The organism is Pseudomonas sp. DCA-1 (genome assembly GCF_046523955.1).
GTDB lineage: Bacteria > Pseudomonadota > Gammaproteobacteria > Pseudomonadales > Pseudomonadaceae > Aquipseudomonas > Aquipseudomonas putida_Y.
Genome location: NZ_CP169881.1, coordinates 1,351,893 through 1,409,252, shown reverse-complemented (window position 1 = coordinate 1,409,252; position 57,360 = coordinate 1,351,893). Strand labels below are relative to the sequence as shown.

At 60.8% G+C, this 57,360-nt stretch carries 51 protein-coding genes and 1 pseudogene (2 of these 52 running past the window's edge); 18 read left to right on the top strand and 34 right to left on the bottom strand.

Going from position 1 to position 57,360, the window contains the following annotated elements:
• The 3 genes in view from ACE4QZ_RS06810 to ACE4QZ_RS06800 are tightly spaced (at most 10 nt apart) and all read left to right on the top strand, a layout consistent with a single transcriptional unit that may run on beyond the window.
• On the top strand, positions 1-891 hold the 3' portion of the coding sequence (locus tag ACE4QZ_RS06810) for an ABC transporter permease subunit (protein WP_009685150.1). Its footprint begins 36 nt before the window's first position; the window shows 891 of its 927 coding nt (coding positions 37-927); the start codon falls outside the window, past its left edge; its stop codon occupies positions 889-891.
• A gap of 10 nt (positions 892-901) precedes the next feature.
• Positions 902-1,870 (top strand): ABC transporter ATP-binding protein, encoded by a 969-nt coding sequence (locus ACE4QZ_RS06805; RefSeq protein WP_010952089.1) that lies wholly within the window; start codon positions 902-904, stop codon positions 1,868-1,870.
• Positions 1,870-2,838 carry a peptide ABC transporter ATP-binding protein gene (locus ACE4QZ_RS06800; protein WP_028697406.1) on the top strand — a complete coding sequence of 323 codons (969 nt, stop codon included), beginning with the start codon at positions 1,870-1,872 and terminating at the stop codon, positions 2,836-2,838. Before ACE4QZ_RS06805 ends, ACE4QZ_RS06800 begins: the two co-directional genes overlap by 1 nt.
• 718 nt (positions 2,839-3,556) lie before the next feature.
• On the opposite strand, the gene ACE4QZ_RS06795 is transcribed toward ACE4QZ_RS06800, so the two are convergent.
• Positions 3,557-4,426 (bottom strand): DMT family transporter, encoded by an 870-nt coding sequence (locus tag ACE4QZ_RS06795; RefSeq protein WP_103463227.1) that lies wholly within the window; start codon positions 4,424-4,426, stop codon positions 3,557-3,559.
• Positions 4,427-4,500: 74 nt separating this feature from the next.
• On the bottom strand, positions 4,501-5,088 hold the full coding sequence (locus ACE4QZ_RS06790; protein WP_103463228.1) for a cation:proton antiporter: 588 nt from the start codon (positions 5,086-5,088) through the stop codon (positions 4,501-4,503).
• A gap of 439 nt (positions 5,089-5,527) precedes the next feature.
• On the opposite strand from ACE4QZ_RS06790, the gene ACE4QZ_RS06785 reads away from it, so the two are divergent.
• From ACE4QZ_RS06785 to ACE4QZ_RS06755, 7 genes and pseudogenes are all read left to right on the top strand, one after another.
• On the top strand, positions 5,528-9,778 hold the full coding sequence (locus ACE4QZ_RS06785) for an RHS repeat-associated core domain-containing protein (protein WP_410480419.1): 4,251 nt from the start codon (positions 5,528-5,530) through the stop codon (positions 9,776-9,778).
• A 14-nt stretch (positions 9,779-9,792) separates the two neighbouring features.
• Entirely contained in the window at positions 9,793-10,218 is a 426-nt protein-coding gene (locus ACE4QZ_RS06780; protein WP_181005288.1) for an Imm26 family immunity protein, read from the top strand.
• A gap of 71 nt (positions 10,219-10,289) precedes the next feature.
• Positions 10,290-10,503: pseudogene (locus tag ACE4QZ_RS06775) on the top strand (hypothetical protein); the annotation flags it as partial.
• A gap of 413 nt (positions 10,504-10,916) precedes the next feature.
• Entirely contained in the window at positions 10,917-11,741 is an 825-nt protein-coding gene (locus ACE4QZ_RS06770; RefSeq protein ID WP_021781797.1) for an AraC family transcriptional regulator, read from the top strand.
• A gap of 64 nt (positions 11,742-11,805) precedes the next feature.
• Entirely contained in the window at positions 11,806-13,212 is a 1,407-nt protein-coding gene (locus ACE4QZ_RS06765; protein ID WP_103463229.1) for an NAD(P)/FAD-dependent oxidoreductase, read from the top strand.
• Positions 13,213-13,245: 33 nt separating this feature from the next.
• The gene (locus ACE4QZ_RS06760; RefSeq protein ID WP_014589771.1) at positions 13,246-13,587 is read left to right on the top strand and encodes a cupin domain-containing protein; all 342 of its coding nucleotides are present in this window, start codon (positions 13,246-13,248) and stop codon (positions 13,585-13,587) included.
• A 52-nt stretch (positions 13,588-13,639) separates the two neighbouring features.
• The gene (locus ACE4QZ_RS06755) at positions 13,640-14,719 is read left to right on the top strand and encodes a polyamine ABC transporter substrate-binding protein (protein ID WP_103463230.1); all 1,080 of its coding nucleotides are present in this window, start codon (positions 13,640-13,642) and stop codon (positions 14,717-14,719) included.
• Between the two features lie 117 nt (positions 14,720-14,836).
• Here ACE4QZ_RS06755 and ACE4QZ_RS06750 read toward each other — a convergent pair whose 3' ends face one another.
• Complete coding sequence (locus ACE4QZ_RS06750; protein ID WP_021781794.1) at positions 14,837-16,420, bottom strand: peptide chain release factor 3; 1,584 nt, start codon at positions 16,418-16,420, stop codon at positions 14,837-14,839.
• Positions 16,421-16,977: 557 nt separating this feature from the next.
• Between ACE4QZ_RS06750 and ACE4QZ_RS06745 the strand changes: the two genes are divergently transcribed.
• The 4 genes from ACE4QZ_RS06745 to ACE4QZ_RS06730 are packed head-to-tail and all read left to right on the top strand — an operon-like array spanning position 16,978 to position 20,423.
• Positions 16,978-17,691: an ABC transporter permease gene (locus ACE4QZ_RS06745; protein ID WP_021781793.1), complete on the top strand. Its 714-nt coding sequence runs from the start codon at positions 16,978-16,980 to the stop codon at positions 17,689-17,691.
• Positions 17,692-17,704: 13 nt separating this feature from the next.
• Positions 17,705-18,619 (top strand): glycine betaine ABC transporter substrate-binding protein, encoded by a 915-nt coding sequence (locus tag ACE4QZ_RS06740; protein WP_021781792.1) that lies wholly within the window; start codon positions 17,705-17,707, stop codon positions 18,617-18,619.
• On the top strand, positions 18,616-19,269 hold the full coding sequence (locus ACE4QZ_RS06735; protein WP_028697400.1) for an ABC transporter permease: 654 nt from the start codon (positions 18,616-18,618) through the stop codon (positions 19,267-19,269). Before ACE4QZ_RS06740 ends, ACE4QZ_RS06735 begins: the two co-directional genes overlap by 4 nt.
• Positions 19,266-20,423 carry a betaine/proline/choline family ABC transporter ATP-binding protein gene (locus tag ACE4QZ_RS06730; RefSeq protein ID WP_103463231.1) on the top strand — a complete coding sequence of 386 codons (1,158 nt, stop codon included), beginning with the start codon at positions 19,266-19,268 and terminating at the stop codon, positions 20,421-20,423. Before ACE4QZ_RS06735 ends, ACE4QZ_RS06730 begins: the two co-directional genes overlap by 4 nt.
• Positions 20,424-20,520: 97 nt before the next feature.
• Here ACE4QZ_RS06730 and ACE4QZ_RS06725 read toward each other — a convergent pair whose 3' ends face one another.
• The 3 genes from ACE4QZ_RS06725 to ACE4QZ_RS06715 all read right to left on the bottom strand — a co-directional run bounded on the left by ACE4QZ_RS06725 (position 20,521) and on the right by ACE4QZ_RS06715 (position 24,539).
• Positions 20,521-22,950 (bottom strand): TonB-dependent siderophore receptor, encoded by a 2,430-nt coding sequence (locus ACE4QZ_RS06725; protein ID WP_028697398.1) that lies wholly within the window; start codon positions 22,948-22,950, stop codon positions 20,521-20,523.
• Positions 22,951-23,058: 108 nt separating this feature from the next.
• Positions 23,059-24,021 (bottom strand): FecR family protein, encoded by a 963-nt coding sequence (locus ACE4QZ_RS06720; RefSeq protein WP_028697397.1) that lies wholly within the window; start codon positions 24,019-24,021, stop codon positions 23,059-23,061.
• Between the two features lie 20 nt (positions 24,022-24,041).
• On the bottom strand, positions 24,042-24,539 hold the full coding sequence (locus ACE4QZ_RS06715; protein WP_012051258.1) for an RNA polymerase sigma factor: 498 nt from the start codon (positions 24,537-24,539) through the stop codon (positions 24,042-24,044).
• A gap of 494 nt (positions 24,540-25,033) precedes the next feature.
• On the opposite strand from ACE4QZ_RS06715, the gene ACE4QZ_RS06710 reads away from it, so the two are divergent.
• The gene (locus ACE4QZ_RS06710) at positions 25,034-26,197 is read left to right on the top strand and encodes a type III PLP-dependent enzyme (RefSeq protein ID WP_021781787.1); all 1,164 of its coding nucleotides are present in this window, start codon (positions 25,034-25,036) and stop codon (positions 26,195-26,197) included.
• Positions 26,198-26,225: 28 nt separating this feature from the next.
• Here ACE4QZ_RS06710 and ACE4QZ_RS06705 read toward each other — a convergent pair whose 3' ends face one another.
• Entirely contained in the window at positions 26,226-26,996 is a 771-nt protein-coding gene (locus ACE4QZ_RS06705; protein WP_021781786.1) for a tetratricopeptide repeat protein, read from the bottom strand.
• 3 nt (positions 26,997-26,999) lie between these two features.
• A complete protein-coding gene (locus tag ACE4QZ_RS06700; RefSeq protein WP_021781785.1) occupies positions 27,000-27,680 on the bottom strand; it encodes a Fe2+-dependent dioxygenase in 681 nt (226 codons plus the stop codon).
• 221 nt (positions 27,681-27,901) lie between these two features.
• Between ACE4QZ_RS06700 and ACE4QZ_RS06695 the strand changes: the two genes are divergently transcribed.
• Positions 27,902-30,145 (top strand): TonB-dependent receptor, encoded by a 2,244-nt coding sequence (locus ACE4QZ_RS06695; protein WP_103443524.1) that lies wholly within the window; start codon positions 27,902-27,904, stop codon positions 30,143-30,145.
• 102 nt (positions 30,146-30,247) lie between these two features.
• Entirely contained in the window at positions 30,248-32,803 is a 2,556-nt protein-coding gene (locus ACE4QZ_RS06690; protein WP_103463233.1) for a PepSY domain-containing protein, read from the top strand.
• A 209-nt stretch (positions 32,804-33,012) separates the two neighbouring features.
• On the opposite strand, the gene ACE4QZ_RS06685 is transcribed toward ACE4QZ_RS06690, so the two are convergent.
• From ACE4QZ_RS06685 to trmJ, 21 genes are all read right to left on the bottom strand, one after another.
• Positions 33,013-33,804, bottom strand: a complete 792-nt coding sequence (locus ACE4QZ_RS06685; protein ID WP_021781782.1) for an amidohydrolase — start codon at positions 33,802-33,804, stop codon at positions 33,013-33,015.
• Positions 33,792-34,940, bottom strand: a complete 1,149-nt coding sequence (locus tag ACE4QZ_RS06680; protein ID WP_084850646.1) for a pyridoxal phosphate-dependent aminotransferase — start codon at positions 34,938-34,940, stop codon at positions 33,792-33,794. The genes ACE4QZ_RS06685 and ACE4QZ_RS06680 overlap by 13 nt, the downstream gene beginning before the upstream one ends.
• A gap of 151 nt (positions 34,941-35,091) precedes the next feature.
• Entirely contained in the window at positions 35,092-36,555 is a 1,464-nt protein-coding gene (gene der, locus ACE4QZ_RS06675; RefSeq protein WP_021781780.1) for a ribosome biogenesis GTPase Der, read from the bottom strand.
• Positions 36,556-36,671: 116 nt separating this feature from the next.
• Complete coding sequence (gene bamB / locus ACE4QZ_RS06670; RefSeq protein WP_021781779.1) at positions 36,672-37,814, bottom strand: outer membrane protein assembly factor BamB; 1,143 nt, start codon at positions 37,812-37,814, stop codon at positions 36,672-36,674.
• The gene (locus ACE4QZ_RS06665) at positions 37,815-38,456 is read right to left on the bottom strand and encodes a tetratricopeptide repeat protein (protein ID WP_021781778.1); all 642 of its coding nucleotides are present in this window, start codon (positions 38,454-38,456) and stop codon (positions 37,815-37,817) included.
• A 39-nt stretch (positions 38,457-38,495) separates the two neighbouring features.
• On the bottom strand, positions 38,496-39,785 hold the full coding sequence (hisS, locus tag ACE4QZ_RS06660; protein WP_021781777.1) for a histidine--tRNA ligase: 1,290 nt from the start codon (positions 39,783-39,785) through the stop codon (positions 38,496-38,498).
• 25 nt (positions 39,786-39,810) lie between these two features.
• Positions 39,811-40,920: a flavodoxin-dependent (E)-4-hydroxy-3-methylbut-2-enyl-diphosphate synthase gene (gene ispG, locus ACE4QZ_RS06655; protein ID WP_021781776.1), complete on the bottom strand. Its 1,110-nt coding sequence runs from the start codon at positions 40,918-40,920 to the stop codon at positions 39,811-39,813.
• A 3-nt stretch (positions 40,921-40,923) separates the two neighbouring features.
• Complete coding sequence (locus ACE4QZ_RS06650; RefSeq protein ID WP_021781775.1) at positions 40,924-41,940, bottom strand: helix-turn-helix domain-containing protein; 1,017 nt, start codon at positions 41,938-41,940, stop codon at positions 40,924-40,926.
• Positions 41,937-42,695 carry a type IV pilus biogenesis/stability protein PilW gene (gene pilW / locus ACE4QZ_RS06645; RefSeq protein ID WP_319298421.1) on the bottom strand — a complete coding sequence of 253 codons (759 nt, stop codon included), beginning with the start codon at positions 42,693-42,695 and terminating at the stop codon, positions 41,937-41,939. Before pilW ends, ACE4QZ_RS06650 begins: the two co-directional genes overlap by 4 nt.
• A 14-nt stretch (positions 42,696-42,709) precedes the next feature.
• Positions 42,710-43,855 carry a 23S rRNA (adenine(2503)-C(2))-methyltransferase RlmN gene (gene rlmN, locus ACE4QZ_RS06640; protein WP_021781773.1) on the bottom strand — a complete coding sequence of 382 codons (1,146 nt, stop codon included), beginning with the start codon at positions 43,853-43,855 and terminating at the stop codon, positions 42,710-42,712.
• A gap of 28 nt (positions 43,856-43,883) precedes the next feature.
• Entirely contained in the window at positions 43,884-44,309 is a 426-nt protein-coding gene (gene ndk / locus ACE4QZ_RS06635; protein ID WP_003248526.1) for a nucleoside-diphosphate kinase, read from the bottom strand.
• An 88-nt stretch (positions 44,310-44,397) separates the two neighbouring features.
• Complete coding sequence (gene iscX / locus ACE4QZ_RS06630; protein WP_003248529.1) at positions 44,398-44,598, bottom strand: Fe-S cluster assembly protein IscX; 201 nt, start codon at positions 44,596-44,598, stop codon at positions 44,398-44,400.
• Positions 44,599-44,608: 10 nt separating this feature from the next.
• Complete coding sequence (gene fdx / locus ACE4QZ_RS06625; RefSeq protein ID WP_012051250.1) at positions 44,609-44,950, bottom strand: ISC system 2Fe-2S type ferredoxin; 342 nt, start codon at positions 44,948-44,950, stop codon at positions 44,609-44,611.
• Between the two features lie 3 nt (positions 44,951-44,953).
• The gene (gene hscA / locus ACE4QZ_RS06620) at positions 44,954-46,816 is read right to left on the bottom strand and encodes a Fe-S protein assembly chaperone HscA (RefSeq protein WP_021781771.1); all 1,863 of its coding nucleotides are present in this window, start codon (positions 46,814-46,816) and stop codon (positions 44,954-44,956) included.
• A gap of 43 nt (positions 46,817-46,859) precedes the next feature.
• Positions 46,860-47,381 (bottom strand): co-chaperone HscB, encoded by a 522-nt coding sequence (hscB, locus tag ACE4QZ_RS06615; protein ID WP_010952065.1) that lies wholly within the window; start codon positions 47,379-47,381, stop codon positions 46,860-46,862.
• 8 nt (positions 47,382-47,389) lie between these two features.
• Entirely contained in the window at positions 47,390-47,713 is a 324-nt protein-coding gene (gene iscA, locus ACE4QZ_RS06610; protein WP_003248536.1) for an iron-sulfur cluster assembly protein IscA, read from the bottom strand.
• A 28-nt stretch (positions 47,714-47,741) separates the two neighbouring features.
• A complete protein-coding gene (gene iscU / locus ACE4QZ_RS06605) occupies positions 47,742-48,128 on the bottom strand; it encodes a Fe-S cluster assembly scaffold IscU (RefSeq protein ID WP_003248539.1) in 387 nt (128 codons plus the stop codon).
• Between the two features lie 46 nt (positions 48,129-48,174).
• The gene (locus tag ACE4QZ_RS06600) at positions 48,175-49,389 is read right to left on the bottom strand and encodes an IscS subfamily cysteine desulfurase (protein WP_021781769.1); all 1,215 of its coding nucleotides are present in this window, start codon (positions 49,387-49,389) and stop codon (positions 48,175-48,177) included.
• 45 nt (positions 49,390-49,434) lie between these two features.
• On the bottom strand, positions 49,435-49,926 hold the full coding sequence (gene iscR, locus ACE4QZ_RS06595) for a Fe-S cluster assembly transcriptional regulator IscR (protein WP_003248542.1): 492 nt from the start codon (positions 49,924-49,926) through the stop codon (positions 49,435-49,437).
• A gap of 179 nt (positions 49,927-50,105) precedes the next feature.
• Positions 50,106-50,891 (bottom strand): serine O-acetyltransferase, encoded by a 786-nt coding sequence (gene cysE / locus ACE4QZ_RS06590; RefSeq protein WP_016501401.1) that lies wholly within the window; start codon positions 50,889-50,891, stop codon positions 50,106-50,108.
• A 3-nt stretch (positions 50,892-50,894) separates the two neighbouring features.
• Positions 50,895-51,650: a tRNA (cytosine(32)/uridine(32)-2'-O)-methyltransferase TrmJ gene (gene trmJ, locus ACE4QZ_RS06585; RefSeq protein WP_028697393.1), complete on the bottom strand. Its 756-nt coding sequence runs from the start codon at positions 51,648-51,650 to the stop codon at positions 50,895-50,897.
• Positions 51,651-51,801: 151 nt separating this feature from the next.
• On the opposite strand from trmJ, the gene suhB reads away from it, so the two are divergent.
• Complete coding sequence (gene suhB / locus ACE4QZ_RS06580) at positions 51,802-52,620, top strand: inositol-phosphate phosphatase (RefSeq protein WP_021781766.1); 819 nt, start codon at positions 51,802-51,804, stop codon at positions 52,618-52,620.
• Positions 52,621-52,789: 169 nt separating this feature from the next.
• On the opposite strand, the gene ACE4QZ_RS06575 is transcribed toward suhB, so the two are convergent.
• The 5 genes from ACE4QZ_RS06575 to tgt all read right to left on the bottom strand — a co-directional run.
• A complete protein-coding gene (locus ACE4QZ_RS06575; RefSeq protein ID WP_010952063.1) occupies positions 52,790-53,332 on the bottom strand; it encodes a glycine zipper 2TM domain-containing protein in 543 nt (180 codons plus the stop codon).
• 119 nt (positions 53,333-53,451) lie between these two features.
• Entirely contained in the window at positions 53,452-54,360 is a 909-nt protein-coding gene (secF, locus tag ACE4QZ_RS06570; protein ID WP_103463236.1) for a protein translocase subunit SecF, read from the bottom strand.
• A 10-nt stretch (positions 54,361-54,370) separates the two neighbouring features.
• Positions 54,371-56,233 carry a protein translocase subunit SecD gene (gene secD, locus ACE4QZ_RS06565; protein ID WP_028697391.1) on the bottom strand — a complete coding sequence of 621 codons (1,863 nt, stop codon included), beginning with the start codon at positions 56,231-56,233 and terminating at the stop codon, positions 54,371-54,373.
• A gap of 62 nt (positions 56,234-56,295) precedes the next feature.
• Complete coding sequence (gene yajC, locus ACE4QZ_RS06560; protein ID WP_003248556.1) at positions 56,296-56,631, bottom strand: preprotein translocase subunit YajC; 336 nt, start codon at positions 56,629-56,631, stop codon at positions 56,296-56,298.
• A 42-nt stretch (positions 56,632-56,673) separates the two neighbouring features.
• Positions 56,674-57,360, bottom strand: the 3' portion of a protein-coding gene (tgt, locus tag ACE4QZ_RS06555; RefSeq protein WP_014589748.1) for a tRNA guanosine(34) transglycosylase Tgt. The gene runs 429 nt beyond the window's last position; 687 of the gene's 1,116 nt are visible here — the last part of the coding sequence; the start codon falls outside the window, past its right edge — the gene reads right to left on this strand; its stop codon occupies positions 56,674-56,676.

Here is a 57,360-nt window from a genome sequence, read left to right as displayed (position 1 = left end):
AGCCCGGTGGACCAAAGCCTGCTTTACCCCTCCCCGTACAAAGAATTCTGGCAAGCCTTCGCGCGCAACAAGGGCGCGGTAATGGGCCTGGCCTTCATGTGCCTGGTTGTGTTCTGCGCGCTGTTCGCGCCTTGGGTCGCCCCGCATGACCCGAGCGAGCAGTACCGCGACTTCCTGCTGACCCCGCCGGTGTGGCTGGAAGGCGGCACCTGGCAGTTCATCCTAGGCACCGACGAACTGGGCCGTGATCTGCTTTCGCGGCTGATTCAGGGCGCACGGCTGTCGCTGCTGATCGGCCTGTCCTCAGTCGTGATGTCACTGATTCCGGGCATTCTCCTTGGGCTGCTGGCCGGATTTTTCCCGCAGTTGCTCGGCCCGTCGATCATGCGCCTGATGGACGTGATGCTGGCCTTGCCGTCGCTGTTGCTGGCCGTGGCCATCGTCGCCATCCTCGGCCCTGGCCTGATCAACACCGTGATCGCCATCGCCATCGTCTCGCTGCCCTCTTATGTGCGCCTGACCCGCGCCGCGGTGATGGGTGAACTCAACCGCGACTACGTCACCGCCGCACGCCTGGCCGGTGCCGGCCTGCCACGGCTGATGTTCGTCACCGTGCTGCCCAACTGCATGGCCCCGCTGATCGTGCAGGCCACCCTCAGCTTCTCCTCAGCCATCCTCGACGCCGCCGCACTGGGTTTCCTTGGCCTCGGCGTACAGCCGCCAACCCCCGAGTGGGGCACCATGCTGGCTTCGGCCCGAGACTACATCGAGCGCGCCTGGTGGGTAGTGAGCCTGCCTGGCCTGACCATTCTGCTCAGTGTGCTGGCAATCAACCTGATGGGCGACGGCCTGCGCGACGCGCTGGACCCGAAACTCAAGAACGCCGCCTGAGGAGAACGCCATGTCACTGTTGCAGATCAACAACCTGAACGTGCGCTTCGGCGACGCCAATGCAGTACCGGTGGTGGACGGCCTGGACCTGAAAGTCGACGCTGGCGAGATCCTGGCCATCGTCGGCGAGTCCGGCTCGGGCAAGTCGGTCACCATGATGGCCCTGATGGGCCTGATCGACGCTCCCGGGCGCATCACCGCCGACTCACTGACCTTCGACGGCACCGATATGCTCAAGCTCAGCGGCCGTCAGCGGCGCAAGGTGGTGGGCAAGGACATCGCCATGGTCTTCCAGGACCCGATGACCGCGCTCAACCCCAGCTACACCGTGGGCTTCCAGATCGAGGAAGTGCTGCGCCAGCACTTGGGCCTAAAGGGCAAGGCTGCCCGCCAGCGTGCTCTGGAGCTCTTGAAGAAGGTCGAGATTCCGGCCGCCGAAAGCCGCCTGGACGCTTACCCGCACCAGCTGTCAGGCGGCATGAGCCAACGTGTGGCGATTGCCATGGCCATTGCCGGCGAGCCCAAGCTGCTGATCGCCGACGAACCGACCACGGCCCTCGACGTGACCATCCAGGCTCAGATCATGGAACTGCTGGTCAACCTGCAGAAGGAGCGCAACATGGCGCTCATCCTGATCACCCACGACCTCGCCGTGGTCGCCGAAACCGCCAGGCGGGTGTGCGTGATGTACGCCGGCCAAGCCGTGGAAGTCGGCCAGGTGCCAGAACTGTTCGATGTGCCCGCCCACCCTTACAGCGAAGCCCTGCTCGCCGCGATCCCCGAGCACAGCATTGGCGCCGAACGCCTGGCCACACTGCCTGGCATCGTCCCCGGCCGCTACGACCGCCCGGTCGGCTGCCTGCTGTCACCACGCTGCCCCTATGTACAGGACAATTGCCGGCGCCAGCGCCCGCCCCTCGACCCACAGGCCCACAGCCTGGTGCGTTGCTTCTACCCGCTGAATCAGGAGGTGGCGTGATGGCCGTCGTACTTACCGCACGGGAGCTGACCCGGCATTACGAAGTGTCCCGCGGGCTGTTCAAGGGCCACGCGCTGGTGCGCGCGCTCAATGGCGTGTCGTTCGAACTGGAGGCCGGCAAGACCCTGGCCGTGGTCGGTGAGTCCGGCTGTGGCAAGTCGACCCTGGCCCGCGCCCTGACCCTGATCGAAGAGCCTTCGTCCGGCTCGCTGCAAATTGCCGGCACCGAGGTGAAGGGCGCCAGCAAGGCAGAGCGCAAACAACTGCGCCGCGATGTGCAGATGGTGTTCCAGAGCCCCTACGCCTCGCTCAACCCACGGCAGAAGATCGGCGACCAACTGGCCGAACCGCTGCTGATCAACACTTCTCTGAGCAAGGCCGAGCGCCGCGACAAGGTGCAGAAGATGATGGAGCAGGTCGGCCTGCGCCCCGAGCACTATCAGCGCTACCCGCACATGTTTTCCGGCGGCCAGCGCCAGCGCATTGCCCTGGCACGGGCGATGATGCTGCAACCCAAGGTGCTGGTGGCGGACGAGCCAACCTCGGCGCTGGACGTGTCGATTCAGGCGCAGGTGCTGAACCTGTTCATGGATCTGCAGAAGGAGTTCAACACCGCCTACGTGTTCATCTCGCACAACCTGGCGGTGGTACGGCATGTGGCGGATCAGGTACTGGTGATGTACCTGGGGCGGCCGGCGGAGATGGGGCCGAAGGAGGACATCTACGCGAAGCCGCTGCACCCGTATACCCAGGCGTTGCTGTCGGCGACACCGGCGATTCATCCAGACCCGTTGAAGCCGAAGATTCGCATCGCCGGAGAGCTGCCCAACCCGCTGAACCCGCCGGATGGGTGTGCGTTTCACAAACGCTGCCCGCATGCGACCGAGCGGTGTGCCAAGGAGGTGCCGGCGCTGAGGCAGGTGAGTACGCGGCAGGTGGCTTGTCACTATGCAGAGCAGTTTCTTTAACTGTTAGAAAACTGGGCAGCCCTCAATGCGAAAAACAGCAGTTTGCTGCGCTGCCCAGTCACGCTTCCTGACCACCGCTCACTTAGCAGGGCTAATAGTGGAGGACTGAGCATGCGTTCCAGCGCCGAGCATCTGAGGATGCGGCGGGAGGAGCGCAGCTGAAGTGCCAAGGCTTTTTGATTGTGGAGCTGAATCCATTTGTGGACGAGGTTGCCATTGAGGCTGTAGCCCAGTCGATGTTTGCGATGGAGGCACCGGGCTCGTCGCACTCTGGGCTTTGAAAGATTTATTGTAGGTACGGCGCTGAGGATGCCTGGAAAATCCGCTTGATGGGCCAGAAATGGTGTCCACTTTTAGGTGGACACCATAGCCTTCGCCGGCTCCGTCAGGAAGATGTGTTGGCCGGACGGATACCGGGATTCGACTATCAGGGGAGTGTCAGTTTTTTTGTGTGCGGGACAAGGCATTTTCAATGCTTTAATACCTGCTTGCTGACTGCAGACGCCGTCAAGCCTAATCGGGCAGATGTACCTACAAAACTTCCAGCCTCATCTACTACCGCAAATGCTGCCATGCAAGGCAACATATCAAAATGAATTTTCGCAAGATAGCATTGATAGTCCATTATTATGAGCACTCACATCCCCAGGCCCACAGCAAAGAAATACGCCATTGGCACAATCCCCAAAAATCTACAATTTTATAAGTCGAAACAATCTCACCCGTAAAGGTGCAGAAGCAAAGCCCCTGACAGCACTAGGCTAACACCGCCGATCTGGATGACTGACAGCCGCTCGCGAAAAAAGAAGTACCCCAGGATCGCGGCAATACCACCCGACAACGTGCTGATGACGGTGACAACGGAAACCGAGCCATTTAGAGCCCCCCAAGAAAACGCAGAAAACCCTCCCAAGTTGAAAAGACTGGCCCCACACAGTGAGCCATAGGTCTTCAGCATTATCGTCGTATGATCCCGCAGAAACTTGACGGCTTCAGGGATAAGGAACATGACCCCCACCGCATACCCTAGCGCCAGCATGTTCACCGGTCCCAGCGCCGGCAAGGCGAATTTCCCTTGAATCCAGAAGCTGATGCCGTAAAGCATGGCCGCCAACAAAGCAAACCACACAGACATCACACTGGTGACCTTACGATCGAGACCACCACCATTATCGCTGCGGCAGGCCAACAGCACGCCGAAAAAGCAGACAAGGATACCAACCACCTGCCAAGCGGAGAGGGCATCGCCACCCAGCCATGCCAACAGCGTTGTAAAAACACCATACGAAGTGACCAGGGGCGCCACGACTGCTGTCTTGCCAATAGCGAAAGCTTTTGAAAGCGCCAGCGCTCCTACTACGGTGCATAGAGAGGCGACAATTCCTAACCCTATCGTGAGCCAAGGCGCAGATGTAAACTTTTGCCACTGATCGGCTGAAATGGCAATAAAGACTGCCATCAAGAGAAGTCCTAGCAACTGCCCAAAAAATACCGCCCGTTTCACTCCGACCGCTCTTGCGTTCACGCCGACCAAGAAATCGGTAGCCCCCCAGAACACCGCAGCCAGCAACCCCATGAATACGTCCATAGTAACGGCCTTAATTATGATTTATCCCTGAACCTCCCCAGACAGTAATCGGGAAAACAGCAGAAATCAAACACCTATTTTGGACGAATCTCTACAGACTGAGTATTTCTGCACGGCCACCAGGCTAGCAACCCCATTAACGGGTTAGTTAGTACCGTAGAGACAACAGCAAGTGCCAAGAAAATACTGTAGGAACTTTCAGACAACACCCCAACCTGTACTCCTACACTAAGTATCACTAATTCAACGAGACCTTTAGTGTTCATCAGCTCACCAACTTCTATTGAATTTATTGGTCTCAAGCCCGACATCCAGGCCCCAATGTATGAACCCAGCACCTTGCCGAGAGTCCCCCCAGCAAGAACAACAGCAGCCATAGCCATATGGCTTGGCTCACTGAAAGCACTTAGGGAAACCTGGATGCCAGCGGCGGCAAAAAAGATTGGGGTAAGAAAGAGATGACTGAACCTCCCGATCCATCGACGCCATGCCTCCTCCATCGAGCAGACGTCGTAAAACACGTATGCTGCCATGACCGCGCCAATTGCCTGATGGAAACCGAGCATCCCTGTAAGCTGCGCCGAAGCCAGGCAATACATAAAGGCAGCAGCGACACGGGAGCGCTCACCAAGAGACGTGACGACGGCCTGTTTTTTAGCCATGGACGGAGCAACAGGAGCGTCCGTGCGGCATGCGCTGTAAGACCGGCTTTGGTCCCCTTCATGGAAACGCTGATAAGGAATGATGCGTTACTGAGCGAGTACAACCACTCCAACAACTACGACTTTTCTGACAGGCGCCTCTGAAACTCAAAAAATACAGACTTCGTGCGCAAAGCCCCTCCCCTCCCTACAACCTAGAACATTCCTGGGACGTGGCGTTATGACATCACGCTAAGCCGCGCATAACCCTTGCCATACTTGGCTTTCGCATCGTTGACAGAGCGGCGCACGGGTCTATTTACTTGACACCTTTCACGGAAGATTACACGGCAATTGGATTGAAACGCTCACCGTGCATTTCAGGGAGATGCCCATGATCATGGATCGACTCGACCGGGTCGCACGTTGTCCCGTATCTAGCGAACAGGAGTAACCCCTCATGTTCGAAGCGGCCAGGTTCGGCGACGAGATATCGCACACCAGCGCGCTGGGGGGCTTCCTGATCGGGGCCGTCCTGGGGATTGCGCTAGTGGCCACGGTGGCCATCGCCACGTTCACCTGCGGGTTCGGCGTGGCCTTGCTGGCCGGCCTCGCAGCCGGCATCGGGGGCAGCTTGCTGACCGCCGCCGGAGAGGCGATAGGCAGTATGTTCTCGTCCCCCTCAGGGACGATAACCACTGCCTCACCCAACGTGTTCATCAACAGCCGCAAGGCCGCCCGCGTCGAAAAAAGCATCGGTGCCTGCGACAAGCACCCGGGGCCGGTGCAGATTGCCGAAGGCTCGACCAACGTCTTCATCAACAGCGTCGCCGCCGCGCGCAAGGGCGACAAGCTGACCTGCGGCGCCACCATTTCCGGTGGTTCGGACAACGTCATCATCGGCGGCGGCACCTACCGTTACCTGCCCGTGGACGATGAAGTCCCGGAGTGGCTGCGCACCACCGTGGATGTGCTGATGGCCATCGCCGGTGCCGCAGGCGGTATCGCCCAGCTGATCAAGGCGGGTACCCAGGCCGGCATGAAAGCCGTCATGCCTTGCGCGCTGAAGTTCACGGCCGGCTTCGTCGCCGGTGAGGTGGCCAGCCGTTACGTGGTCGAACCCGTGGCCCGCAAGGCTATCGGCGGCCTGGTCGGCAACCCCGTCGACCTCACGACGGGCCGCAAGCTGATGCCCGATGAAATCGACTTCAGCCTGCCGGGCCTGATGCCGATCGAGTGGTCGCGCTTCTACGCCAGCGACCTGACGGTCGACAGCGTACTCGGCCGCGGCTGGGTGCTGCCCTGGGAGCAGAGCCTGCGCCGCCAGGGGGCATTCATCTACCTCACCGACAACCAGGGCCGCGAAGTCCCGTTCGTGACCCTGCAACCGGGGCAGCGCATCTACAACCCGCACGAGCAGGTGTACCTGGTGTGCACCGAGGGCGGCCACTACATCCTGCAGACCCTCGACAACCTGTTCTTCTACTTCGGCGAAGTGCCAGACACCAACACCGAAGTGCCGCTGCAGCGTATCGAGAACGTCCTCGGCCACTTCCTGCACTTCACCCGCACGCCCGACGGCACACTGACCGACATCAGCGCCACCGGCGGCACCCGCGTGCACCTGCACTACGACAACCCGCTGGGTCGCCTGACCGACATCAAGCGCGTGGTGAACAACGAAACGGTGGAAACGCTTACCCAATACCGCTACGACGAACACGGCCAGCTGAGCGCGGTGATCAACCGCAACGGCGACACCGTGCGCAGTTTCAGCTACGCCGACGGCCTGATGGTGACCCACAGCAACGCGCTGGGGCTGGGCTGCCACTACCGTTGGCAAACCCTGGGCGACAAGCCACGTGTGGTCGAACACTGGACCAGCGACGGCGAGCATTACCACTTCCGCTACGACCTCGACAGCCGCACCAGCTGGGCCACCGACGTGCTCGGCCGTGAGCTGCAAGTGCAGTACAACGCCGACCACCGCGTGGTCGCCAGCCGCGACTACGGTGGCGAACGTTACGCCATCGAGCTGGACGAGCACGGCAACATGGTCGGCCTGGGCCTGCCAGACGGCAACCGGCTCGCCTTCAAGTACGATGAATACGCCCGCCTGCTGGAAGAAACCGATCCACTGGGGCGCAAGATCCAGTACGAGTACCACCACCTGACCACGCTGGTGACCAAAGTCAGCTACCCGGATGGCAGCACCTGGCAGGCGCGCTACGACGACAAGGGCAACCTGCTCGCCGAACTCGATGCCCTCGGCCAGATGACCGAGTACCTGAACAGCGATGACGGCCTGCCGCACACCATCATCGATGCGACCTACAAGTCCAAGTACCTGTGGTGGAACACCCTGGCCCAGGTCGAGCGCTACCAGGACTGCTCGGGCAAGAGTACGTACTACCGCTATGACGAACGCCAGCACCTGGTCGCGGTAACGGACGCGCTGAACCAGACCACCACACTGACGCGCAAGCCCGACGGCGAAGTGCTGCGCATCAGCCACCCGGACGGCACCACGGAAAGCTTCACCTACAACGTCTACGGGCAGGTGCTCAGCCACACCGACGGCAAGGGCCAGACCACCCGCCTGATACGCACGGCCCGCGGCCTGCCGAGCAGCCGCCAGGACGCCAAGGGCCAACGGGTTCGGTACGAGTACGACAAGGCCATGCGCCTGACCGCGCTGGTCAACGAGAACAACGCCACGTACAGCTTTGGCTACGACGCTTCGGACCGGCTAAGCGAAGAAGTGCGGGTGGACAACCTGACCCGGCGTTTCAGCTACAACGTCGGTGGCCATCTCACACGACTGGATGAGATTGGCTATGGCGAAAATGCCGAGCGGCCCGAGCGCCATACGCTGTTCGAACGTGATGCCATTGGTCGCCTGATCGCCAAACTGAATAGCGACGCACAACAGCGATTCACCTATGACGACGGTGACCGGCTGCTGAGCATTGAGCGGCAACCGAGCGGGATCGGCAAGCAGCTTGGGATCACGGAAGAAAAGCTTGAGTACGCCTACGATCTGCTCGGTCGGCTGACCAAAGAAATCACCCCTGACGGCACGCTCGGCTACGAGTACGACCCACTCAGCAACCTGACCACGCTGACCCTGCCGGATGGGCGCAAGGTCAATCACCTGTACTACGGCAGCGGTCATCTGCACCAGCTGAATCTGGATGGTCAGGTGATCAGCGACATGGAGCGCGATGACCTGCACCGGGAGGTGTACCGGACCCAAGGCAAGCTCACCAGTTGCTTCGGTTATGACGCCATGGGGCGCAAGGCCTGGCAGTTTGCCTCGACCTTGCCGGCCGACAAGCTTTCGCAGGTGCACAACACCGGCATCAATACCTCGTTGCTGGTCGAGCACGCCTACAACCCGATCCACCGCCGTTACCAGTACGACCCGGCCGGTGAACTGGTGCGTACCCTCGACAAGCTGCGTGGCGAGATCAAGTACGAGTACGAAGCCAACGGCCAATTGCGCAGTCGCGATACCGGTTCGCTGATCGGCAGTGAGGAGTTCCGCTACGACCCGGCAGCCAACCGCCTGGACTTCAATGCGCGGCAATTCGACAAGGTCAAGGACAACCGGATCAAACAGTGGCGGGATCAGGAGTACCGCTACGACCCGTGGGGCAACCTGATCGAGAAGCGCTCGGGGCATAGCAAGGTGCAGCACTTCAGCTATGACTGCGAGAACCGGCTGGTGCAGGCGGAGACGTTGGTCAATGGCAAGCTGGAAAGCCAAGGCGAGTATCGTTACGACAGCTTGGGGAGGCGAATAGCCAAGCAGGCTGAAATCAATGGCGAGGTCGAGCAGAAGCGCTTCCTCTGGCAGGGGCTGAGGATGCTGCGGGAGGAAACGCCTAGGCAGAGCATCTTGTACCTGTACGAGCCGGGTAGCTATGCGCCGTTGGCGCGGGTTGATCAGGTTAAAGGGGAAGGGCAGAAGGTCTATTACTTCCATACGGACCAGATTGGTACGCCGCTGGAGCTGACGGATAGTGACGGCAAAATCGTTTGGCAGGCGACGTATCGTTCGTGGGGAGTGATTGAGCACTTTGCAGTTAATAAGGTCGGGCAGATTCTGCGTTTTCAGGGTCAATATTTCGATGAAGAGACAGGACTGCACTACAATACTTTCAGACATTACGATCCCGAAGTCGGAAGATTTACTACTCAAGACCCTGTAGGCTTGAGTGGTGGTACTAATCTTTATGGTTATGTGCTGAGCCCAAACAATTGGATAGACCCTGCTGGACTGACGCCTTGTATGGGGAAACCGTCTCAACGTAGCGCTGGAGGGACTGGGGCTAAATACGACCCTGTAAATGGGCAAGGTCTTTACGTATTAACAGATAACGGAGTTATCAAATATGTTGGGCGTGGTGATGCGACGGCCCGCTTAGGTGTGCATGCTGCGACCCCAGGGAAGTCTAACTTGCAGCAGCATGTGATTTTTGACAACAATCTGACCAAAGCTGAGGCCAAATTCTTAGAACAAAAAATTATGGACCTTAATGGAGGTGCGCTGTCGACCAATGAGGTTACAAATTTATTAAATAGAATCAGGTCGTATAGCTCCTCCAATCCTAACGCTTCAATTTATGATGTGGCCGGACATAGCCCTAGCTGGGGAAGTGATGTACTATCTGATGCTTTGACCAAGATGAGGGCGCTAGGCTTATGACAAGAGTAAAATCTATGCAAGCGGGTGACTATTTTTCTATTCCGATGGAAGACGGTAGATTTGCAATCAGCCAAATAATTTGGCTTGGCGCAGAAAGCAAGGAACAAAAATTTAAGAAGGTATTTGCTTTCGCTGTGGTGTCTATCAGCAGTAGCGAGGAGGTGCCTGAGGATGCTAGATATTTGGTATTCAAAGATCACAGAGGAAGCTTTACGGTAATATTTACGGCTGTAGATAAACTGAAGGCGGGTGAGTGGCCTATTTTACAGCACAGCGTGGTTTCTGATTCCGCGCTGAAAGATTTTGAATTTAATATGGCGGGCACTCTTTACCGGCGGGGAAGTCCAGTTAGGATTTTAGCCATTGAAGAGTACCAAAATCATATATTGATGAGTGTTTCTGGTTTTGCTTTGGTCGAAAAATTTTTGCAGCAGCACTGAGCAATTACGCAGCTTGCCAATTACTTTTGTTTTTAATAAAACATTATAAAAATAGCGAACTTTTCACGTACACCGAGGGCGACCACTACATCCTGCAGACCCTCGACAATCTGTTGCTCTACTTCGGCGAAGTGCCAGACACCAACACCGAAGTGCCGCTGCAACGCATCGAGAACGTCCTCGGCCACTTCCTGCACTTCACTCGCCCCCCCCCCCAACGGCACACTGACCGACATCAAGCGGGTGGTGAACAACAAAGCGGTGGAAACCCTCACCCAGTATCAGTTGCTGGCCAGATAACTGAGGGCTTTGCTCAGGGCATTCCGCGACGTTACCTGTGGGTGCGGTTTTCTCCAAGCCTACAAAATATGGGGATTCGACTATGTTCGCGCTTCCCTACCTTGAACATGCCTTTTGTAGCGAAGAGTTGTAGCAAAAGGGCCGCAAAGCGCGGCCCCCAAAAACTCAATGCATAAAGAACCAGATCAGAATGATCACCGGAATCGGCACCCCAATCATCCAAAGCAGTATCGAGCGCATGGCCTTTCTCCTTGTTCGATGGTGACAAGAAAGGTGCAGCCGCCATGCCAGTTGTATCAAAAAACTACATTCATAAAAATCAAAGGCTTACCCTCCAAGCCGTCTGAGCAAACCGTGCAATATGCAGGATCCACGCCCTTGCACCTGGGTGTTCTGCAATGCACTATCCTCCCATGATCGCCACCACCCTCCCCGACGGCCCCGAGCAAACGCCGCTTACCGCCGAAATCGTGCTGCGCTACCACCTCTGCTGGAAGCACCGCGACCTCGACGGTGTCATGGCGCTCTACCACCCCGATATCCAGTACCACGACTTCTTTCAAAACCGCGTGCTCGGCCACCAGGAACTGCGCGACTACGTACGCGCCTGCCTGCCCCATGAAGCCGGCGAGGACATCGTCCACAGCGACCGCATCCGCGTCGATGGCTGCACCGCATTCATCCAGTATCAGGTCACGGTCCAGGGCGGTGACGGCCTGGTTGCGTTCCAGTCCAGCGAGGCGATCACCGTCAGGGACGGGCTGATCTGGCGGGTCAACGAATACGCCACATTGGTCCGCCAGAACGGCACAGGCCACGCCAACAGCGGCCCGCGCCCCGCCACCAGCCGCCTGGGCCTGTCGCCTCGGCAGTTGTCGACCATGGCCCAGGACCTGGAGCACTACTTCCAGCGTCAACGCCCCTACCTCGACCCGGAGCTCGACCTGCAACAGGTCGCCGACGCCAGCGGCTACAGCCGCAACCAGATTTCCTACCTGCTCAACCAGGTGCTGGGGCAAAGCTTCTACCGCTACGTCAACCAGGCACGCCTGCAGCACCTGATGGCCAGCCTCGGCGATGACAGCGTCGAGGCGACGATCGACGAGCTGGCCTTCAGTGCCGGCTTCAACTCGCTGTCGGCGTTCTACAAGTGCTTCCGTGAGCACACCGGGCTCACGCCCAAGGCCTACCTGAAGCAAATTTCCCTGCGTGCACGCACGTAAGACAGCTGCCCGCTGACACCACTACGATCGCCCACAGACCTTGACGGATGTGGAGCCGAACCCGATGCAACCCCTGCGCACGCTCAGCCTGTGGATGGACCAGCTCGACGAGCCGCTGTGCGCGCGCCCGGCACTGCGCAATGACCTCGACGTTGACGTGTGCATCATCGGTGCCGGCTATACCGGCCTTTGGACCGCGTACTACCTCAAGCGCCAGGCACCCCAGCTGAACATTGCGGTGATCGAAGCCCAAATCGCCGGCTTCGGCGCCTCCGGCCGAAATGGGGGCTGGCTGATGGGCAACCTGCTAGGCGAAGACCGCCTGCTCGGCACCCTCTCGCCGCAACAGCGCCGCGCCAGCATCGACCTGCTGCACGGCATCCCTGATGAAGTGCATCGCGTGCTGCAAAGCGAAGGCATCGACTGTGACTACCGCAAAGGCGGCGTGCTGTATTGCGCGGCGCGCTACCCGGAGCAGGAACGCAGCCTGCGCGCCTACCTCGACGACTTGTATCGCCAAGGCATGACCGAGGACGACTACCGCTGGCTGAGCCCCGAGCAGTTGGGGAGCCAACTGCGGGTCAGCAATGCGTTTGGAGCCATCTATAGCCCGCACACGGCGACCATCCAGCCAGCCAAGCTGGTGCGCGGCCTTGCCCGGGCAGTGGAGGCGCTGGGCGTACCGATCTACGAAAACACCCCGGCCATCGACTGGCAGCCGAGCGAGGTGCGTACCCCGCTGGCACAGATTCGCTGCCAGTGGATGGTGCCTGCCGTGGAGGGTTACGCCGCCAGCCTGCCGCCACTGGGCAAACACCAATTGCCGGTACAGAGCCTGCTGGTGGCCACTGAGCCGCTGCCAGAGGCCACCTGGGAGCAAATTGGCCTGAGCCAGGGCCAAGCCTTCAGTGAAAGCAGCCGCCAGGTCACCTATGGCCAGCGTACCGCCGACAATCGCCTGGTCTTCGGTGCCCGCGGTGGCTACCGCTTCGGTGGGCGCCTGCGCGAAAACTTCAACCTCGACGAACATGAAATCGAACTGCGCCGCTACCTGTTCAGCGAACTGTTCCCGCAGCTCAAACAGGTACGCATCACTCATACCTGGGGCGGCAACCTGGGCATGGCGCGACGCTTCCGCCCACACATGCTCTGCGACCGCCAGCGCGGCATCGCCCTTGCCGGCGGCTACGGCGGCGAAGGCGTGGGGGCTACCAACCTGGGTGGGCGCACCCTGGCGGCGCTGATCCTCAACCAGCACAACGAACTGACAGCACAACCCTGGGTGCTCGACAACCGCCCGCTATCGAGCCTGGCCAGCTGGCCCCCCGAGCCCTGCCGCTGGCTGGGCTACAACGCGATCATCCAGAGCTTCGTCCACGAGGACCGGACCCTCGCCAACCCCGCCAGCGCGCCTTGGAGGCGGCGCCTGGCCATATCGCTTGCGGACTTCATGGAAGGCTTCATGCACTGACTTCCCTTATCACTCGTACAGGATCCACCGGTCATGAGCATCACCCAGTTCAAGAACACCGAATTTGCTGTGCTCGACAGCTCCAACCCGGTCGCGGTACCGCTCGGCGAACCCGTGGCAGTCACGTCAGTCACCTGCGTGGAGCGCAGCGATGGCGTCGAAACCGGCATCTGGGAATGCACCCCAGGGCGCTGGCGGCGGCAGATCGTGCAACAGGAGTTCTGCCATTTCATCAAGGGCCGCTGCACGTTCACCCCCGACGGTGGCGAGCCCCTGGTCATAGAAGCCGGAGACGCATTGATGCTACCGGCCAACAGCACCGGCACCTGGGACATCCAGGAGACCGTGCGCAAGACCTACGTGCTTGTTTTCTGATCCGCTGATCGCCTGCCTTCGATAACAACAGACAAAGCAAGGTAAACCCGACATGCGCACCTTCCTCCTCGCCCCTCTGATGCTGGCCGCCAGCGTGGCCAGCGCCGCTGAAACGGTGAAGATCTACAACTGGTCCAGCTACGTGGCCCCCGATACGTTGAAGAACTTCCAGCAAGCCAGTGGCATCGTGCCCACCTACGACGTGTACGACAGCAATGAAACCCTCGATGGCAAGCTGATGACCGGCAATTCCGGCTACGACGTGGTGTTTCCCTCCAACCATTTCATGGCCCGGCAGATTCAAGGCAAGGCCTTGAAGCGCCTGGACAAGTCGCAGCTGCCTAACTGGCACAACCTCAACCCGGTGCTGCTAAAGGCGCTGGAGGTGAACGACCCGGGCAACCAGTACGGTTTCCCGTACCTGTGGGGCAGTACCGGCATTGGCTACAACATCGACAAGGTCAAGGCAGTGCTCGGCGGCAACGCGCCCGTGGATTCCTGGGACCTGATCTTCAAGCCCGAGTACATGAGCAAGCTGAAAAGCTGTGGGGTCGCGGTGCTGGACAATGGCCCCGAACTGCTGCCGATCGCCCTGCACTACCTGGGCTTGCCCCATCACAGCCAAGACCCCAAGGACTACGAGAAGGCCAAGGACCTGCTGATGAAGGTGCGGCCGTACATCAGCTATTTCCACTCGTCCAAGTACACGGGCGACCTGGCCAACGGCGATATCTGCGTGGTGGTGGGGTTCTCAGGGGATGTGCTGCAGGCGAAGAACCGCGCCGACGAGGCGAACAATGGCGTGAAGGTGGGCTATTCGATACCCAAGGAGGGCGCGCCGATGTGGTTCGACATGGTCGCCATGCCCGTCGATGCGCCGGATGAAAAGGCCGGATATGCCTACATGAACTACCTGCTGCAGCCGGAAGTGATGGCCAACATCAGCAACCATGTGCAATACGCAAACGGCAACCTCAAGGCAGACGGGCTGGTGGACCCGGCGATGAAGGGTAATACGATGATTTACCCGAGCGACGAGGTGATGGGCAAGCTGTATGCGCTGGAGGCGATGCCGGCGAAGATCGACCGTATTCGTACGCGAATCTGGACCAGTATCAAAGCAGGGAACTGATTTCAGTCGTTACGACGTCCTTGTGGGAGCGGGTTTACCCGCGAATGCGGTGTTGACTCTACCGACGCATTCGCGGGTAAACCCGCTCCCACAGGGGTCAAGGGCAAGCTCTCGCGATCAGTGGTGCTCGCGGGTAGCGCGGAACTTGATATCCGGCCAGCGCTCTTCCATCAGCGCCAGGTTGACCCGGGTCGGCGCCAGGTAGGTCAGGTGACCGCCGCCGTCGATGGCCAGGTTTTCCATGGCCTTGGTCTGGAATTCCTCGAGCTTCTTCTTGTCATCGCAGCTGATCCAGCGCGCGGACCAGACGGTGATAGGCTCGTAGGCGCACTCGACCTTGTACTCTTCCTTCAGGCGGCTGGCGACCACGTCGAACTGCAGCACGCCGACCGCACCCAGGATGATGTCGTTGCTGCGCTCAGGGAAGAACACCTGAGTAGCACCTTCTTCGGCCAGCTGCTGCAGGCCTTGACGCAGTTGCTTGGATTTCAGCGGGTCTTTCAGGCGTACGCGGCGGAACAGCTCCGGCGCGAAGTGCGGAATACCGGTGAAGCCCAGCGCCTCGCCTTCGGTGAAGGTGTCGCCGATCTGGATGGTGCCGTGGTTGTGCAGGCCGATGATGTCACCGGCAAAGGCTTCTTCCAGCTGCTCACGCTCGGAGGAGAAGAACGTCAGCGCATCGCCGATACGCAGGTCTTTGTTCAAGCGCACGTGGCGCATTTTCATGCCTTTCTCGTACTTGCCCGAGCAGATGCGCATGAAGGCGATACGGTCGCGGTGTTTCGGGTCCATGTTCGCCTGGATCTTGAACACGAAGCCGGTGAACTTCTCTTCCACAGGCTCCACGGTACGCTCGTTGGCCACACGGCCAAGCGGACGCGGCGCCCAGTCGACCACGGCGTCGAGCACGTGGTCGACACCGAAGTTGCCCAGCGCAGTACCGAAGAACACCGGGGTCAGCTGACCGTTGATGAACTCTTCCTGGTTGAACTCGTGGCAGGCGCCCTGCACCAGTTCCAGTTGCTCGACGAACGCGTCGTACTGGTCGCCCAGGTGTGCGCGGGCTTCGTCCGAGTCCAGTTTCTGGATGATCTTGGCTTCGGTGCGCTCGTGGCCGTGGCCCGGGGTGTAGACGATGATGTAGTCGCCAGTGAGGTGATACACACCCTTGAAGTCACGGTAGCAACCGATTGGCCAGGTGATTGGCGCGGCCTTGATCTTCAGAACGGCTTCGATCTCGTCGAGCAGTTCGATCGGGTCGCGGATGTCACGGTCGAGTTTGTTGATGAAGCTGACGATTGGCGTGTCGCGCAGCCGGCACACGTCCATCAGGGCGATGGTACGCGGCTCTACACCTTTACCGCCATCGAGCACCATCAGCGCCGAGTCCACCGCGGTCAGGGTGCGGTAGGTGTCTTCGGAGAAGTCTTCGTGGCCGGGGGTGTCGAGCAGGTTGATCATGTGCTCGCGATACGGGAACTGCATCACCGAGGTGGTGATGGAGATGCCGCGCTGCTTCTCCATTTCCATCCAGTCGGAGGTGGCATGGCGGTCGGACTTGCGCGACTTCACGGTACCGGCGACGGCAATGGCTTTGCCCATCAGCAACAGCTTCTCGGTGATGGTGGTCTTACCGGCGTCGGGGTGGGAAATGATTGCGAAAGTGCGGCGCTTCGCGACTTCGGCGGCCTGGTTGGTCATGGGAAATCGCCTGACTGGGGGATTTGAAAGGGGCAGTATCATACCTGAAGTTGGGCCTGGACCAAAATCTGCCGAATGAATGGCGCCCGTGCCGGCCTCTTCGCGGGTAAACCCGCTCCCACAGGTACGACACAGGATTCGAATGCGGTGCAGTCTGTGTAGGAGCGGGTTTACCCGCGAAGAGGCCGGCATAGACAAAAGAAATCCAACAGGCAATCGCTTTATCACGACAAATGACCAAAGCGCAGTTATTTCAACGCCTGCAGCACATTAAGTCGCTGTTTTTTCTCGCCAAAAATCCTGCCACCCAGTGATTAACGCTGGTCAAATGCTGCCTCAGATGGGAACCTTGACACCCATGGAGACGTCCACTCCCCTGCAAACCGCTTCGGTTGGGGACTGGTTTCATCAGCATTTTCGGGCCCGACGGGGTTCGGCTCATGGCCTGATCGCAGCCCTCGGCTTGCCTCACGCTGCTACTCGCGAACACACCACCCGCCGCCAGGACTGGCCGGCAACCAAGAAGTGTGCTCGCCGACTACACAAGGAGTCCACCTGTGGCAAAACGCTACGGTTCGGGGCTGTTGGGATGGGCCGCCGTGCTCGTCATCCTGGCCCTGCTGGTCCACTGGATCGGCATCGACACGATCGCGCGTTATCGCGACGATCTTGGGTTCTACCTGCAAGCGCACCTGGTATTGGTGCTGGCTTCGATGGCGGCGGCGCTGGCCGTGGGCATCCCCGCCGGCATTGCGTTAAGTCGACCGCACCGGGTCGACAAAGCCGAGCGCTTCATGCAGTTCTTCAACGTTGGCAACACCATTCCCCCTCTGGCCGTTCTGGCCATCGCCCTGAGTATCCTGGGCATCGGAGCCGGGCCTGCGATCTTCGCGCTATTCCTCGCCTCCCTCCTGCCCATTGTGCGCAACACCTACGAAGGCCTGAAAAACGTCCCTGCCTCGCTCAAGGAAGCCGCCACCGGCATTGGCATGACCCCGCGCCAGCAACTCTGGCAAGTGGAACTGCCCAACGCCGTGCCGATCATCGTCGGCGGCGTACGCGTGGCCCTGGCACTGAATGTGGGTACCGCACCGCTGGCGTTCCTGATCGGCGCCAACAGCCTGGGCAGCCTGATCTTCCCCGGCATCGCCCTGAACAACCAGCCACAACTGCTGTTGGGTGCCGCCTGCACCGCACTGCTGGCACTGGTGCTGGATGCGGCGGTGAGTTTCTCCAGCAAGCGCTGGCTGGAACGCGGCCTGGTCGAATAAGGATAGGAAACGTATGAAGAAGAGAATCGCCTTGCTACTGGGCGCGGCCTTGCTGTACGCAGGATTTGCCCAGGCAGCGGAAAAACCGCTGATCCGCATCGGCGCGCGGGTGTTCACCGAACAGACCGTGCTCGCCGAAATCACCGCGCAATACCTGCGCGCCAACGGCTTCGATGTGCGTGTCATCGGCGGGCTTGGCAGCAGCCTCGCACGCCAGGCTCAGGAAACCGGCCAGCTCGACCTGATGTGGGAATACACCGGTGTGTCGCTGGTGTCGTACAACCACATCGAAGAGCGCATGCCCAGCGCCGAGGCCACCTACGCCAAGGTCAAGGAGCTGGATGCCAAAAAAGACCTGATCTGGCTGACCCCGTCGAAATTCAGCAACACCTATGCCCTCGGCTTGCCGAAGCAGGTCGCCGAGGCCTACCCGCAGATCAACTCGATCAGCGACCTCAACCAGGTGCTGCGCGACGAGAGCAAGCGTAATCACCTGGTGGCCCTGGACACCGAGTTCGCCAACCGCCCCGACGGCCTGGTAGGCCTGCGCGAAATGTATGACCTGCCGCTGAGCCGGCGCAACATCCGCCAGATGGACGCCGGGCTGGTGTACACCGCCATGCGCAACAATCAGGTGTTCGCCGGCCTGGTGTATACCACCGACGGCCGCCTGGACGCTTTCGACCTCAAGCTGCTGGAAGACGACAAACACTACTTCCCCGACTACACCGCCGCGCCGGTGGTGCGCAAAGCCACGCTCGACGCCAACCCGCAGCTGGCTGGCCTGCTCAAGCCGCTGGCCGAGCAACTGGATGACCAAACCATGCGCCAGCTCAACGCCAAGGTCGATGTCGAGCACCAGAACCCCACTGCCGTGGCCGCGGACTTTCTGCGCAAGCACCCACTGAACAGCGAGGGCCAGCCATGAACCTGATCGATACCTTCAGCCACCTGGACTGGGCCCAGGTGCTGCATCTGACCTGGCAGCACATCATGCTGGTAGGCGTTGCCGTGGGCCTGGCGATTCTGGTCGGGGTGCCGCTGGGCATCCTGATGACTCGTTTTCCGGCCCTCGCAGGCCCGCTGCAGGCCAGCGCCACAGTGCTGCTGACCATCCCCTCGATTGCCCTGTTCGGCCTGCTGTTGCCGTTCTACTCCAAGTTCGGCCAGGGCCTGGGGCCGTTGCCAGCGATCACTGCGGTGTTCCTGTACTCGCTGCTGCCGATCCTGCGCAACACCTACCTGGCCCTGACCAATGTCGAGCCCGGCATCCGTGAAGCCGCACGCGGAATAGGCATGACCTTCGGTCAGCGCCTGCGCATGGTCGAACTGCCCATCGCCGTACCGGTCATCCTCGCCGGTGTACGCACCGCCGTGGTCATGAACATCGGTGTCATGACCATTGCTGCCACCATCGGTGCCGGCGGCCTGGGTGTGCTCATCCTCACCTCCATCAGCCGCAGCGACATGTCGATGCTGCTGATCGGCGCCTTGCTGGTGAGCCTGTTGGCAATCATCGCCGACCTGCTGCTGCAAACCCTGCAACGTGCCCTGACTCCAGAAGGACTGCGCTCATGATCGAACTGAAGAACCTCAGCAAAACCTTCAACGTCAACGGCAAGGACGTCAAAGCCGTCGACTCGGTAAGCCTCACCGTCAACGAAGGGGAAATCTGCGTGTTCCTCGGCCCCTCGGGCTGTGGCAAGAGCACCACGCTGAAAATGATCAACCGCCTGATCACGCCCACCTCGGGCCAAGTGTTCATCAATGGCGAAGACACCACCGGGTTGGACGAAGTCACCCTGCGCCGGCACATCGGCTATGTGATCCAGCAAATCGGTTTGTTTCCCAACATGACCATCGAAGAAAACATCACCGTGGTGCCACGCTTGCTCGGCTGGGACAAGCAGAAATGCCACGAACGCGCCCTCGAGCTGATGCACATGATCAAGCTCGAACCCAAGCAGTACCTGCAACGCTACCCGCGCGAGCTGTCCGGCGGCCAGCAACAGCGTATCGGCGTGATTCGTGCCCTGGCAGCAGATGCACCCGTGCTGTTGATGGACGAACCGTTCGGCGCGGTCGACCCGATCAACCGCGAGATGATCCAGAACGAGTTCTTCGAAATGCAGCGGGCGCTGAACAAGACGGTGATCATGGTCAGCCACGACATCGACGAAGCGATCAAACTGGGCGACAAGATTGCCATCTTCCGTGCCGGCAAGCTGTTGCAACTGGACCATCCGGACACCTTGCTGGCCCACCCGGCGGATGATTTCGTCAGCAACTTCGTGGGCCAGGACAGCACGCTCAAGCGCCTGTTGCTGGTGCGTGCCGAGGATGCCGCGGACAACGCGCCGTCGGTGAGCCCGCAAACGCCTGTGAGCGATGCGCTGGAGCTGCTTGATGAACACGACCGCCGCTACGTGGTGGTGACCGATGCGCAAAACAAGGCGCTGGGCTATGTACGCCGACGCGACATGCACCGCCAGCAAGGGACGTGTGGCGATTTCCTGCGGCCGTTCAATGCCACGGCGTCGCACGATGAGCATTTGCGCATCCTGTTGTCGCGTATGTACGAGTTCAACCGCGCGTGGTTGCCAGTGCTGGATGCCGAGCAGGTGTTCTTGGGCGAGGTGACGCAGGAGTCGATTGCGGCGTACCTGAGCTCGGGGAGGTCGCGGGGGGCGAAGACCAGTATCGTTTCGCCGGCCGAGGCGGTGGTTTCGTAAGCGTTGGGGGGGCTTTGCGCCCTTTAGCAGGTAAACCCGCTCCTACAAGAGCGGGTTTACCTGCGAAGGGCCGCAAAGCGGCCCCGGTAATCTCGGATCAAAACCCAACACTGGCCTGCACATAGAAGGTCCGCGGCTCACCCACGTAAAGGCCGGCATTGTTGTCGCTCGAACGTGTGAAGTACTGCTTGTCGAACAGGTTCTTCACCCCCGCCGCCAGCTTCAAATTGGACCACTGCGGCCCGAATTCATAACCACCACGGGCATGCCAGGTCACGTAGCCCGGTATATCGCCATACCGCCCGTCGGCACTCGGCTCGGTGATGTAGTCGCCATTGAAGCTGCCGTCGGCATTGATCCCGGTTCCCGGCGCACGCTGCTTCGATTGGGCATAGGCGTCCAGGTTCCAGGTCCAGCGGTTAACTGCGTAACGCACTCCGGCAGTGGCCACCTGGCGTGAATAGAACGGCAGGTCTCGACCCTTGAACCCTGGGATATCCCCTTCATAGGTCGCGCGGGTATAGGTGTAGCCACCGCTCACCGACAGCCCGTCCAGCCGCGGGTCCAGCCCGGCCAGGTCATAACGCACCGAAGCCTCGATGCCCTGGTGCTTGGTCGCACCGAGGTTGGTCCAGCCCACGTCGTTGCTGATGTACTGCAGCTCATCATCGAAGTCGATGTAGAACGCCGTCAGCTCACCGGCAAAGCTGCCATTGTCATAACGGGTACCGATTTCGTAGGTCTTGGCTTTTTCCGGCTCCAGGCCATCGGCCGTACTGTTGCCAGAACCGCCCTGGCCCAGCTGGAAGTACTGCAGGCTACCGAACGAGGTTTCGTAGTTGGCGAACACCTTCCAGGCATCGGAAACGTGGTACATCACGCTCAACGCCGGCAAAGGCTCGTTGCTGGTGATGCTGCGCTTCTTCTCGGCTACCGGAAGGTTGTTGGCGCCCAGCACCGGGCGGTCGCGCCAGTCGGTATTGATATGCTCGAAACGCACGCCAGGGGTGATGGTCCAGTTGCCCACGTCGATCTTGTCGTCGATGTAGTAGGCGCTGGCCTCGGTGCCGCCGCTGCGGTCCTGGAACACGTGGCCGTCGGAAGTCGGGGTCTCCGTCGGCACGTTGTCGATCAGCGCCAGCCGAGTCGTCTGTTCGCGCATCGCTTCCTTCAGGTAACGGTAACCGACACTCACTTCCTGGGTGGTTGGGCCGGCAAAGAAGATGCGCGACACACGGGGTTCGATGGCGAAGGTGTGGTAGTTGCGCGGGTACGACGACAACGTCTTCATGTCCCGCGAGGCTATTGTGCTGCCGCGGAAGCTGTCGGTGTAGTAGGTCAGCACTTCGAACTGGGTGGCGTCGTCGAGCTGCCGCTGCCATTTGAACGACACATCCTTGCGCCGGCCCGCAAAGTAGTCGTAATCGCGCAGCGACTGGTACGGGTTGCTGTCGTATTGGGCCTGGGTCAGGCCACCCGGCATGTCGGCACGGCCATCGTAATAATGGAAGTTGAGCCAGAACTCATCGACATCGGTTGGCGCCCAATGCGTCTTGAGGATAACGTCGTCGATGTCGTTGCCGTTGTTGCTTTCACGGTAACCGTTGCCATTCACCCCGGTGTACAACAGCGCCACGCCCATGCCATTGTCGGCCGTGCCACCGACGAAGGCTGACTCGGTGTGTTTCCAGCCACCGTGCTGGGAGGTCTCCAGGGTGGTGGACAGCTCTGCCGAGGCCTTTTGCGGAATCGCCCGGGTTACGAAATTGATCACACCACCCACGTTCTGCGGGCCGTAGCGCACCGAGCCGGCACCACGCACGACGTCGATGCTGTCGAGGTTGCCAGAAGAAATCGGTGCCATCGACAGCTGTGGCTGGCCATACGGCGCGAAGGCGGCCGGGATGCCATCGATCAGTACCGTGGAGCGCGGCGACAGGCGCGAAGTAAGGCCGCGCACGCCCACGTTCAGCGACAGGTCGCTGCCACCGGTTCCGTTGGAGTCCTGCACTTGCACGCCAGGGATGCCGCGCAGCACGTCGCGCACGTTCATTGCGCCCTTCTCCACCATTGCCTCGCGGCGTACCACGGTGCGTGCCCCGGGATGGTTCTGTATCACGCTCTGCTGGGCATCACCCAGCCAGTCACCGACCACCTTGATGTCGGTGGGGGCCAGCTCCAGGCTGCCGCTGCCCAGGTCAAGGGTAGTCGGCAAAGGCTTCACCACAACGGTGTCCCCGGACATCTCGTAGGTGAGCCCGCTGCCTTGCAACAGCTGTTGCAGCGCCTGCACCGGCGCCAGGTTGCCCGATACCGCCGGGGCCTGTTTGCCGGCGACCAGCTCGGGGCTGAAAAACAGCTGCAGGCTGGTCTGCTGGCCGAGCTGGTTCAGCGCCGAACCCAACGGCTGGGCCTGGATGTGGAGGGCATTAGCGGCCTCTGCGGCCGGGCTACCAACGGCCACAGTACTGACCGCCAGGGCCAGCGCCAGGGCGCGAAAGCGTGGGAGAGGTTTGTTGTTGTTCACGTCGTCGAAACATCCTGGAATGCGGAATAAACGCCAACCGCGTGCAAATGGAAATGCTTGGCAGTTGCAGCTGGCGAGGAAGACGAACGAGTGAAAAAAAACCTGAATCTATTTGGCGATTATTTCGCTGGAGCCGTCTTCATGAGCTTTGATGGCCACCGGTAGAATGCTCGGCAAGGCCCGCAGCAGAGCGTCTGTATCGTTGGTACTGAAGGTACCGGACAGGCGCAGCCGGGCGACTTTCCCAGGGGCGACCCGCAATGTCTGGCGACGGTAGCGCGAGGTTTCGGCCACTACTTCGGCGAGGGTTGCGTTGTCGAACACCAGCTTGCCCTGTCGCCATGCGGTCATGGCGCCGGTGTTGACCGCATAGGGTGCGGCGACCAGGCCCTGTGCATCTATATGCGACCCCTGCCCGGCCGACAGTTGCGCCGGCGAGTCGCCCTTGCCCTGCACCCGCACCGACCCCTGCTCCACCGCCACACGGGTGCTGGCTGGGTCAAGGCGGACGTCAAAGCGGGTACCTGTGACGACCACACTGCCCTGGGCAGTGTCGACCACAAACGGCCGGTTACTGTCATGGGCGACGCTGAACATCACTTCACCGGCGTTCAGGCGCACGTGCCGCCGGCCGGCGCTGAACTCGACCTGCAACTGCGTGTTGCCATTGAGCTCCAGATGCGAGCCATCCGGCAGTTCGACCTGACGGCGCTCATTGAAGGCCGTCTGCAGGCTGCCTTGATGGTTCAGTTGCAGGTGGTGCCAGCCGCCCCAGCCCAGGCCCAGCGCCACTACCGCGACACTGGCGGCCAACGCCTGGCGCATGAAACGCCGTCGTGGCAGCTGCTGCACCGGGTCTGGCTGGCACAGCGCCTCCAGGCGCTGACGTGGAATGAAGTCGGCGGCCTGCCACACGCGGCAGAGATGCTCATATTCTTCCCGGTGGTGCTCGTCGCTCGCCAACCAGGCATGCAACTGCTTGTGCAGCCCGGCATCCCGAGGTGCATCCTGCACGCGGGCGAACCATGCGGCCGCCTGCTCGCGGACGGCATCGGTACCGTGCTGTTCCATCGAAAAGATCTCCTGACTCTTCATGCCGACACATCCAGGTGCTCACGCAGGTGCCGGAGCGTGCGGATCATATACTTTTCGACCATGTTCTTGCTCAACCCCATGCGCTCGGCAATCTCGGCCTGAGTCAGGCCTTCGAGCTTCTGCCAGATGAACACCTGCCGGCAGTTGAGAGGCAGCTCGGCCAGCGCCCGCTCAACGCTGTCGGCCAGCTCCAGGGCATGCACGTAGGCTTCCGGGTCGCCACTGCCGGTTGCGCCTTCTTCGAAGGCTTCCCGCTCCAGGGCCTGGCGTCGGTCTTCGCGACGGAAGCCATCCACAGCGATGTTGCGCGCAGCCTGATGCAGGTAGGCGCGTGGCTGCTCAACCTGCTCGCGCGGGGTTTCCAGTACCCGGACAAAGGCATCGTGGGTGAGGTCCTCGGCCTGCTGACGACTGCGCAGCTTGCGCGTCCAGGTGCCGATCAGCTCATGGTAGTGGTCGAGGAAGCCTTTGTGTCCGGACACGGTCGGGGTCATCAGGGAGGCAGATAAGGGTGCGAATAGTAATGTTTCGCATCAAAAGCAGCAAATCCGCCAGTCGGTAACAAAAAATTTATGGGCGATTTCCTGTACGGGGGTACCAGGAAAATGTGGCCATAAATATGAACACCTCCGGCCCTTTCGCGGGCAAGCCCGCTCCCACATTGAACGCGTATCCCCTGTGGGAGCGGGCTTGCCCGCGAAGGACCCAACACGCTCCATTCCACAATTTTTTACGCTTGAAACATCGCAGGGAACATCAGCCGGTCACACGAGTCGGTTATTCAAATGGCTGGTCGTCGATCCACGTCGATCACGCCCGGATTGCCTGTTGATTCTGCATTCTTCACGCCCTAAAGTGCGCGCCGAACGTCCATGCTGGAAACGATCCATCCGGCTCAAGTACTGAGTAGGCGAACCAAAGTGGGGATACGGAGGACGTTCAGTTTGCAGCCACTTAATCTTTCAGTTTGCCCATGGAGTCCCTGAGCATGTCGATCCAGGTCGAAGACTATTTCGCGCGTGAAACCTTCCAGAAAATGAAGGCGTTCGCTGACAAGCAGGAAACCCCGTTCGTACTCATCGACACCCAGATGATCAGCCAGGCGTATGACGACCTGCGCGCCGGTTTCGAATTTGCCAAGGTCTACTACGCGGTCAAGGCCAACCCGGCCGTGGAAATCATCGACCTGCTCAAAGAGAAAGGTTCGAGCTTCGACATCGCCTCGATCTACGAACTGGACAAAGTACTGGGCCGCGGTGTCAGCGCTGACCGTATCAGCTACGGCAACACCATCAAGAAGTCCAAGGACATCCGCTACTTCTACGAGAAGGGCGTGCGCCTGTACGCCACCGACTCGGAAGCCGACCTGCGCAACATCGCCAAGGCCGCACCGGGCTCGAAAGTGTATGTGCGCATTCTGACTGAAGGCTCCACCACTGCCGACTGGCCACTGTCCCGCAAGTTCGGCTGCCAGACCGACATGGCCATGGACCTGCTGATCCTCGCCCGCGACCTGGGCCTGGTTCCTTACGGTATCTCCTTCCACGTGGGTTCGCAGCAACGCGACATCAGCGTGTGGGACGCCGCCATCGCCAAGGTCAAGGTGATCTTCGAGCGCCTGAAAGAAGAAGACGGCATCGAACTGAAGCTGATCAACATGGGTGGTGGCTTCCCGGCCAACTACATCACCCGTACCAACAGCCTGGAAACCTACGCCGAAGAAATCATCCGCTTCCTCAAGGAAGACTTCGGTGACGAACTGCCGGAAATCATCCTCGAGCCTGGCCGTTCGCTGATCGCCAACGCCGGTATCCTGGTCAGTGAAGTGGTGCTGGTCGCACGCAAGTCGCGTACCGCCGTCGAGCGCTGGATCTACACCGACGTAGGCAAGTTCTCCGGCCTGATCGAAACCATGGACGAAGCCATCAAGTTCCCGATCTGGACCGAGAAAAAAGGCGAAGCCGAAGAAGTGGTCATCGCCGGCCCGACCTGCGACAGTGCCGACATCATGTACGAGAACTACAAGTACGGGCTGCCGCTGAACCTGGCCATCGGTGACCGCCTGTACTGGCTGTCGACCGGCGCCTACACCACCAGCTACAGCGCAGTGGAATTCAACGGCTTCCCGCCGCTGAAGGCTTACTACCTGTAATGCACAACGGGGCCGAAAGGCCCCGTTTTCATGTGTGCTCTCCTGTACCGGCCTCTTCGCGCCGATCGATTTCCTCGGCATACCGCGCCGCAAAGGCCATCAACACCGGCCCCGCGTCCTGCAGGGTTACCAACGCAGCACGCAGGAAATTCATGTTCCCCGCAACCCGGGCCTGCTCCAGCCACTGCCCTGCCTCGGCCAACTGCCCACGCTCGACCAGCACCAGCGCCAGGCTGAACATCCCGCGAAAATCCCCCGCCTCGGCCGAACGCCGATACCAGCGCACCGCCCGCGCCGGGCTGGGCGCCGTGGCAATGCCCTGCTCCAGGTAACGCCCATAGAGATTCATCGATTTGGCATGCCCCAGCTGCGCAGCCTTCTCGTAGCACATCAGCGCCTGCACCTGATTGACCGGCACCCCGCGCCCGGTCGCCAGAAGGTTGCCCAGGTTATACAGGCCCCAGTCCAAACCGGAATCGGCCGCACGGGCGTAGTGAACGGCAGCCTGCGCCAAACTCACCTCACCGCCCCAACCATGCTCCAGGCAACGCCCGAGCATGTTGTGCGCCATGGCATTCCCCCCCTGTGCAGCGATACCGAACCAACGCCGGGCGACGGTGGCATCCTGCTGGATGCCAAGCCCATCCAGCAGGATCTGCCCCAGCAGCAACTGCGCCTCGACCGCACCCTGCCCCGCTGCCGCCAGAATTGCCTGGGCGGCCTTGCCGGGGGATTCCTCGAGCATGGCCTGCAAGCCGGCCACATCCACCACTTCCTCACGCCGCAGCAGGTAGGACACGGCTCAGACCTCAGCCCAGCGGCGCAGCAAGTTATGGTAGGTGCCCGTCAGCTGCAACAACGAAGGATGGTCCGGCACATCGGCAGTCAGTTGCTGGATTGCGTTGTCCATCTCGAACAGCAGCGTCCGCTGGCTGTCATCGCGCACCAGGCTCTGGGTCCAGAAGAATGCGGCATAGCGTTGGCCACGGGTCACCGGGTTGACCTTGTGCAGGCTAGTGCCGGGGTACAGCACCATGTCACCGGCGGCCAGCTTGACCTGTTGCACGCCATAGGTGTCCTGGATCACCAGCTCACCGCCGTCGTAGCTTTCCGGGTCGCTGAGGAACAACGTGGAAGACAGGTCGGTACGCACCCGCTCCGGGCTGCCCTTGGGCTGGCGCAGGGCGTTGTCGATGTGGAAGCCGAAGTTGCCACCTTCGCGATAGCAATTGATCAGCGGCGGGAACACTTTGTGCGGCAACGCTGCCGACATGAAGCGCGGGGTTTTCCACAGGCGGTCGATCAACGCAGTGCCAATTTCCTTGGCCAGCGCATGGCCTTCCGGCAACTGCAGGTTGTGCTTGGCCTTGGCCGACTGATAACCCGCCGTAAGCTTGCCATCGGCCCAGTCGGCCTGCTCCAGCGCCTCGCGAATACGGGCCAGTTCATCAGCGTCGAACAGACCTGGGATGTGAAGCAGCATGGCAACAGCACCGTTGGGAAATGTAAAGGCTCAATGATATTGATTCCCTTTTGCGCTACACAAGCCCCATTCGCCAGTTAAGACGTTTCAGCTGCATGAAACCGTAAAGACAAATTGTAAAGATTGTAAATTCTTCACGAATGGTAACGAATCTCAATTGTTAGTCAAAATTGCTTACATTAAGATCCACCGCCTCGAAACCTTGGGGAAGGTCCTTACCAATGCGTCATTACGTGCCATCTGCTGTGAGCTCACAACGCCTGCTTGCGTCCGCCATTGGCGTTGCCATCTCTGCAGCATCGACTGCTCAGCTTGCATATGCAGATGATCAGGCTGCTGATTCTGTCATTTCACTCGACGCAACCAGCGTCAACGCGGCACAGGATGTCACCAGCTACAAGACGGATACCGCCAGCTCGAAGAAGTACACCGCCCCGCTGCGTGAAACACCGAAGAGTGTCACGGTGATCCCTCAGCAAGTCATTCGTGACACGGGGGCGACGTCCTTGGTAGACGCCTTGCGTACAACCCCAGGCATCACTTTTGGCGCAGGCGAAGGCGGCAACCCAGCGGGTGACCGCCCTATCATCCGCGGCTTCAACGCCGAAAGTGACGTATTTGTCGATGGCATGCGCGATGTCGCATCCCAAAGCCGGGAGATCTTCAACGTGGAGTCCATTGAGGTCGCAAAAGGCCCTGGCTCCGCTTTTACCGGTGCTGGCTCGACGGGCGGGAGCCTCAATCTGGTCACCAAGAGCGCAAAACTTGGCGATAGCTACAACGGTGGGTTCACTTGGGGTTCAGACCAGACCAAACGCACCACCCTGGATTTGAACAAACAGCTGACCGACACCTCTGCCTTTCGCTTGAACCTGATGAAGCACGAAGCCAACGTCGCCGGTCGTGACGATGTGGATGTGAGCCGTTGGGGGGTGGCACCGTCGTTCGCTTTTGGCTTGGGCACCGATACACGGGTCACAGTGGGTTACTACCACCTGAAAACCGACGATATGCCTGACTACGGCATCCCGCTGAATCGCAGCGCCACGCGCAGCAAATACAATGTAGATGGCCCGGCTCATGTAGACCGCGACAACTTCTACGGTTTGAACGGACGCGACTACCGCAAGACCAGCAACGACAGCGGCACGATCCGTATCGAACATGACCTGAACGAAAACCTGACACTGTCCAACAGCTTCCGCATGTCGCGCTCGACCCTCGACTACATCGTGACCAACCCGGATGACAGTAAAGGTAACGTCGCCAACGGTACGGTCTATCGCGCCACCAAGAACCGCAATTCGACGTCCAAAGGTTGGGTGAACCAGACCGACCTGAGTGCCAAGTTCAATACCGGCTTCATCGAGCATAGCCTGGTGACAGGCCTGGAGTTCACCTACAGCGACACGCATAACCGCGGGTATGTCGTCACCTCGGCCGCTGGCACAGGCACTGTTTGCACCCCCGCCTTGCTGGCTTCGGGCGACTGCACCAGCCTCTACGACCCATCCCCGGATGACGGCTGGTCTGGCACGATTACCGACAGCCAAGCCTTCACCGATACGGATACGAAGACCAGCGCTGCCTACGTATTTGACACACTGACTTTCAACGAACAGTGGTCGCTGAACCTCGGCCTGCGTTACGACGATTACCAGACCAAATCAAGCGGATACAGCACAGGTGGGCGTGGCTCGGTTGCGGGGGACTTCTCTCGCGAAAACAACGCGCATCTGTGGAACTACCAAGTTGGCGTAGTCTACAAGCCGTTGCCCAACGGCAGTATTTACGCCGCCTGGTCGACCTCCAGCAACCCGTCGGGCGAAACCAGCGGTAATGGAGGCCTGGAGCTGGCGGCCAACAACAGCAACCTCGATCCAGAACGTAACCGCAACTACGAAATCGGCACGAAGTGGGACTTCTTCGACGATAACCTATCGTTGACCGCAGCCTTGTTCCGTACCGACAAAACCAACGCACGCGTCACCGATCCAGACAATGCCACATATCAGGTGCTCGATGGCGAACAACGGGTCCAGGGTGTGGAGCTGACCTACTCGGGTAACCTGACCAGCAAGTGGAAGGTCTATGGCGGCTACACCTATATGGAAAGCGAGATCGTGAAAACCTCTACTGCAGCGAACGAAGGCAACCACATGCCTAGCACGCCGCGTAACAACTTCACGTTCTGGTCGACCTACGACATCATTCCGCAACTGACCGTTGGTGCTGGAGCGACTTTTGTCGATTCGCGCTTCGGTGACGAAGCCAACTCGGTCGAGGTACCTTCCTACTGGCGCTATGACGCCATGGCTACCTATCGCCTGACAAAGAATGTCGACTTGCAACTGAATGTGCAGAACCTGACCGACAAGCGTTACTTCGATCAAGTATTCGCTACGCATTACGCTCACGTAGCGCCTGGCCGTACTGCACTCATGAGTGCCAACTTCCACTTCTAATCAAGTCACCCCGAGCCCCGTTCATTCCCGTGAGCGGGGCTTTTGCGTATCAAGGCATAATGCACGCCGCGCAGGTCGCGGCAGCAACTCAAGGTGAGTAACGTGGTGAAGAAGACGCTGTTCCAATTGCACTGGTTCTTTGGCATCACCGCTGGCCTGGTGCTGGCCTTGATGGGCATTACCGGGGCGCTGTACTCGTTCCAGGAAGAACTGCTGCGCGCATTCAATGCCGATGTACTCAAGGTAGAAGTACGCGCCGAAGGCGTGCTGCCGCCGGCCGAGCTGGTTAAACGAGTCGAAGCCCAGCAGCACGACAAGGTGTCGATGCTGTGGGTCGACGTGCGTGAAGGCAACGCTGCACGTATCTTCTTCATGCCTGCACCGGGCGAACGCCGTGGCGAACTGCGCTATGCCGACCCGTACACCGGCGAGCTCAAGGGTGAAGTGGCCGGGCAAGGCTTCTTCAACCTCATGCTCAAGCTGCACCGTTTCCTCGCCATGGGCGATACTGGCCGGCAAATCACCGGGGCCTGCACCTTGATGCTGGTGTTCTTCTGCCTGTCCGGCCTGTACCTGCGCTGGCCGCGCAAAGCACTGGCCTGGCGCACCTGGCTGACCTTCGAATGGGCCAAGAAAGGCCGCGCCTTCAACTGGGACCTGCACGCCGTGGCAGGTACCTGGTGCCTGCTGTTCTACCTTCTGTTCGCCCTGACCGGCCTGTTCTGGTCCTATGAGTGGTACCGCGAAGGCCTGAACAAGCTGCTGGCTGACGCGCCGGCTGCGGGCCAGCAGCAAAAACGTGGTGAAGGCCGTGGCCGGCACGGGCCGCAGAAAGTCGACAGGGATGCGCCACCGCTGGTGGTGGACTATGACGCCATCTGGGCCAACCTCAAGGATGCCGCGGGCCCAGGCCTGTCCACCTACAACCTGCGCCTGCCGCCCGCTGGCGGTCAGCCGGCCAACCTGTTCTACCTGCTCGACAACGCTGCCCACCCACGTGCCTTCAATACCCTGGTCCTGGACCCGGCCACCGGCCAGGTTAAAAAGCACGACCGCTACACCGACAAGTCCTTCAAGGCGCAACTGCTGCAGAGTGTTTACGCCTTGCATGTGGGCGAGTACTTCGGCTTGCCGGGGCGCATCATCGTCACCATCGCCAGCCTGACCATGCCGTTGTTCTTCGTCACCGGCTGGCTGCTGTACCTCGACCGTCGCCGCAAGAAACGTCAGGTGCGCGCAGCCCGTGGCAACGTCGCCAACAGCAACGGCAATGGCGACGGCTGGCTGATCGGCTTTGCCAGCCAGAGTGGCTTTGCCGAACAGTTGGCCTGGCAGAGCGCCAGGCAGCTGCAGGCAGCCGGCCAGCCCGTTCAAGTGCGCGCCCTTGCCCAGCTGGGTGAAAACGACCTGCGCCAGGCCCATCGCGCGCTCTTCGTGGTGAGTACCTTCGGCGACGGTGAAGCACCCGACAGCGCCCGCGCCTTCGAGCGCAAGGTGCTCGGCCAGCCTTGGGCACTGAACAACCTCAACTATGCCCTGCTCGCCCTCGGTGATCGTCAGTACCCGCACTTCTGCGGCTTCGCTCGTCGCCTCCAGGCGTGGCTGGGGGAGCGCGGCGCCAGCAGTGCATTCAGCCCGGTGGAAGTGGACAACGCCGACCAGGCCGCTCTGCAGCAATGGCAGCAGGAACTGGCGCAACTGACCGGCGCCCAGCCGGTCGCCGCCTGGCAGCCGCCAACCTTTGCCAACTGGTCGCTGGTGCGCCGCAAACTGCTCAACCCCGGCAGCCAAGGCCAACCGGTGTACCTGCTTGGCCTGCAGGCTGCAGAACCTGCGAGCTGGGAAGCCGGCGACCTGGTAGAAATACTGCCGCTAAATGGGCAGCCACGTATCGACGCGTTCCTCAAGGGCATGGCACTGGACGCCAGCAGCCAAGTGCAGGTGAATGGCCTGAGCGAAACCCTTGCCCAGGCACTCGCTGGTCGCCAGTTGCCGACGCGCCGCGATCACCTGATCGGCTTGCAGCCGCAGGCACTGGTGGATGCACTGGTACCGATCGGCAGCCGCGAATACTCCATCGCCTCGATCGCTAGCGATGGTGTGCTGGAGCTGATCGTGCGCCAGGAACGCCACCCCGACGGCAACCTTGGCTTGGGCTCTGGCTGGCTGACCGAATACCTGCCAATGAATGGCACCCTGAGCCTGCGCCTGCGGCGTAACAGTGGTTTCCATCTGCCTGAGGCCGCTGCGCCGATGATCCTGATCGGTAACGGCACTGGCCTGGCAGGCCTTCGCAGCCTGTTGCGCGCGCGGGTCAATGCCGGTGAGCAGCGCAACTGGCTTTTGTTCGGCGAGCGTAATCGGGCGCATGACTTGCTGTGCGGCGATGAGCTGCATGCTTGGCTGGACAACGGCGACCTGGCACGGCTGGACCTGGCGTTCTCGCGCGATCAGGCCGAGAAGGTGTATGTGCAGGACGTGATGCTGCAGCAGGCCGAGGACTTCAAGCGCTGGGTAGCCGATGGGGCTTGCGTGTATGTCTGCGGCAGCCTGAAAGGCATGGCGGCGGGGGTGGATGCTGCGCTCAATCGCATGCTGGGTGAAGAAGCTGTACAGCAGTTGATCGAGGATGGGCGGTATCGGCGGGATGTGTATTGACTGGAAATCGATTCAACCAGCGCCGGCCTCTTCGCGGGTAAACCCGCTCCTACAGCGGGCTGTGTCCAACCCCAGATGTGTGTCCACCACCGATCTGTGTAGGAGCGGGTTTACCCGCGAATACGGTGGCGGCGGTAACGGTGAAGGGCCAGGGAGATTGGCCACCAGGCCCTTTCGCGGGCAAGCCCGCGAAGAAACCGGCGCTGCTGTCAGTGCAACTCGAAGGTATCGGCATCCAGGTTGGCCGGGAACTTGGCCCGGTACGCCGCCAGTTCCGACGCGCTCAGTACTGCAGTGAACACCCCGTCCGCCTCGCCGGCACTGAGCAGGCTCTCACCCTGGAAATCCAGCACCTGGCTGTCACCAGAATAAGCAAAGCCTTTACCGTCCGTGCCCACCCGGTTCACCGCCGCCACATAGCACAGGTTCTCGATGCCCCGCGCCGGTAGCAGGCGGTTCCAGTGCTGGCGACGCGCGGCCGGCCAGTTGGCCGTATAAAGCAGCAGGTCGGTGTCCTGGGCGTCGCGGCTCCACACCGGGAAGCGCAGGTCGTAACAGATCAGCGGGCGAATCCGCCAGCCCTTGACCTCGAACTGCACCTGCCGCTCGCCTGGGGTGTAATGTTTGTGCTCACCGGCCATGCGGAACAGGTGGCGCTTGTCGTAGTGCAGAATCTCGCCGTCCGGCCGCGCCCACAACAGGCGGTTGCGGTGGCTGCCATCGGCCGCCTGGATGATCACACTACCGGTAATCACCGCATTGTGCTTCTTCGCCTGGGCTTTCAACCATTTATAGGTCGGACCGTTCTCCTGCTCGCACAGGCTTTCCGACTGCATCGAAAAGCCGGTGGTGAACATTTCCGGCAGGATCACCAGGTCCACCTCGCCCACCTGCTCCAGCAGCACCTCGAAGTGCGCGTAGTTGGCCTCGCGGTCATGCCAGGCCAGGGTGGTTTGCACCAGGGCGACTTTCAGGTTCGGCAGTGTACTCAGATCGCGCATAGTCTTTCCGCTGCCTGACGCAGCGTCTCCTCTCGTTTGGCAAAGCACAGGCGCACCAGGCGTTGCTCGGGGATGGGTTGCTGGTAGAACACCGATACCGGGATGGTCGCCACGCCGTGCTCACGCGTCAGCCACAGCGACATGTCGACATCGTTCAGGTCCGGGCGGATTTGCGAATAGTCCACCAGCTGGAAATAAGTGCCCGTCGTGCGGGTAAAGTTGAAACGCGAGCCTTCCAGCAAGCCGCAGAACACGTCGCGCTTGGCCTGGTAAAAGGCTGGCAATTCATCAATATGCTCGGGGTGCTCGGCCATGAAATCGGCCAAGGCCCACTGCAGCGGCGTCACCCCACAGAAGTTGACGTACTGGTGCACTTTGCGCAGCTCGGCGCTCAGGGCAGGCGGTGCGATCACGTACCCGGTCTTCCAGCCGGTAACGTGGTACGTCTTGCCGAACGAACTGACCACGAAGGCACGCGAGTACAACTGCTCATGGGCCAGCACGCTGGCGTGGCGTACACCGTCGTAGACCAGGTGCTCGTACACTTCATCGCTGACCAGGTAGATATCGCGGTCGGCAATTAGTGCGGCCAACTGGTCGAGGTCTTCGCGAGTGATCAGCGCGCCGCTGGGGTTGTGTGGCGAGTTGAGGATGACCATGCGCGTGCGCGGGGTCAAGGCATCGCTGAATTTCTGCCAGTCGATACGGAAGGTGCCGTCGCTCAACTGCACATGAACACAGCGGCCACCGGCCAGCTCCACTGACGGCTCGTAACTGTCGTAGCAGGGATCGAAGACGATCACTTCGTCACCGGCATGTACCACCGCCTGGATGGCACAGAAAATAGCCTCGGTGGCGCCGGGGGTGATAGTCACTTCCTGATCGGCATCCACCCTGGCCCCATACAGCCGCTCGACCTTGGCCGCTACCTGCTGGCGCAAGGCCGGCAGGCCGGTCATCGGCGAATACTGGTTATGCCCGGCAGCCACGTGCCGGCCCACGGCATCAAGCAGGGCCTGCGGGCCATTGAAGTCAGGAAAGCCCTGGGACAGGTTGAGCGCGCCAGTCTGCACGGCGAGCTGGGACATGGTGGTGAAGATGGTCGTGCCGACGTTCGGCAGTTTGCTGCGGATCATGGAGCCCTCTTTCCTGGGGTATATCCGGCACGGGGTGGAGTCCGAGCATAGCGGATCGAGCGGTCAGGAAAAAGGTTGAAACAATAGGGGGATTGCTCTGGATCAAGGGGCGTCTGTGGGGGCGGCTGTGCCTGCCCCCACATGGGGCGACTTAGCGCTTGTCGCGACGCTTCTTCTCGGCCTTCTTGTGGTGCGACATCAGGCGGCGTTTCTTGTTGACCTGGCGATCGGTAAGGGTGTTCTTCTTGCCCTCGTACGGGTTCTCACCGCCCTTGTACTCGATACGGATCGGCGTACCGACCAGTTTGAGCACCCGGCGATAGGTGTTTTCCAGGTAACGCGAGTACGACTTGGGAATGCTGTCGGTCTGGTTGCCGTGGATCACGATCAGCGGCGGGTTGGCACCGCCGAGGTGGGCATAGCGCAGCTTGATGCGGCGACCATTGACCATCGGCGGCTGGTGCTCGCTCACGGCATCTTCGAGGATCTGCGTCAGGCGGCTGGTCGGCCAGCGGGTGACCGCGGACTGGAACGCAGCCTGTACCGACTTGTACAAGTTGCCCACGCCCGTGCCATGCAGCGCGGAAATGAAGTGGATGTCGGCAAAGTCGACGAAGAACAGCCGGCGCTCCAGCTCGGTCTTCACGTAGGCGCGCTCACCCGGCTCCATGCCATCCCACTTGTTCAGGGCAATGACGATGGCGCGACCGGCCTCAAGGGCGAAGCCCAGCAGGTTCAGGTCATGGTCGACCACACCCTCGCGGGCATCCATGACAAAGATGACGACGTTGGCGTCCTTGATCGCCTGCAGCGTCTTCACCACCGAGAACTTCTCGACTTCCTCGTGGATCTTGCCACGCTTGCGCACCCCGGCGGTGTCGATGAAGGTGTACTTCTCGCCATCGCGCTCGAACGGGATGTAGATACTGTCACGGGTGGTGCCCGGCTCGTCGTAGACCACCACACGCTCTTCGCCGAGCATGCGGTTGACCAGCGTCGACTTGCCAACGTTCGGGCGGCCGATGATGGCGATCTTGATGCCATCCTTCTCGCTTGGGCCAGGAATGCGCACGGCTTCCTCACCTTCAGCGACGTCCTGGTCGAGGGCTTCCTCTTCGGCATCGCGCGGCAAGTGGCCGAGCACGGCTTCCATCAGGGCACTGATACCACGGCCCTGGGAGCCCGCCACCGGAATGGCGTTACCCATGCCCATTGGCGAAAATTCGGCGCGGGCAACGTCGGGGTCGATGTTGTCGATCTTGTTGGCAACCAGGATCGCGGCCTTGTTCCGCTTGCGCAGGTGCTCGGCGATCATCTGGTCTGCTGCGGTCATGCCAGCACGGGCATCAACCAGGAACAGCACATAGTCGGCTTCTTCGATGGCCATGAGCGACTGCTCGGCCATTTTCTCGTCCATGCCCACTTCGTCACCGGTGATACCACCAGTGTCGATCAGGATGAAGGAGCGACCCTGCCAGCTGGCATCACCATACTGGCGATCACGGGTCAGGCCCGAGAGGTCACCGACGATGGCATCGCGGGTCTTGGTCAGGCGGTTGAACATGGTGGATTTGCCGACGTTCGGGCGGCCCACCAGGGCAATTACGGGAACCATCGGCTCTCCACTCTAGAATTCTTGAAAATGCAAAGGCCGCTGCAAGGCAGCGGCCGGGGTACGGGCGGCGTGTCCTACGCCGCGACTTGAAGCCGGTCAAGGCTTCAAGCATAGCTTCAGCGGATGGTCAGCGCCTCGAGCTTGCCGCTGTTGCCGAAGACATAGATGGTGTCGCCGACCACAAGCGGGCGGGCGCGCAGGCCATCGCTGTCAATGCGCTCACGGCCAACGAAACGGCCATCGACCTGGCTGAGCAAGTGCAGATAGCCTTCGAAGTCCCCTACCGCTACGTAGCTTGAGAACACTTCAGGCGCCGTCAGTTGGCGACGCGCCATCGAGTCGTTGGTCCACAGGGCACTGGAAGACCGCTCATCGATACCCTCGACCGAGCCGGAAGCCTCGCTCACATAGACGTTACCGAAGCCCTGGGCGACACCCACGTAGCTGGAGGCATCGCGCTGCCACAGCTCGCGGCCGCTTTCCAGGTCCAGGCCAGCAACGCGCCCCTGGTAGGTGCTGACGTACAAGATACCACCGGACAGCAGCAGGCCGCCGTCAATGTCGACCACACGGTCCAGCTCGGAACGGCCCTGCGGGATGGCCACACGGCTTTCCCACACCGGCACACCGTTGTTGATGTCCACAGCCACAACCTTGCCGGTAGACAGGCCGGCAACAGCCAGGCGGTTGGTGGCGATCGGTGCACCGGTGCCACGCAGCGTCAGCACGGCCGGGGAGTTCTCGTAGATCCAACGGCGGTCGCCAGTGGCGGCATCCAGGCCAATCAGGCGGTCGTCCTGGGTCTGCACCACTACCACGTCACCGTTGTTGGCAGGCGGGGCCAGCACTTCGCTGGTCACGCGCGAGCGCCAACGCTCTTCACCGGTGCTGGAGTCCAGGGCAATGACTTCACCCTTGAGGGTACCGAGCATGACCAGGCCGTAGCCCACGCCAACTGCGCCGGAAACCTTTAGCTCCAGGTCCTTCTTCCACACTACGTCACCGGTGATGCGATCAAGGGCATAGACTTCGCCGTTGACGTCGGAAGCGTAGATGCGGTCGTTCTCGATGGCCGGTACCAGGGTGTTGTAGGTTTCACCCTGGCCGTCACCGATCGAACGGCTCCACTGCTTCTTCAGCACCACTTCCTCGGTGAACTTGGTCAGCTCGGCCGGGGGCAGTTCCTTCTTGCTGTTGCTGCTGCAACCTGCGGCCAGCACGGCCAGGGTCAGCACTGCTGCATGTTTCCAACCGATCACTTACGCGTCCCCTTTAGCCAGGTCATCCAGCTTCAATTGCAAGCCACCGACCGCCGCATCATCGGACAGCGCGGCCTTGGCTTTTTCGTAAGCGCTGTGTGCGTCGTCGGGGCGACCCAGCTGAACCAGCAGGTCCCCTTTCAACTCTTCACGGCTGGCCAGAAAGGCTTTATCGGCGTCGCCGTCGAGCAGCTTCAGGGCATCTTCGGCCTTGTTCTGGGCTGCCAGTACACGCGCCAGACGCTGACGCGAGATCTCGCCCAGCGTGACGTCGGCCGGATTGTCCAGCACGCTTTTCAGCTCGGCTGCGGCGTCATCGAGCTTGCCGCTGTCGACCGCGACCTTGGCCACGAAAAGGCTGCCGTACTGGGCGTAAGCGGTACCGCCAAACTCGCTCTTGAGCTTGCCGGCCAGCTCCGCGACCTTGGTGGTGTCCGGCTGGCCGGTCGGTGTCAGGCTGGTTTCAATCAACGCCTGATACAACTGCGAGGCACCTTGCGACTGGTTGTTCTGGTACTTGTGCCAGGTATTCCAGCCCAACACCACCACGCCAGCCAGCAAAGCGCCGGTCAGCAGCGGCTTACCGTTGCGGCTCCACCAGTCCTTGATCCCTGCCAGGTCATCATCATCGGTACTCGACACCCCAATACTCCTTTTCGCCTATTCGCTTGTTGAACCGCGTTACGCCTGCGCGATCGCGGTTTCCAGGTGCTCTGCAAGAGCATCCCAGGCAATGTTCTGTTGTTCGCCCTGGCCACGCAGGGGTTTCAAGCCGATTTCTTGCTTGGCCAGCTCGTCGTCGCCGAGGATCAGGGCGAACAGTGCACCGCTCTTGTCGGCTTTCTTGAACTGGCTCTTGAAGCTGCCACCACCAGCGTTGACGGCCAGGCGCAGGCCCGGCAAGCGGTCGCGCAGGCCTTCGGACAGGCGCAGGCCGGCCAGCTCCGCCTGCTCGCCAAAGGCGCACAGGTACACGTCGATCTGGCGGCTGATGGAGTCCGGCACCTTGCCCAGGGTTTCCAACAGCAGGATCAGGCGCTCGATGCCCATGGCGAAACCAACGCCAGTGGTCGGCTTGCCACCCATCTGTTCGACCAGGCCGTCGTAACGGCCACCCGCGCACACGGTGCCCTGGGCGCCAAGCTTGTCGGTTACCCACTCGAACACGGTCTTGCTGTAATAGTCCAGGCCACGTACCAGCTTGGTATTGATCACGAACGGAATACCGGCGGCATCCAGGCGGGCCTTGAGCCCCTCGAAGTGCACGCGCGATTCTTCGTCCAGGTATTCTTCCAGCTTCGGCGCGCCGACCAGCACCGCCTGGGTGTTCGGGTCCTTGCTGTCGAGGATGCGCAGCGGGTTGCTCTTCAGACGACGCTGGCTGTCTTCGTCCAACTGCTCCAGACGCGCCGAAAGGAATTCGACCAGCGCGTCACGGTAGCGTGCGCGGGCTTCACTGGTGCCCAGGCTGTTGAGCTCGAGCTTGACCGCGTCCTGGATGCCCAACTGGCCCCACAGGCGCCAGGTCAACATGATCAGCTCGGCATCGATGTCCGGGCCGTCCAAGTTGAACACTTCCACGCCAATCTGGTGGAACTGACGGTAACGGCCCTTCTGCGGGCGCTCGTGGCGGAACATCTGGCCGATGTACCACAGCTTCTGCACCTGACCGTTGCCGGTGATGCCGTGCTCGAGCACCGCTCGCACGCAGGCAGCGGTGCCTTCAGGGCGCAGGGTCAGCGAATCGCCGTTGCGGTCCTCGAAGGTGTACATCTCTTTTTCGACGATGTCGGTCACTTCACCGATCGAGCGTTTGAACAGCTCGGTGAACTCGACGATCGGCGTGCGGATCTGGCTGTACCCGTAGGTGTCCAGCAGGCCGGCCACGGTGCCTTCAAAGTAGCGCCACAGCGGCGACTGTTCTGGCAGGATGTCGTTCATGCCACGGATGGCTTGCAGCGATTTGCTCACGAAAAGTCCTTACGAATTCGGTGTGTCAGCCACGGACGATCAGCGCCGCGTCGGCTTCGGCCTTTTCGGCCGCTTTCTGGCGGATGAGCTTTTCCAGCTCATCGACCAGGTTGTCATTGGTCAGTTTCTGCGCAGGCTTGCCGTCGATGTAGATCAGGTTCGGCGTGCCGCCGGTCAACCCTACATGGGCTTCCTTGGCTTCACCCGGGCCGTTGACCACGCAACCGATCACCGCCACATCCAGCGGTACCAGCAGGTCTTCCAGACGCCCTTCCAGCTCGTTCATGGTCTTGACCACATCGAAGTTCTGCCGCGAGCAGCTCGGGCAGGCAATGAAGTTGATGCCACGCGAACGCAGATGCAGCGACTTGAGGATGTCGTAGCCGACTTTCACTTCTTCGACCGGGTCGGCCGCCAGCGAGATACGGATGGTATCGCCAATACCCTCGGCCAGCAGCATACCGAGGCCGACGGCGGACTTCACCGTCCCCGAACGCAGGCCGCCGGCTTCAGTGATGCCCAGATGCAGCGGTTGTACGATCTGCTTGGCCAGCAGACGGTAGGCTTCGACAGCCATGAACACGTCCGAGGCCTTGACGCTTACCTTGAAGTCCTGGAAATCCAGGCGGTCGAGATGCTCGACGTGGCGCAGGGCCGACTCGACCAGCGCAGCCGGGGTCGGTTCGCCATACTTCTTCTGCAGGTCTTTTTCCAGCGAACCGGCGTTGACCCCGATACGAATCGGAATGCCGCGGTCGCGGGCGGCATCGACCACGGCGCGTACACGGTCTTCACGACCGATGTTGCCCGGGTTGATACGCAGGCAATCAACGCCCAGCTCGGCAACGCGCAATGCGATCTTGTAGTCGAAATGGATGTCGGCGACCAGCGGCACGCTGACCAGTTGCTTGATCTTGCCAAAAGCTTCGGCGGCGTCCATGTCCGGTACCGAGACCCGCACGATATCCACGCCAGCATCGACCAGACGCTGGATTTGCGCCACGGTAGCAGCGACATCGTTGGTGTCGGTGTTGGTCATGCTCTGCACCGCGATGGGCGCATCACCGCCCACCGGCACATTGCCAACCCAGATTTTGCGGGATTCGCGACGTTTGATCGGAGATTCGCCGTGCATGACTTACTGTCCCAACTTCAGGCGAGCAGTCTCGCCACTGGTGAACGGAGCAACATCAACGGGCTGGCCGTTGTAGCTGACCTGGGCGCCCCGGGCAAAGCCCAAGCGTACCGCGAATGGCGGCTTGCCGGTCAGCTCGAGGTTGTCCCCCTTGCGCTTGATGGCGCTGAACAGCACCTTGCCATTGCCGTCGCTGACCTGGGTCCAGCAATCGGCGGTGAACTGGATGGCGACCTTGGCACTGCCAGCCGGCACCGCGGCAGGCTCAGCGGCGGCCACTGCCGGTGCAGGTACTGGTGCAGCAGTGGGCTGTACCGGAGGCGTAATCGGCTCAGGCGAAGCAGCAGGTGCGGGTTGCACGGGCGCTTGCTGTGCCGGAGCAGGCGCTGCGGCAGTGGCTGTGGTCGAGCTTACCGGCGCTTGTTCATTGGCAGCAGGCTGCTCGGCAGCGCCCGGCTCCAGAGCCAGCGGTGCACTCTCAGCTTGCTGGCCAACGGAAACGGCCTGGTCTTCAGGCTCATCGAGCGGGTGAATCTGTGTGGTGCCGTCGGCGCTTTCGACTTCGACGTGCTCCAGGGCAATCTTGGCCAGTTCCTTGCCCCGCAGGCTGCCCTGGTCCTGCCACCAGAAAAAGCCACCACCGACAACAGCCACCAGCAACAGCAGGCTGACGCCGCGCAGGATGTTGTGCGACAGCCGCACAGGCTCTTCGATACGGCCCAGCGAATGCACGTCGCTGCCTTTGGCGTGGGTACCGGTGTAGCGGTCGAAGGCATCTACCAGGGCGGCCTGGTCAAGGTCCATCAGCTTGGCGTAGGCGCGAATGTAGCCACGAGCGAAAGTATGCCCGGGCAGCTTGTCGAAGGCGCCGGTTTCCACGTGGTTCAACGAACTGACAGTGAGGTTGAGCTTGCGGGCCACCTCGGCTTGAGACCAGTCCCGTTTCTCACGGGCCAGGCGCAAAAGCTCACCGGGGTTCTGGCCAGGCGCTACAGCTACTTCGGGATGCGCGGCGTTCATCGTTGCTCCGACAGGTATTGCTGGTATTCCGGCGTACCGGGATAAAGTCGTTGTAATTGCTGGCCCAACTCGGCCAGTGCGCCCTGCTCGTCGAACACCCTGGCAAGGCGGCTGCCCAGCAGCAGGCTACGGGCGTCGTGGTCGCTCAACTGGCTGAAACGATCGTAGTAGTCCCGGGCCGGCACATAATGCCTGTTTTCGTAGGACAACTCAGCCATTTCCAGCAACGCTTTTGGTTGGTGCTGGTTGAGTTGTAACGCTTTCAACAGATACGCGTGCGCCTGATCGCGGCGTTCGAGCTTCAGGGCGGTCAGGCCCAGATTTTCATACACGCGTGAACGCTCAGGATACAGGGTATCGGCACTGGCCAGGCGAAACATCTGATTGGCCTCGGCAAATCGTCCCTGAGCATAAAGGAAACTGCCGTAATTGTTGCGAATTCGCGTGTCACCGCGACTTATCAGCAAGGCCTTGCGAAAGTGTGCTCCGGCCAGCGCCGGCTCACCTTCGGCTTGAAACACTACCGCCAGGGCCGCGTGCGCGTCGGCATCCTGATCATCCAGTGCCAGGGCCTTGCCCAGCGGCGCCTTGGCCTGCTCGGTCAATCCTTGTTGCAAATAACCCAAGCCAAGCTGCACATAAGCCCGCCCTGCCTCCGCCCTGCCCTGGCGGCTGGCCAAAGGGTCGCTCGCGCCGCCTGACACGCAGCCGGCCAGCAGCGAAAGCGCAAGGATCGACGCGGCGCGCAGGCTCATGGGCAAGGTCCCTGTCAGTGGCTGGCGGCGCTGTCTGGCAGCTCGACGTCCGCAGAAAGCTGGCGAACAGCGATGTAGCGCTCACTACGACGGGTACGGTCATTGACCTGACCGACCAGCTGGCCACAGGCAGCGTCGATATCGTCACCGCGCGTGGTACGGGTGGTGACGTTGAAGCCACCGTGGTGCAGCAGATCCTGGAAACGACGAATGGCGTTGTTGCTCGGTCGCTCGTAACCCGAATGCGGGAACGGGTTGAACGGGATCAGGTTGATCTTGCAGGGTACATCGCGCAACAGTTCGATCATCTGCGCGGCATGCTCGGGCTGGTCGTTGACGTCCTTGAGCAGGGTGTACTCGATGGTGAGCACGCGCTTGCCGCCCAAGGTGGACATGTAGCCCATGCACGATTCCAGCAGCATCTTCAGCGGGTACTTCTTGTTGATCGGCACCAGCTTGTTGCGCAGTTCGTCGTTCGGCGCGTGCAGCGACAGGGCCAGCGACACGTCGATGTGCTTGGCCAGTTCGTCGATCATCGGCACCACGCCCGAGGTGGACAAGGTGACACGACGTTTGGAAATGCCATAGCCAAGGTCATCCATCATGATTTTCATGGCGGCAATGACGTTGTCGAAATTCAGCAAAGGCTCGCCCATGCCCATCATGACCACGTTGGTAATCGCGCGGTCGACTTTGGCAGGAACGGTCCCGAAGGATTTGTTGGCAAGCCACACCTGGCCGATCACTTCGGCGGCAGTGAGGTTGCTGTTGAAGCCTTGCTTGCCGGTGGAGCAGAAGCTGCAGTCCAGGGCACAGCCGGCTTGCGACGATACGCACAGGGTGCCGCGGTCGTCGGTTGGAATATAGACGGTCTCGACGCAGCTGCCGGAGGCAACGCGGATCACCCATTTGCGGGTGCCGTCGGCGGAAATGTCTTCACTGACCACTTCCGGTGGGCGAATCTCGGCAACGGCCTCAAGCTTTTCGCGCAAGACCTTGCCTACGTTGGTCATGGCCGCAAAGTCGGACACGCCAAAATGGTGAATCCATTTCATCACCTGGCCGGCACGGAAGCGCTTCTCCCCGATAGAGTCGAAGAATTGTTCCATTTCCGGCTGGGTCAGACCCAACAGGTTGATTTTGCCAGTAGATGTCGTCATGGATTCACCCTCACCCGTAAGCTTTCGCTTAGCGAGTGGTTACCTCGGTAGCAGCGAAGAAGTAAGCGATTTCGCGAGCAGCAGCAGCTTCGGAGTCCGAACCGTGAACGGCGTTGGCGTCGATCGACTCGGCGAAGTCAGCACGGATGGTGCCGGCAGCAGCTTCTTTAGGGTTGGTAGCGCCCATCAGCTCACGGTTCTTGGCGATGGCGTTCTCGCCTTCCAGAACCTGGACAACGACCGGACCGGAAGTCATGAAGGCAACCAGGTCACCGAAGAAGCCGCGCTCGCTGTGCTCAGCGTAGAAGCCTTCGGCTTCGGCTTTGGACAGTTGCTTCATTTTCGAGGCAACGATTTTCAGGCCGGCTTCTTCGAAGCGAGTGGTGATCTTGCCGATGACGTTTTTGGCAACAGCGTCAGGCTTGATGATGGAGAAAGTACGTTGAACAGCCATGGAAAACTCCAGAATATGAGTGTTACGAAAAATTAAACCCGCGAATTATACGCGGGTTCCAGGGGATTGCCTAACCTGCAAGTGACGCTTAGTCGGCTTCGTCGATCCAGGCGGCCTGGATTGCCTCGAGCACTTTCTCACCGCCGCGTGACGGATCGTCGCTGAACTCGGGCAATGCCAGCACCCAGCGGTGCAGGTCCACAAAATTCACATAACGAGGATCGACCTCAGGCTTGCTTTCTGCAAGCTGGATTGCGATCTCAAGTACATCAACCCATTTCAGACTCATGTACAGGCCCTCAGTGCGGTGCTTCGGCAGCGTGGTTGAGCGAATACTTGGGGATCTCGATGGTCAGGTCTTCGTCAGCGACGAAAACCTGGCAACCAAGGCGCGATTGCGCTTCCAGGCCCCAGGCTTTGTCCAGCATGTCCTCTTCCAGCTCGTCAGCCTCTTCGAGCGAATCGAAGCCCTTGCGCACGATGCAGTGGCAAGTAGTACAGGCCTTGACGCCGCCGCAGGCACTTTCCATCTCGATGTGATGGTCGTGGGCCAGCTCCAGGATGTTGGTCCCGGGCTCGACCTCCACGGTCAGCCCCTCGGGGCAGAACTTCTCATGCGGCAGGAATGTCACCAGCGGCATCGATTACTCCTCGATCTCATTCAGGTTGCGCCCGGCCAGTGCGGCTTTGACCGTCGAATCAAGGCGACGGGCGGCAAATGCATCGGTCACCTGCGACAGACGCTTGGTCTGTTGCTCGATGGCTGCGCCATCGGTGCCGGCCAGCAAATCACGTAGTTCTTGCATCTGGAATTCGATGGCGTCGCGCTCGTCACTGCTGAGCAGGCGCTCGCCGTCGGCGTCCAGGGCGCCCTGTACCGCTTCGAGCAGACGCTCGCCATCTACCTGATGTTCACGCAACTGGCGGGCGTGCTTGTCGGAACCGGCGTGTTCGAAGGAGTCCTTGAGCATGCGGGCGATTTCGCCGTCGGTCAGGCCGTAGGACGGCTTGACCTGAATGCTGGCTTCCACGCCCGAACCCAGCTCGCGGGCAGCGACGCTAAGCAGGCCATCGGCATCCACCTGGAAGGTGACGCGGATTTTCGCAGCACCGGCAACCATGGCAGGAATGCCGCGCAGCTCGAAGCGGGCCAGCGAACGGCAGTCGCTGATCAGCTCGCGCTCGCCCTGCAGCACGTGGATCATCATGGCCGACTGGCCATCTTTGTATGTGGTGAACTCCTGAGCGCGGGCCACCGGAATGGTGGTATTACGCGGGATCACCTTCTCCATCAGCCCGCCCATGGTCTCAAGACCAAGCGACAGCGGGATGACATCGAGCAGCAGCAGCTCGCCACCTTCACGGCGGTTGCCGGCCAGGGTGTCGGCCTGGATGGCGGCACCAATGGCCACCACCTGGTCTGGGTCGATCGAGGTCAGCGGGGTGCGCCCGAACAGCGCGCCCACGGCCTCACGCACACGCGGCACGCGGGTCGAACCACCGACCATGACCACGGCGCTGACTTCTTCCAGCTCAACACCACTGTCGCGCACGGCGCGGCGGCAAGCCTTCAGGCTGCGGGCAACCAGTGGTTCGATCATGGCTTCGAAGGCGCTACGGGTCAGCTCACCGTGCCAGGCACCGTGGCTGACGTTGACCACGTCAGCATCGGTCAGGGCTTCTTTGGCGGCGCAGGCGGTTTGCAGCAGCGCGCGCTGGGTAGCCGGGTCCAGATCGGACGAGAGGCCAGCCTGCTCGATGATCCAGCCGGCAATAGCATGGTCGAAGTCGTCACCACCCAGAGCGGTATCACCGCCGGTGGCCAGTACTTCGAATACACCAGCGGTCAGCCGCAGGATGGAAATATCAAAAGTGCCGCCACCCAGATCATAGATGGCCACCACGCCTTCGGCGTTCTGGTCCAGGCCGTAGGCTACGGCGGCCGCGGTCGGCTCGTTGAGCAGGCGCAGCACGTTCAGGCCGGCCAGACGCGCAGCGTCTTTGGTAGCCTGACGCTGGGCGTCATCGAAATAGGCCGGCACGGTGATCACCGCACCCACCAGTTCGCCACCCAAGGTGGCTTCGGCACGCTCGCGCAACACCTTCAGGATGTCGGCAGACACTTCCACGGGGCTTTTCGGCCCCTGCACGGTGTCGATGAACGGCATGTGCGATTCACCACCCACAAAGCGGTATGGCAGTTGCTCGCCCAGCTGCTTGACGTCGGCCAGGCCGCGCCCCATCAGGCGCTTGACCGACAGCACGGTGTTAAACGGGTCGCTGGAGGCAGCATCACGCGCGGCCTGCCCCACTTCGATGCGCCCTTCGAGGTAGCGCACCGCGGACGGCAGAATGACGTTACCCTGCGCATCGGGCAGGGGCTCGCTACGGCCACTGCGCAGTGCAGCGACCATTGAGTTGGTGGTGCCCAGGTCGATCCCAACCGCCAGGCGGCGCTGGTGCGGCTGAGGGCTTTGACCGGGTTCGGCAATCTGCAGTAGGGCCATGCTTATCTGAATACCTTAGGTGCCATCACGGGCGGCACCGGGGTTAATCGTCGAGGCGCTCTTCCAGTTGGCGCACTTCTTGGGCGAGCTTGTCGAGGAACTGCATGCGGCGCATCAGGCGTTCAGCCTTGTCGCGCTCGCCAGGGGCATCCCAGCAGCCGGCAAAGTCCTCATTCAGCGTGTCCTGAGCGGCCTTCAGGCGCTTCTTGAACACGCCGACACCATCAAGGTCGGCTTCATCCTGCAGTTCTTCGAGCTCTTCACGCCACTGCATCTGCTGCAGCAGGAAGTCAGGGTCGTGGACCGTGACTTCCTGAGGCACTTCGTGGCCGCTGATGGCCAGCAGGTAGCGCGCACGACGCGGCGCACTGCGCAGCGTCTGGTAAGCGTCGTTGAGGGCAGCGGATTTTTCCAGCGCTATACGCTGCTCACGCTCAGAGGCGTCGGCAAAGCGATCAGGATGGACTTCGCGGGCCAGCTCACGATAGCGAGTGGCCAGCTTGTCGAGATCCAGACGGAAGCTTGGCTGGAGGTCAAACAATGCGTAATGACAAGGAGTACCCACAGCCAGCCTCAAACGTTGAAGCTTTCGCCGCAGCCACACTCACCGCGCACGTTGGGGTTGTTGAACTTGAAGCCTTCGTTCAACCCTTCCTTGACGAAATCCAGCTCGGTGCCATCGAGGTATACCAGGCTCTTGGGATCGATGATCACCTTGACGCCATGGTTCTCGAACACCTGGTCTTCGTCCGCCAGTTCGTCGACGAATTCCAGCACGTAGGCCAGACCCGAGCAACCGGTGGTGCGCACGCCCAGGCGAATGCCCTCACCCTTGCCGCGCCCGTCGAGGGAGCGGCGAATGTGGTTGGCGGCGGCTTCTGTCATGCTGATAGCCATCAGAACTCCTTACCTTGCAACAGGCGACTTAGATCAAGCCTTTCTTCTGCTTGTAGTCGCGTACGGCTGCCTTGATGGCATCCTCGGCGAGTACCGAGCAGTGGATCTTGACCGGCGGCAACGCCAGTTCTTCGGCCAGTTGGGTGTTCTTGATGGTTTCGGCCTCGTCCAGGGTCTTGCCCTTCATCCACTCGGTGGCGAGGGAGCTGGAAGCGATGGCCGAGCCGCAGCCATAGGTCTTGAACTTGGCGTCTTCGATAACGCCCTGCTCGTTGACCTTGATCTGCAGGCGCATCACGTCACCGCAGGCCGGGGCGCCGACCATGCCGGTGCCGACATCCGGGTCTTCGGCATTCATCTTGCCGACGTTGCGCGGGTTTTCGTAGTGGTCGATGACCTTTTCACTGTATGCCATGGTGCAATTCCTTCCTCATCAGGGAGCCGCTCTTGCCGGCGACTGCTTAGTGGGCGGCCCACTCGATCTTGGAGATGTCAACGCCGTCTTTGTACATATCCCACAGCGGCGACAGTTCACGCAGTTTGTTGACAGCCTCGCAGACTTTCTGCGCGGCGTAGTCGACTTCTTCTTCGGTGGTGAATCGGCCAAAGGAGAAGCGGATCGAGCTGTGCGCCAGCTCGTCGTTACGGCCCAGAGCACGCAGTACGTAAGACGGCTCAAGCGACGCGGAGGTACAGGCCGAACCGGACGATACGGCGATGTCTTTCAGCGACATCAGCAGCGATTCGCCTTCGACGTAGTTGAAGCTCAGGTTCAGGTTGTGCGGTACACGTGCAGTCTGGCTGCCATTGACGTACAGCTCTTCAAGGTTTGAGACCTGCTTGAAGAAGCGGTCGCTCAGGGCCTTGATGCGTGCGTTTTCTGCAACCATTTCCTGCTTGGCAATGGCGAAGGCTTCGCCCATGCCGACGATCTGGTGGGTCGGCAAGGTGCCCGAACGCATGCCGCGCTCATGACCGCCGCCGTGAATGATGGCTTCCAGGCGTACACGCGGCTTGCGGCTGACGTACAGTGCGCCGATGCCTTTCGGGCCATAGACCTTGTGCGCCGAGAACGACATCAGGTCGACCTTCAGCTTTTGCAGGTCGATTTCGACCTTGCCGGCCGACTGGGCGGCATCGACATGGAACAGCACGCCGCGCGAACGGGTCAGTTCACCGATGGCGGCGATGTCGTTGATCGAGCCGACTTCGTTGTTCACGTGCATCAGCGAGACCAGGATGGTGTCGTCGCGCAGCGCCGCCTCTACCATGGCCGGGGTGACGATGCCGTCCTCGCCTGGTTCCAGGTAGGTGACTTCAAAACCTTCGCGCTCCAGCTGGCGAGCGGTATCCAGGACCGCCTTGTGCTCGATCTTGGAGGTAATGATGTGCTTGCCCTTGGTCTGATAGAAGTGCGCGACACCTTTGAGTGCGAGGTTGTCGGACTCGGTGGCACCGCTGGTCCAGACGATTTCGCGCGGATCGGCATTGATCAGCTCGGCAACCTGGCGGCGACCGTTTTCCACCGCCTCCTCGGCTTTCCAGCCAAAGACGTGGGAGCGCGAGGCCGGGTTACCGAAGTTCCCGTCGACCAGCAAGCAGTCGGCCATCTTCTGGGCCACGCGTGGGTCGACCGGCGTGGTCGCGGAGTAATCGAGGTAGATCGGCAACTTCATTTGTCTCTCCTATCAGGCGGTGGCGTCGCTCGTCGTCCCAGGGGGTCAATCGACGGCAGACGTCTCAATCTTGTCCAGCTGGGCGGTTCGTCCTGCGACACGCCGCAGGTCCTGGCGCTGGGCGACTTCCTGCACATCACGGCGCTTGACGAGGTCGGCCAGGCTTATGCCGCTGAGGAATTCATGGATCTGCTGGCTGAGGTCGCACCACAGGTGGTGGGTCAGGCAGGTATCACCGGCATGGCAGTCCCCGAGCCCCTGGCAACGGGTGGCATCAACCGATTCGTTGACCGCGTCGATGACCTGGGCCACCTGGATGGTTTCCATGCCCCGCGACAGCTGGTAGCCACCGCCTGGGCCGCGCACGCTGGAAACCAGGCTGCTACGGCGCAGCTTGGCGAAAAGCTGCTCCAGATAAGAGAGGGAAATGCCCTGGCGCTCGGAAATATCGGCCAAAGACACCGGCCCATGCTTCGCGTGCAACGCCAGGTCGAGCATGGCGGTCACAGCGTATCGGCCTTTGGTAGTCAGTCGCATGGCTATTGGGTACCACGGGAGTTTCGGGATGTGTGCGAGTATGCGATTCCCGAGCATTTAAGTCAACTATTAGACCTACTGCTTTAGTCGGGTTTGCATCAGGGAGGCGGGCGCGATTGTAGCAGACGAGGGGCGTGAGCACACGCCCCGCATGTCAACATGATTTCAGTACGGCGCGATCAATGCGACTGAGTGTCGCGCTGGGCCACTTGGGCAACCTCGGTGAAGTCGTCTTCCGGCAAGGCCGGCAGTTCCTTGGCACAATAGTCACTGCCCATCTTGGTCAGCGCGCCACACATACCCTCCAACCGTTCGTCGACGGCCTGCAGATGATCGAGCATCTGGCCGATGGCCCGCGCGACCGGGTCGGGCATGTCGCCGCTGACACCGTAGGCATCAAAGCCGATCTTCTCAGCCATTGCCTTACGCTTGGCTTCGACTTCAGTATCCTCGCTCTTGACGATGATCCGCCCTGGAATGCCTACCGCCGTAGCCCCGGCCGGCACTGCTTTGGTGACCACCGCATTGGAACCGATCTTGGCCCCGGCGCCGACGGTGAAAGGCCCCAGGACCTTGGCACCCGCCCCTACCACCACGCCGTTCTCCAAGGTGGGGTGGCGTTTGCCTTTGTTCCAGCTGGTGCCGCCGAGCGTCACGCCCTGGTACAGGGTAACGTCATCGCCGATCTCGGCGGTTTCACCAATGACGATGCCCATACCGTGGTCGATGAAAAAGCGCCGGCCAATGGTGGCGCCAGGGTGGATTTCGATACCGGTCAGCCAGCGACCGAAATTCGACACCAGCCGGGCCAGCCACTTGAAATCACGCTTCCACAGGGCATTGCCCAAGCGGTGCAGCCAGATGGCATGCATGCCGGGGTAGCAGGTGAGCACCTCGAAGGCATTGCGCGCAGCCGGGTCACGGTGGAATACGCTTTGAATATCTTCACGCAGGCGTTCGAACATCTGTCAGTCCTTCCGTTTATGCGGCTCGCCCCGGACCACTTTCTGGGTCTCGGTGAGGATGCCGCGCAAAATGCTCATTTCCGAACGCTCGACCGCCACCCGCCCATACAGCCGGCGCAGGCGCGGCATCAGGTGCTTGGGTTTTTCGGGGTCGAGGAAACCGATGCCCACCAGGGTTTTCTCCAGGTGGTCGTAGAACAGCTCCATTTCATCCATGGTCGCCAGCTCAGTGGCATCAACCTTCTCGACTTTGCCCGGCGCCGCACCGGCAGCCAGCCAGGCCATGCGCACCTCGTAGGAGAGCACCTGTACGGCAGCAGCCAGGTTCAGCGAGCTGAAGTCGGGATTGGAGGGAATGTGCACATGGAAATGACATCGCTGCAGTTCTTCGTTGGTCAGGCCGGCGTGCTCGCGCCCGAACACCAGGGCGATTTCCTCGCCACCATTGGCATGCTCCACCGCCTTGGCACCGCACTCACGCGGGCCGATCAACGGCCAGGGAATGCTGCGCTCACGGGCGCTGGTACCCATCACCAGGTTGCAGCCAACCAGCGCCTGTTCGAGGCTGTCGACCACCTGGGCGTTATCCAGCAAGTCGTCGGCGCCCGAAGCTCGGGCACTGGCATCCAAGGCGGGGAATTCTTTCGGCTGCACCAGCACCAGACGCGACAAGCCCATGTTTTTCATGGCACGCGCAGCGCCGCCGATATTGCCGGGGTGGCTGGTATTGACCAGAACAACACGAATATTTTGCAGCAAGGTGTTGTGCTCACAGATGCAGGAATCAGGGTCTTCGATCTTACAGAACCGACAGACGTAACGCCATGAAAGCAAATGTGACACTTCTGCCGCCAAAGTTTTCTGCTAGAATGATCGGCTTTCTTCTTTAACATCTCCAGGTGACCCGCCCATGCAGCCTATGCTGAATATCGCCCTGCGCGCCGCTCGCAGCGCCAGTGAACTGATTTTCCGCTCCATCGAACGCCTGGATAGCATCAAGGTCGATGAGAAAGAGGCCAAGGACTACGTTTCCGAAGTCGATCGCGCCGCCGAGCAAAGCATCGTCAACGCCCTGCGCAAGGCCTACCCGAACCACTCCATCCAGGGCGAGGAAACCGGCCTGCACGCGGGTAGCGGCGAAGAAGGCAAGGATTACCTGTGGATCATCGATCCGCTGGACGGCACCACCAACTTCCTGCGCGGCATCCCGCACTTCGCCGTCAGCATCGCCTGCAAATACCGCGGCCGCCTTGAGCACGCCGTGATCGTGGATCCGGTTCGCCAGGAAGAATTCACTGCCAGCCGCGGCCGTGGCGCCCAACTCAATGGCCGGCGCCTGCGCGTCAGTTCGCGCACAAGCCTGGAAGGCGCCCTGCTGGGCACCGGCTTCCCGTTCCGTGATGGCCAGATGGCGGACATGGACAACTACCTGGGTATGCTCCGCGCCTTGACCGGCCAGACCGCCGGCATCCGCCGCGCCGGCTCCGCCAGCCTGGACCTGGCCTATGTGGCTGCTGGCCGCTTCGACGCCTTCTGGGAGTCAGGCCTGTCCGAATGGGACATGGCAGCTGGCGTGCTGCTGATCCAGGAAGCCGGCGGCCTGGTAAGCGACTTCAACGGCGGCCACGACTTCCTCGACAAAGGCCACATCGTTGCAGGCAACATCAAGTGCTTCAAGGCGGTACTGACTGCCATCCAGCCGCACCTGCCAGAAAGCATGAAGCGCTAAGCGCAGATTGCCGGCAAACAAAAAGCACCTCTCGAGGTGCTTTTTTTGTGCCTGGTGGTTTTGCGTGGCCTGTACCGGCCTCTTCGCGGGCAAACCCGCTCCTACATGGATCGCATTGCCCCTGTAAGAACAGGTTTACCCGCGAAGAGGCCGGTACAGGCAACGCAAATTACTGACCAGCTTCGCTCAGGATCAACTTGCCATTCTTGTCCAGCGGAATGGTCGATCCCGGCTCGCGATCCATCTTCACCTTGCCTACCTGGTCACCGATGGAATAGGTCACGTTATAGCCCACCACCTTCTCGCTGATGTCGTTGACCGTGTTGCAGCGTGTTTGCGTGGTCGTGTAGGTATCACGCTCCTGCATGCCTTCCTGCACCTTGTTACCCGCATAACCACCACCGACCGCACCAGCCACCGTAGCAATCTTCTTGCCGGTACCACCACCAATCTGATTACCGAGCAGACCACCCGCCAGCGCACCGACCACGGTACCGGCTATCTGGTGTTGATCCTTGACGGGCGCCTGGCGCGTCACTGTCACGTCCTTGCATACTTCACGCGGGGTTTTCACCTGCTGCTTGATCGGCTGCACGTCAGTCACCTGGGCGACTTCGGGGCCTTTGTTCACCAAGCTGTAGGTCGCCACAGCACCTCCGGCGGTTACACCGACAGCACCCAGCACCGCACCCACCAGCATTGATTTATTCACGTGAACCTCCTGATCGTACCAGCGGGCATGAACCCGCGCTTCTCCCAGCCTTGGAGCAAAAAAAAAGGCGCGAGTTCAACACTCGCGCCTTTTCACCGCCAGGCGGCGCAGGGAAGAACTTACGGACGGTCGTCCACACCCTCGGCCTTGACCGGCGGAATGAGATCTTCGCTGTTCAGATTCAGCCAGATCAGTACCACGTTGGCGATATAGATCGACGAGTAAGTACCAGCCATGACACCAATGAACAGGGCCAGCGAGAAACCGAACAGGTTGTCACCCCCAAAGAACAGCAGCGCGGCAATGGCCAGCAAGGTCGAAACCGAAGTGGCGACGGTACGCAGCAGCGTCTGGGTGGTGGAAATGTTGATGTTCTCGATCAGTGAGGCCTTGCGCATCACGCGGAAGTTCTCGCGCACCCGGTCGAACACGACAATGGTGTCGTTCAGCGAGTAACCGATGATCGCCAGTACCGCCGCCAGCACCGTCAGGTCGAAGGTGATCTGGAAGAACGACAGGATACCCAGCGTTACGACCACGTCGTGGATCAGCGAAACGATCGCCCCCACGGCGAACTTCCACTGGAAGCGGAACGCCAGGTAAATGAGGATGCCACCCAGAGCCAGGAGCATGCCCAAGCCGCCCTGGTCACGCAGCTCTTCACCCACCTGCGGGCCAACGAACTCGACGCGTTTGACCTTGGCCGGGTTGTCGCCGCCAACCTTCTGCAGGGCTTCGGCCACTTTGTTACCCAGCATCGGGTCGTCGCCAGGCATGCGCACCAGCAGGTCGGTGGTAGCACCGAAGCTCTGAACCACAGCTTCGTGGAAGCCGGAGTTGACCAGCTCGGCACGCACAGCCTTGACGTCAGCCGGGCGTTCGTAGGTCAACTCGATCAGCGTGCCCCCGGTGAAGTCCAGCCCGAAGTTCAGGCCCTTTTGCCACCAACTGAACAGCGCCAGCACGGTGAGGAGCATGGTGACGGCGAACGCGACTTTGCGCACGCCCATGAAATTGATGGTTTTCATCGCAGCTCCCTCAAACCCACAGCTTCTTGATGTCACGCCCGCCACAGGTCAGGTTGACCAATGCACGGGTCACCATGATGGCAGTGAACATCGAGGTGAAAATCCCGAGGGACATGGTGACCGCAAAGCCTTTGACCGGGCCGGTACCCATGGCAAACAGGATGCCGCCGACCAAAAGAGTGGTCAGGTTGGCGTCGACGATTGCCGAGTAGGCGCGATTGAAGCCTTCGTGGATGGCGCGCTGCACCGACATGCCAGCAGCGATCTCTTCGCGAATACGCGAGAAGATCAGCACGTTGGCGTCCACTGCCATACCCATGGTCAACACGATGCCGGCGATCCCCGGCAGGGTCAGCGTGGCCCCCAGCAGCGACATCAACGCCAGCAGCAGCACCATGTTGCCCGCCAGGGCGATGGTGGCCAGCACACCGAAGGCGCGATAGATGGCAATGATGAACAGAGAGACAAACAACATGCCCCACAGCGACGCATCGATACCCTTGGTGATGTTGTCGGCACCCAGGCTCGGGCCAATGGTACGTTCTTCAGCGAAGTACATCGGGGCGGCCAGACCACCCGCACGCAGCAGCAGTGCCAGCTCCGACGATTCGCCCTGGCCGTTCAGGCCGGTGATGCGGAACTGGCTGCCCAGTGGCGACTGAATGGTCGCCAGGCTGATGATTTTCTTCTCTTCCACGAAGCTTTGTACGGCAACGTCCTTCTCGACGCCACCGACAGTCTGCTTGACGTAGCGGGTGACTGGCTTCTGCTCGATAAAGATCACCGCCATGCTACGGCCGACGTTGCTACGGGTAGCACGGCTCATCAGCTCGCCACCGTGACCATCCAGGCGGATGTTCACCTGCGGGCGACCATGCTCGTCAAAGCTGGCCTGGGCGTCGGTAACCTGGTCACCTGTGATGATCAGGCCACGCTCGACGGCAGCGGAGCGGCCGCCTTCACGGAACTCGAACACCTCGGTGGTGGCCTTGGACGCGCCCGGCTCGGCACCGAAGCGGAACTCCAGGTTGGCGGTTTTACCAAGGATCCGCTTGGCTTCGGCAGTGTCCTGCACGCCTGGCAGCTCGACCACGATACGGTTGGCGCCCTGGCGCTGCACCAGCGGCTCGGCCACACCCAGCTCGTTCACGCGGTTGCGCACGGTGGTGAGGTTCTGCTTGATCGAGTATTCGCGGATCTCGGCGACTTTCGCCTGAGTCAGCGCCAGACGCAGCACCGCAAGCTCGTTGCGCTCGGTGGTGGTCAGGTCGAAATCATTGAAATTCTTGCGGATCAGGGCACGTGCCTGTTCGCGGGTAGCATCGTCAGCGAAGCCCAGCATGATACCGCCATCCTGCTGAGGCAGGCTGCGGTAGCGGATGCGCTCTTTGCGCAGCAAGGTCTTGACCTCGCCTTCGTAGACTTTCATGCGGGCAGTCATGGCCTTGTCCATGTCCACTTCCAGCAGGAAGTGCACACCACCGGACAGGTCCAGGCCCAGCTTCATCGGGCTTGCACCCAGGTTGCGCAGCCATTTCGGGGTAGTCTGGGCCAGGTTCAGGGCCACGACGTAATCATCGCCCAGTGCCTTGCGCACTACATCCTTGGCAGGCAACTGATCTTCCTGATTGGTCAGACGAATCAGCCCGCTGCCCTTTTCACCCAGGCTTACACCCTTGACGGCGATCTTGGCATCGACCAGCGCCTTGCTGACGCGATCGAGGTCGGCCTGATTCACCTGCAGCGCCGAACTGGCACCGCTGATCTGTACCGCCGGGTCATCCGGGTAGAGGTTGGGAGCGGAATAAATGAAACCGACCACCAGTACCAGCACGATCAGTGCATATTTCCACAGAGGATATTTGTTCAGCATCACGCCGCCCGTTCAAGACGCGGGGCGCGTTGCGCGCCCCGACTGGAAAAAAAACCGGTAACTCAGATAGCCTTGAGCGTACCTTTTGGCAGGGTCGCAGCAATGGCACCCTTCTGGAACTTCAGCTCGACAGTGTCGGACACTTCCAGCACCACGAAGTCATCGGAAACCTTGACGATCTTGCCAGCGATGCCGCCGTTGGTGACAACTTCGTCACCTTTCTGCAAGTTGCTCAGCAGGTTCTTCTGCTCTTTCGCGCGCTTGGCCTGCGGGCGCCAGATCATCAGATAGAAGATGACCAGGAAACCGACCAGGAAAATCCACTCGAAGCCGGTACCGGCTGGGCCAGCGGCAGGTGCTGCAGCGTCCGCGTATGCGGCGGGGATGAAGAAGCTCATTGGGCACTCCTAATGTAATTTTCTAATAATGGATGCGGACAGTCAGTCCAAGGGCGGTACAGGAAGCCCGCGCTTGGCGTAGAAGGCGTCGACAAAGGCGGCCAATTTACCCTGTTGAATAGCCTCGCGTAAACCGGCCATCAAGCGCTGATAATGGCGCAAGTTGTGGATGGTATTCAGCATGCTGCTCAGCATTTCGCCGCATTTGTCCAGATGATGGAGATAGGCGCGCGAGAAGTTGGTGCAGGTATAGCAGTCACAGGTCGGATCCAGCGGCGATTCATCATGACGATGGAACGCGTTGCGGATCTTGATCACCCCTGTATCAACGAACAGATGACCGTTGCGCGCGTTACGCGTCGGCATCACGCAGTCGAACATGTCGACGCCGCGGCGCACACCCTCAACGAGATCTTCCGGTTTGCCTACCCCCATAAGGTAACGAGGTTTGTCAGCAGGCATCTGGCCCGGCAGGTAATCCAGCACCTTGATCATTTCGTGCTTGGGCTCGCCCACCGACAGGCCGCCAATGGCCAGGCCATCGAAACCGATGTTCTCCAGGCCTTCCAGCGAGCGCATGCGCAGGTCCTGATACATGCCGCCCTGGACAATGCCGAACAGCGCGGCGGTGTTGTCGGCGTGGGCGTTTTTCGAACGCTGGGCCCAGCGCAGCGACAGCTCCATGGAAGTGCGTGCCACATCGTGCTCGGCCGGGTACGGGGTGCACTC

Bases quoted from the DNA above. Each gene is read 5' to 3' on its own strand.
- ACE4QZ_RS06780 (WP_181005288.1), top strand. From the start codon at position 9,793: ATGCAAGCGGGTGACTATTTTTCTATTCCGATGGAAGACGGTAGATTT.
- ACE4QZ_RS06755 (WP_103463230.1), top strand. From the start codon at position 13,640: ATGCGCACCTTCCTCCTCGCCCCTCTGATGCTGGCCGCCAGCGTGGCC.
- der (WP_021781780.1), bottom strand. From the start codon at position 36,555: ATGGTTCCCGTAATTGCCCTGGTGGGCCGCCCGAACGTCGGCAAATCC.
- ACE4QZ_RS06710 (WP_021781787.1), top strand. From the start codon at position 25,034: ATGTCGATCCAGGTCGAAGACTATTTCGCGCGTGAAACCTTCCAGAAA.
- pilW (WP_319298421.1), bottom strand. From the start codon at position 42,695: ATGAGCCTGCGCGCCGCGTCGATCCTTGCGCTTTCGCTGCTGGCCGGC.
- ACE4QZ_RS06720 (WP_028697397.1), bottom strand. From the start codon at position 24,021: ATGGAACAGCACGGTACCGATGCCGTCCGCGAGCAGGCGGCCGCATGG.
- secF (WP_103463236.1), bottom strand. From the start codon at position 54,360: ATGAAAACCATCAATTTCATGGGCGTGCGCAAAGTCGCGTTCGCCGTC.
- fdx (WP_012051250.1), bottom strand. From the start codon at position 44,950: ATGCCGCTGGTGACATTCCTGCCGCATGAGAAGTTCTGCCCCGAGGGG.
- ACE4QZ_RS06730 (WP_103463231.1), top strand. From the start codon at position 19,266: ATGATCGAACTGAAGAACCTCAGCAAAACCTTCAACGTCAACGGCAAG.
- iscR (WP_003248542.1), bottom strand. From the start codon at position 49,926: ATGCGACTGACTACCAAAGGCCGATACGCTGTGACCGCCATGCTCGAC.
- ACE4QZ_RS06685 (WP_021781782.1), bottom strand. From the start codon at position 33,804: ATGCGCGATCTGAGTACACTGCCGAACCTGAAAGTCGCCCTGGTGCAA.
- iscU (WP_003248539.1), bottom strand. From the start codon at position 48,128: ATGGCATACAGTGAAAAGGTCATCGACCACTACGAAAACCCGCGCAAC.
- hscA (WP_021781771.1), bottom strand. From the start codon at position 46,816: ATGGCCCTACTGCAGATTGCCGAACCCGGTCAAAGCCCTCAGCCGCAC.
- ACE4QZ_RS06760 (WP_014589771.1), top strand. From the start codon at position 13,246: ATGAGCATCACCCAGTTCAAGAACACCGAATTTGCTGTGCTCGACAGC.
- ACE4QZ_RS06805 (WP_010952089.1), top strand. From the start codon at position 902: ATGTCACTGTTGCAGATCAACAACCTGAACGTGCGCTTCGGCGACGCC.
- ACE4QZ_RS06680 (WP_084850646.1), bottom strand. From the start codon at position 34,940: ATGATCCGCAGCAAACTGCCGAACGTCGGCACGACCATCTTCACCACC.
- ACE4QZ_RS06695 (WP_103443524.1), top strand. From the start codon at position 27,902: ATGCGTCATTACGTGCCATCTGCTGTGAGCTCACAACGCCTGCTTGCG.
- ACE4QZ_RS06800 (WP_028697406.1), top strand. From the start codon at position 1,870: ATGGCCGTCGTACTTACCGCACGGGAGCTGACCCGGCATTACGAAGTG.
- ACE4QZ_RS06650 (WP_021781775.1), bottom strand. From the start codon at position 41,940: ATGAACGCCGCGCATCCCGAAGTAGCTGTAGCGCCTGGCCAGAACCCC.
- ACE4QZ_RS06785 (WP_410480419.1), top strand. From the start codon at position 5,528: ATGTTCGAAGCGGCCAGGTTCGGCGACGAGATATCGCACACCAGCGCG.
- yajC (WP_003248556.1), bottom strand. From the start codon at position 56,631: ATGAGCTTCTTCATCCCCGCCGCATACGCGGACGCTGCAGCACCTGCC.
- ACE4QZ_RS06750 (WP_021781794.1), bottom strand. From the start codon at position 16,420: ATGACCAACCAGGCCGCCGAAGTCGCGAAGCGCCGCACTTTCGCAATC.
- iscA (WP_003248536.1), bottom strand. From the start codon at position 47,713: ATGGCTATCAGCATGACAGAAGCCGCCGCCAACCACATTCGCCGCTCC.
- ACE4QZ_RS06600 (WP_021781769.1), bottom strand. From the start codon at position 49,389: ATGAAGTTGCCGATCTACCTCGATTACTCCGCGACCACGCCGGTCGAC.
- ACE4QZ_RS06790 (WP_103463228.1), bottom strand. From the start codon at position 5,088: ATGGCTAAAAAACAGGCCGTCGTCACGTCTCTTGGTGAGCGCTCCCGT.
- ACE4QZ_RS06765 (WP_103463229.1), top strand. From the start codon at position 11,806: ATGCAACCCCTGCGCACGCTCAGCCTGTGGATGGACCAGCTCGACGAG.
- ACE4QZ_RS06715 (WP_012051258.1), bottom strand. From the start codon at position 24,539: ATGACCCCGACCGTGTCCGGACACAAAGGCTTCCTCGACCACTACCAT.
- cysE (WP_016501401.1), bottom strand. From the start codon at position 50,891: ATGTTCGAACGCCTGCGTGAAGATATTCAAAGCGTATTCCACCGTGAC.
- ACE4QZ_RS06740 (WP_021781792.1), top strand. From the start codon at position 17,705: ATGAAGAAGAGAATCGCCTTGCTACTGGGCGCGGCCTTGCTGTACGCA.
- rlmN (WP_021781773.1), bottom strand. From the start codon at position 43,855: ATGACGACATCTACTGGCAAAATCAACCTGTTGGGTCTGACCCAGCCG.
- ACE4QZ_RS06735 (WP_028697400.1), top strand. From the start codon at position 18,616: ATGAACCTGATCGATACCTTCAGCCACCTGGACTGGGCCCAGGTGCTG.
- ACE4QZ_RS06770 (WP_021781797.1), top strand. From the start codon at position 10,917: ATGCACTATCCTCCCATGATCGCCACCACCCTCCCCGACGGCCCCGAG.
- suhB (WP_021781766.1), top strand. From the start codon at position 51,802: ATGCAGCCTATGCTGAATATCGCCCTGCGCGCCGCTCGCAGCGCCAGT.
- ndk (WP_003248526.1), bottom strand. From the start codon at position 44,309: ATGGCTGTTCAACGTACTTTCTCCATCATCAAGCCTGACGCTGTTGCC.
- secD (WP_028697391.1), bottom strand. From the start codon at position 56,233: ATGCTGAACAAATATCCTCTGTGGAAATATGCACTGATCGTGCTGGTA.
- ispG (WP_021781776.1), bottom strand. From the start codon at position 40,920: ATGCACGGCGAATCTCCGATCAAACGTCGCGAATCCCGCAAAATCTGG.
- iscX (WP_003248529.1), bottom strand. From the start codon at position 44,598: ATGAGTCTGAAATGGGTTGATGTACTTGAGATCGCAATCCAGCTTGCA.
- ACE4QZ_RS06700 (WP_021781785.1), bottom strand. From the start codon at position 27,680: ATGCTGCTTCACATCCCAGGTCTGTTCGACGCTGATGAACTGGCCCGT.
- ACE4QZ_RS06795 (WP_103463227.1), bottom strand. From the start codon at position 4,426: ATGGACGTATTCATGGGGTTGCTGGCTGCGGTGTTCTGGGGGGCTACC.